Source organism: Leptospira chreensis (assembly GCF_016919165.1).
Lineage (GTDB): Bacteria > Spirochaetota > Leptospiria > Leptospirales > Leptospiraceae > Leptospira_A > Leptospira_A chreensis.
The window spans coordinates 1-57,671 of the sequence record NZ_JAFFPS010000023.1; the positions used below are offsets into that span (position 1 = coordinate 1).

Below are 57,671 nucleotides of genomic sequence, written 5' to 3' on the forward strand. Positions count from 1 at the left end.
TTACTTGGTCAGAAAGAAGCATCAAAAGGGATTGTCCAACTAGAAATGGAGGTCAACGAAATCAGTCGCGCCTCCAAAGATCTAGAAGAACATATAGAAATGATCAAAGACGAAGCCAATAAATTGGCATCGATGAGCCAGAATTAGTTCTTAATTCTGGCCTTTCATTTTCATCTCCTAAAAACTTTTTTAGGACTCTTTTAGAAAACTTAGAATTTCTTCTTTAACACTTTCTGTTCGCAAAATCATTTTGTGACCGAGTCCTTTGGTTTTTACTAACTTGGAATTTTTCCAAGCTTTGGAAACCGCAAGACCCATCGAAAAAGGAATCTCCACATCATCTTCATCATGGATGACAAGGAGTGAGTTATTAAACTTGGGGCCTGCTGCCCCTAAATCCAAACTGCTTAAAGGTTGTTTGACCTTTCGCTCTAGAATTGAACGCATAGACTCTTGTTCTTCTACCGTCAATTGATAGTATTGACTAAAACTTTTTCTTAGAATTTCTAATCGTAATGGCGGCGCAATATAAACTAATTTTTTTGCAGTTACACCTAATTCTTGTGCTACGGTCGCCACCGCACCCCCGAAGGAATGTGTGATGATAAAATCGGGATTCCCAATCTCTAACACAAGTCTACGCACCATCTTTGCCGAAAGAACAATATTAGAATACCTTCCAGTAGAAAATCCATGTCCCGGCAAATCGATTCCGAATACATTGTAACCTGCCTCCAAAAGAGCAGGGACTATCCTTGCAAAGTTTCCAGTATTTCCATTCCAACCATGAACCAGAAGAACTGTTTCTCCTTCTCCTTTCCAATGAAAGTATTGGATGCGGTGTTCGTTCTCTTGGAATTCCTTTTGTTCTGCTAGTGCCAACACATCCATTTCTTTTCTAGATGGTTTCTGTTTCTGGGTTGATAGAAAATACTGAGCCGCCACATAACCAAAAAACATTGGTTTTCTTCTGGCAAAGGCCCATTTTTCTTCCATTGGAATAGGATAGGTTCGATTTAAAGAACGAACGATCGTGCTATTAGTTTCCATTACTAAATCCTTTTTTTAAGTTAGTCCCAACTGTCTTCATATTGATTTCGTTTGATTAATTCGTTAAAACTTTGTTTGGCTTTTTTTTCGGCATTTTTATCTTCCAAAAGTCTGTTATAAAAATGAAAAGATAAGATGAGGCCCCAAATTTCTTGGACCATCTTATCTACATTGATACTGGAATCTAATTCTAAAGTGTCTTTCGCATCTTGTACAAATTGTTTTAATGTCTTTTGCCAACTGATTTGCGTTTTTTTCAAATGATCTCTGACAATACCCGGCCTGTCATCGAATTCGGAACTGGAAGATAAAAACAAACAACCACCAGGCAAACTATCTGTATGCGCCCAGGTTAACCACATCTGAAATGCAGTTTTTAGTCTGGCTAATCCTGGTTTGGTTTTGAGGGCTGGATACACCACATTTCTTCGAAAGAGTTCACTGCCCACTCGGAGCACTTCGATTTGAAGGTTTTCTTTGGAGGCAAATTTAGCAAAGAGTCCACTTTTGGACATCCCCAATTCATCGGCTAAACTTCCAATGGTGAGACCTTGTAAACCTTGGACACTGGCCACCTGGACTGCCTTGTCCAAAATCATGGATTTTGTTTCCTCACCTTTGCCCATAAATAAAAGTACGATCGTTCGTTTAATTTTGTAAAGTACTTTTTTAGAGGTTTTGCCGTATCATCTGAGATTTTTGAATTATTTTTTGACTTGAGTTTGGTGAAATTTTGTTACAATCGTGGCCTATGCAACAGTTTACGCTTAACAAATATTTCGCTAAAAAAAGTTTTTTGAAAATCTTTGGGGGAGAAATACGTATCTTTGATGAAACTAAAAGTAACCTTTTGTTTTTCGTAAAACAGAAAGCCTTCAAATTAAAAGAAGATATTACGGTTTATGCCGATGAAACCAAAACAAAAGAACTCTTAAAAATAAAAGCACGTAGTGTGATCGATTTTTCTGCAATTTACGATGTGGTAGATATTTCGACAAACCAACCGATGGGAGCACTCCGCAGAAAAGGTTTTAAATCTATATTAAAAGACTCTTGGGAAATATTGGACACAAAGGATCAAGTGATTGGTTCTATTGATGAAGACAGCGTGTTTAAGGCAATCCTGCGACGATTTTTAACCAATTTAATACCCCAAACTTTTTTCATTTCACTAAATAACAAACAGGTGGGATTACTAAAACAAACCTTTAATCCATTTGTTCCACAATTCAATATTGATTTCTCCTTAGATACGGCAAATGCATTGGATAGGAAGTTAGGAATCGCCATTGTGATTCTATTACAAATCATTGAAGGAAGACAAAGTTAAAGTAAAAGACTCTATCTGATTTTGTGATTGGATTTTCTTCGCGTTAAGGATGCGAAGGGCTTGGTCACCTGCCATCGTTAGATGGTGGGGGACGGGAGCGTTAGCGCACCCCGGAGGAGCCTGACCCTGATTTAGCAGAATGACTACTGTTAGTAGAGATGGGGAACGCACTGGAGACTTAGAAAGATAGGCATACATTCGTCATGACTGCAGACCACTTACCGCTCGAACGAGGTCAGTACTCCTACTCTTTGGCTGAAATACGTCACAATATTTACCAATTTGGGTAAGATATAAATATAAATCGGACAATATATCCGTTATATTGGAAATAATTTCTTTAAATTGGATGGGTTTCCAGCAGTTTCTGCCTAGGTGATAATTTGTTTCCTGACATTTTGTTGCCAAAGGAAATCGAATGAACCTACTCAACCATCGAATTTACACCTATTATTTGTTAGTTGTCGCAATCTTTTTGTTATTGGGAAGTCGTTTAGAAGCCATCGATGGTCTTACCAGGAATGCTTTTAATGCACGTTACGAAGGACTTGCCGGAACGAATACAGCCCTTGGTGGATCGGCTATTGATGTAGCCCTGAACCCAGCAAACCTTTCTTTAAAGAAAGGCAAACTTTTGGAATTTGGAGCCACGAATTCAACGATCTACACAAGATACCAAGATCGTTTTTTGGATGCCAACCCACAGTATGTTTATTCCAACGATAAAAAATCAGCCATCAATGCACCGGCTCCTTACATCGCCTTTAAAACGCAAGTCACAGAGAATTTACATTATGGAATTGCATTTTATGTATCAGGAGGAGCCAAAGGTGGGGTGGAGAAAATCACTCGGAATACTCCCACCGGACAGACATTAAATGATTGGGGTGGTTTGAACTTACCGGCAGGGATCGGAGACAATCCACAAATCAAAGAATCCAATTCCAATGAGTTTGCCATTGCAAGACTCGTGAATGGAATCTCGTATGATTTTGGAAAACTTTCTGTCGGTATCAGCATTGAAGGTTTGTATGGTTATCAACGGTTGAATCAAAAGTATTATGAACTAACGGGAACTGTAGAAGTTCCGGGTACTGGCTCTTATTATGAAAGTAGTAAAAAGTCTTTTGCCTTAGGAGGAATTTTCGGACTTAACTATAAGGTAAATGATTGGTTACGAATTGCCTATTCTTACCAAGCCCATGCTGCTCTTCCCATGAACGGACATTATACGGTAGGGATCAACAATCCCGCTTATTATCGAACTACTGGCGTTTCCTATTTTTTCAATATGCCAGAAAAACATTCCTTAGGTTTTGCTTTCGGCGCGGACAATTTCAAAGTTGGATTGGATTTTGTTTATACAAATTATGGATCTTACTTAAGAAAAGTGACCCAGAAACTCGAAGACCCATGGCTTGCCACTCCGATTGGAAACGTACAAGCAGGGGATGCCCAATTGAATTTTAGAGACCAGTTTGCGGCCCTCATTGGACTCGAACATAAGGTAACGGAAAGTTGGATTTATCGATTGGGATATAGTTACAATACACTTCCCATCAAAAGTAATGGGCTCGGTGGATCGACCGGAGGATTCTTTTCCTTACACCATGTGGTGGCGGCTGGTTTTAGTTATCTCTTTGATAAATGGAGTATTGATTTTGGGATTAGTTATAATGGTCCGAGAAACAAAATCACTGGAGCCAAAGGTACAGACTGGGATTTATCTCACTACATTCGCACAGGCCCGACATCTTTTAATGGTTTAGGGTATAGTTACAATGCAGAATCTTCATTCGTGAATGTTACGTTAGGTGCTACAAGATCCTTTGAATGAAGGGAGTTAATGAAATTTTATAAAATGAAAACGAATCCATTCTAAAGGATTCGTTCTAACTAACTCGTTTGTAGAATGTCTCCGTTGCTTTGGCATCCTCTCCTTCGGGAGAGATATTATAAGCAGTGATGGAAAATTCTTTGTCGCTAATGAATTGAATTTCTGTTCGCCAACCCCAGAGTTTTTCACCATACTCTGGGTTGCCATAGGAACCAGTCACAGAAAATCCATTCGCCAAGGCATCACCACTGGACAACATGATTTGTGTTCCCATATGAAAACTATCAATCCAAGAACTTGTAAATTTTTGGTAAGGGATATCAAAACCGAGAATCATCTTTCCGACGAAGGGTTTTCCTTCCAAACTACTTTGATAATCAATAGAAATAAATCTACCATCCAACAAACTAGTGATGGTAGCTTCTGCATCGGATTCGTCTGCTAGAACATCCTTTTCAAACCAAGTTTTGGTTTTTCCTCTCCAATAACCAATTAAGTTTTGTAATTGGTTGTGGGCACCATTGGCAAGAGATTGTTCGAATTTGTTTGTTGTCATCGTTATCGCTCGCTCACCATTGAATTCAGTTAACCGGGACTTAGTCTTTTCCTTTAGGAGATAATTCTGGTTTGATATCTCCTTCGGCCATTCGTAAATCACGAACATTTTTTTGGACGGCAACGGCGGCAAATAAACTCAAAACAAAAGAGATTCCAAAAAAACCTTTTTCGCTCAACGCGAGAGTTGCATTCCAGAGTCCGATCAAAAGAAGTGATAAGGTTAGTATAACAGAAAACCAACACAATCCAATATAAATGCCTGTGACAAATAGGCCTTCCAATTGGTCTCTTACAGTTTTTTGCAAAGAAACGGCAGAAAATAATCCATACATTAGAATGGTAATGTAGAATCCTTTTTCGTTTAACATCATATCGGCGTTCCAGATTCCAACAATGAAAGTAAACATACCAATGAGTAGAGAGAGCCAGGAGGCACCAATAAAGGCAGGGGAGGGTTTTTGTGCTTGAGAAACCATTCCTGTTGGTATAAGGATGTTTCTAGATTTGGTCAAGAATTTACTGATACTTGGATCTGATTATTTGTTATCAGATCCAAGTTTTGGTTTCGTGTAGGACTTGTTTAAAAAGTCTTAAAGCAAATGCCCACCCGATACTTCAATGTCCTGAGCTGTCACCCATCCAAAATCATCAGAGAGTAAATTCACAATCACTTTGCCAATATCTTCTGGTAAACCAATCCGTTTGAAAGCAGTTTGTTCGGCCAACGGTTTGATAAATTCTGGATATTTATCAAATACTCCATCGCCAAAATTGCTATGTGTTGGTCCTGGTGATACAGCGTTAACTCTGATTTTGCGAGGTGCTAGTTCATTTGCCAGATATCGCGTCCAGGTTGACAATGCTGCCTTAAGAGATCCATAAATGGAATAGCCAACAAATGCTTTGCTACTAGATGAACTAGAAGTATTCACAATGGCACCATTGTTTTCCATAAAACCAATAAGTTTCTGTGATAGGAAAATTGGTCCTTTGTAATTGGTGTTGAGGATTTGTTCAAAGTATTCTTCAGTTAATTCAGTGAAGAGCATTGGCCCACCGATTCCACCATTATTCACTAAGTAATCAAAACTCTTACGATTCCAAATTTCCGAAAGTTTGTTTTTTACTTCTTCTACAAACATCTCAAAGGTTTCTTTCTTTGTGAGATCTAACTTAAGAGCGACGGCCAGTACACCTGGATTTTTTTCAATTTCGCTGACGACTCCTTCTGCGCGTTCTTTGTATGAATTGTAAGTGAGTATTACGCCTACACCTCGTTTGCCGAGCTCCATTGCCGTTGCTTTGCCGATACCATTACTTCCACCAGTGATGATTGCAATTTTCATAAAATTTCTCCTATTCCTTGGTCTTACTTAAGTAAGAACCGTTGGATATAAAGATAACGGAAACTTTGTTTTCAAACAAGGTTGGATCATACCTATTGATTGCCTAAAACTGCCAAAGGAATATTTTTAGTTAAAAAATTATTAAAAAAAATTGATTTTTTGGTTCAATAAAAGCCTAAAAATCCCATATTTGTGTTATGCTTAACCTGTGAAAACAATCCTAGAAGAAATGGTTTCTCTTTGTGCAAAGGCCACTACAGAGCCAACAAAGACGGAATTACCGAGAGTGCTTATCATCAAAGGGGAAGTGCCCAAACACCAATTGGCTGCCATTTATGAACCGATGATTGGTCTTGTTCTACAAGGAAGTAAAACTATATCCATTGGAACTCAAGTAGTTCATCTTAAAGCTGGGTCTTACTTTGTCATTCCTACAGAGATGCCTGCTACGGGTTTCGTAAAACAAGGTTCCAACGGCCGTCCATATCTTTCTCTTGGAATTCAATTGGATCAGAAGGTTTTATTAGATTTACTTAAGGATAGTCCAACTAATAGTTCTAATGTTAGAATTGGTTCTAGCGAATTTTCTGCCTGTCCTGCCACACCTGGTTTTTTGGAAGCCTGTCTCCGAATGCTCCGACTTCTAAAATCCCCAGAACATATTCCGGCACTGGCACCGGCTTATGAAAGGGAAATCTTGTATCATATACTCATTGGGCCTGAAGGTTGGCGGCTTAGACAACTATTTCAAACACATGATAAAGAATCGAGTATACACCAAGCAATTCAATGGGTGCGTCAAAATTTTATAGATTCATTTGAAATCGAACAATTAGCAAATCGTGCTTGTATGGGTATTACAACTTTTCACCGACAATTCAAATCAATCACGGGCCTAAGTCCGATTCAATTCCAAAAGCAGTTAAGATTATTGGAAGCGCGGAAACTTTTGGCATTCAGCGGTTATTCGGTTACTGATGCAGCTTTAGATGTTGGTTATGAAAGTACGTCGCAATTTAACAGGGAATACAGTCGATTCTTTGGTGCTTCACCAGCCAGAGATGCAAAAAAACTAAAAGAGTTGGTTATGTAAAAAATGAGAATGCCAATACAAAAATAATAAACTAAAATAGATCAAATTGTAATTCTCTTTAGAATATAGAATTGAAAGGATCAATTAGAATTTTATATTTTGTTTATGGAATCAAAAATTATAGAGATACAAAAGAAATTCATTGTTGGCATGAAAAAAGAAATGTCTTTTGTCGACAACCAAACAACCGTATTATGGAAATCCTTTGGTCCGAAGTTAAACCAAATTCCCAATCGTTTGAATTCAGATTTGATTTCGATGGCTTTGTATCCACCAACTTTTTTTTTGAATTTTAATCCTAATAATTATTTTACCAAATGGGCTGGTGTGGAAGTGGGAGAGGTTTCAAAAAAAGGAACCTTACCAGAGGGATTGGAAGAGATCGAAATTCCTTCCGGCCTTTATGTTGTTTTTCTATATAAAGGTTTGGCAAGTCAAGCAGGGCCGTTTTTTCAATCCATCTTTCAAGAGTGGTTGCCTAAGTCAGGATATCAATTGGATGATCGCCCTCATTTTGAAGTGATGGGTAGTGCTTATAAAAATGAAGACCCCAGTTCCGAAGAGCTGATCTATATTCCCATTCTGAAAAATTAATGATTAGCGTTCTTGTATGATTCCCGTTCTGTTAGGTTCTATGATTTTCACAATGTTTCTCGTTGTATTTTTAATCCTATTTTTTGCGAGTTGGATCATTTGTTTTTTTCCACAGAAAATCATTTGTCTTCCCCATGGAAAGTTGGGTCGTATTCACATTTTGTATACGGAAGGAGCTAGTTTTCTTTGTTTTTGTTTTTTACGTTCTTCTTGTGTAGAATATGAAAATAACAAATACTGGCAAGGAATCGCCATACACGAGTTTGTTCATCAACGCCAACAACGATTATTTTCTCCATTTGTTTTTGGAGTTCTTTATTTTGGGGAATGGATTTTTCGAAAATTGTATTATAAACAAAGTTGGGATGAAGCTTATCGAAATCTTCGTTGGGAAAAAGAAGCAGAAGTGGCTCGCCTTGAGTTTGAAGGTAATATTTCTTAAATCGGTTTTGAAATCATACGGAGTATTTTGTGAAGAATAAAGAAGAAAAAATCGATTGGAATGCAGTGATAGATTCTCTAGCCGATAGAAACGAAGCCTTTGTGGAAGATAAATTTGTCAAACCTTGGTTAAAAACTTTTTTTGGGTATGATGAGGATGCAATGACTCGTCAGGATTCACCCAAAGGTACAAGAAAACGAACCGATATACTTGCCTTAGGTGACAATCAAAAATTCAGTATGATTGTTGAAGTAAAACATCATGGAACCAAAGATTTTCCTGAATTCAATCCGGAAACCGGAATTGTTTCTGATTTTGAACAACTCACGGAATATTTACGTACCTTTTATGATAATGTAAATAAAAGTTATATTCCCATTGGTATTTTTACGGATGGAGAACGGATCTTGGTGGTTCGGAATTATTATGGAATGGTTTTTCCAATCATCTATATCAAAAACTTAAAGAGCGGGAAAGGTGTCGTTTATTGGTCTAATGAGATCGTAAAAACAATTAAAAAGAAACTAAACGAACCAGTGATTCTCACCACTTATAACAATAAGGGTGGTGTTGGTAAAACTACTGTGAGTTATATACTCGCTAATTATTTATCTAAAGTAAAAAAGAAATCGGTACTCGCTCTTGATTTTGATCCATTACAATCTGATTTTTCACGCCTCTTTCATCTGGATTCTGGGGAATTTTATGATGTGATCGATTGGTTGGAAGGAACGGTCGATAAAAAAGATAAAAAGAAAGCAATGAGTATGCGGGATGGAAATCTTGTATTGGCTTTAGCAAAAGCAAATGAAAGTTCCAATGAGGCGATGAAAAAGGGAAACCTCAATAAATATTCGAGTCTTTCTGGTAGTATCACAAAAATTAATAGTTCTGCAAAAACAATTTCCAAGTTAATGAAACAAGGAATTACCATTCCACAACCTGGATCCACGACTCCATTACACCGCAAGTTTGATATTGTGATCATTGATAGTCCGCCGGGATGGTGGTATTATTCTATGCTTGCGATTTCTTTAAGTGATGTAATCATTCCACCAATCAATTTTAATAATGGTTCTTCTGTCATCAATTTAGTCCGATTCACAAACCAATATTTCCCTGAGTTGTTCAAACATTTGAATCCAACGACTAAGGAAGAAAAAATAAATTTTCTGAATTTACGTTCTCCCATTTTTTCTCATATGGTGATTAATTTTTTTGATAAAAATGATAAGGAAGTAAAGGAGAAGGACTTAGATCAAGTCGTGGCAAAGTATCTTGAAAAAGAAATTAAAGATTCGTTTATTAGAAACTCATTGTTTCGAAATGAAAGAGCCGATGGAATTAGTGGTCGTACTTTCGATGCGATTCGTTTGCCTTTGAATCGTTCGATCAATCAGTTATCCTCATTGGCTCTGGAAGATAAAGATCGCAAAAGGGTGGAGAACGAAGTTCATAAACTAGGAGAGATCATTGTTTCTGATTTATTTCCGTTTATGAGAGGTTAGAGGAACTGAATCATTTCGATTTTTTTCTATCATCTGCCCTCTGTTTGCCTCTTGGCACCTAACGATTCCATTGACAATATTTCTGGATCCTTCCAATCTGTGCACAAAAGAGGAAAAAAAGCGTGAATTTGAAAAAAGGTTATTGGAATGAATCGAAAATTATCGCTCCTATTGTTGTTAGGTGTATTCTCTTTTAATTGTGTAGGATTCCTACTCCCGAACAAAGAACAAAAGGATTCTTCTTTTTTACAATCCTTCCTTGGATTATTTTGGGGAAACCCTAACCAAGTTCGGACAGTCTCCGCCGAAGTCGGCCCTGCGGGCGGTACTTTGCAAGCATCCGACGGTAGCTTCTCTTTCCAGATCCCTGCTGGAGCTTTGAGCGACACAAAAGTCATCACAATTTCCCGCGAAGTTTCGCCTAACGGATCGATTCCAGCGGAATTCGGTTCCGCCACTCCTGTTTTCAAATTTGAGCCCGAAGGCCTACATTTTTTCAAACCGGCTTCACTCACAGTTACTTATAACCAAGGTAATTCTGCGGAAGCGGGAATCGAAGAACGAAGCATCGGTATGTATTATATCAAAGATGATTCCACTTTGGAGAAAATGAAAAAGGTCTCGGTTGATTATTCGAGTAACACAATCCAGGTGGAAGTGGTTCACTTTTCTTTTGGTGCAGGACTCAATATCCAAATTTGGTTAGTATCTAGTGGGATCATGACCAACCCAACTTCTGTTTCGAATGTAGCCGATCGAGTGATTGATGAGTTAGCAAATTATGCTGATTACGGTTATGCGAGTGTGAGCGAATACTACCAGGCCAATGCGGGAGTACTTGGACCTCTTCTCAATCAATTGGTAAGTATTTTAGGAACCGATCCAATCACAGCCGCTTTTCCCAATGCTGACTTTGACGGAGACGGAGCACCTAACTTTGAAGATCCGATGGTCCCTTCTCTCGGCCCAGTCATTACCGTAAGTTCGATTAGTTTTCCTTATATTAGTGTGAATAGTGGATCCAATAATTCCACTGACTTCACTTGGCGCTCTTCCAGAACAGGAACCTATACAATTCGAAAAAATGCATCTGATTGTAATAGTGGAAGTATTGTTTTTTCTGGAAACGTAACTGCGAATGTGAATCAAACTTCCGCATCCATTTCTGCTTCTTCCATAAATTTGGGAACCAATGCCCTGCGGATTTGTGTGACCAGTGCAGGAGTGACAGGATTTGGAGTGGCAACAATCACTCGGGATGATACTGCGCCTGGTGTGACTGTATTGCCATCCGGTGGAAGTTATGGAACCATTCAGTCTGTGGCTTTGAATTGTTCTGACACAGGAGGAGCAGGATGTGCCAATGTGATTTATACTTCGAATGGATCCACACCTTCCTTTGGTTCCAATTGTGCGATCACCAATGGAACATTATATTCTAGTTCTTTCGCAACACCTAACCAAACAACTACCACATATAAAATCAAAAGTTGTGATCATGCCGGAAATCAATCGATTGTATTGAGTGAAACTTATACGGTAGATACCATCATTCCGACCGTTACAATCAACAGTGTACTTCCTTCCACCTATCTAAAGTCAGGCCAAACGGCAACCATCAGTTGGAAATCTGATAAGGCTGGTAATTACGAAGTAAAATTGGGAAGCTCTTGTGCTACGGGAACAGTACTGACTGGAACTAATGTTTCTGGTGCCACGTCGGCCAATGTGAGTATCACTTCGGAAATTCCTGTTGCGTCGTTTGGATCTGAAGGAACCAAAACTGTTTTTGTTTGTGTTTCGAATATGGTAGGAACAAAAGGTGGGACATCGATTGGTTTGACTGTGGATCTTTCGAACCCAACAATCTCTGCTTCTATAAATAGTGGAATTTATTCCACACCACAAACTCTTACGATTACATGTACGGACTTACATTCAGGCTGCCATGAAATTATTTATACAAATAATGGAACGTCCCCTTCCTTCGATGCCTCTGGTTCTATTGTAAATGGTCAGTTGTATACTGGTTCCATCATTACACCGAATAACCTAGTATTAGAGTATCGATTTCTTGCAAGAGATCATGCGGGCAATGTATCGAGTGAACTGATTCGTAACTATACGATTGGTCAATTGATTCCTAAGTTTACATCGTTTGAGATTCCTGAATATGGTGCTAAAGGTGTGATTGATGAAGTAAACAAAACGATTCATATAGCAGTGTATAAAGCCATTGCACCCGACTCTACTGCTACATTTACTACAGAAAACGCCGTATCTATAATTCATCCAGGCCATTCGCCGATACCTTTTGTTAGTGGTGATCCAATCCATTTGGGACAAAATGAAAATGAATTAGTTAAGGAGTTAATTTTAACAAGTCCTACGGGAACTACCGTAAATTATAAAATTTATACCTTCCCGATTACTGTTGGTCGGTATGAATATATTTTAGGATCGTCACCCACTTCGGAGTTATATATAAAAGCTTTATTCAGTAGCAATCCTCAGGTGAATATTGTTACTTCCCAAGGATCTGCTCCAACAACTTGTGCTCGGCTTGACCAATATACATTGAATTGCACTTTTACTCCGATTAGTAGTTCGAATGGATATTTTATGGATGTGGTAGTCACAAATGATGCTCCATACCATAACTTCACTTTGGTGAAAGCTGCAAAGATGACAGTTACAAAAAATGGAGCTGGCGAAGCCAATGGAGAGATCCCATATTGTCTCATCCAACATCCGCTTTCCATCACTCAGCCAGTACCAGGTGAAACCGAGATGATCTATGCAAGGGTGTATTATCCAGGATTAACCAGTCGGACAGTCGAGAATCCTGCTGTCACAGGCCAAATAGGAATTGGACCAATCGGAACGGACCCTCGAACGAGTTTGCAATGGACTTATTCTTCCGCTCAATATAATATTTCGGAATTCAATGATAATCCGAATAATGCTGAGTATATGGCGAAAGTGAGGACTTATCGGGGAACAGCATCCTATTCCTATGTAGCACGCTTTTCGGTCAATGGAGGATTGAATTACACCTATTGTGATACTGATGGGAGTGGATCTGATTTTTTACTTAGCGGCGATTCCTATCCAAATTTGGAATATTCTGTAAATAAATTGGGTGTGATCAACGTAACTAATCCAAATCCTCCATTCTAAATTAATGATTTTAATAGAATCTTAAATCTAGAAAAGAATCCCAAATCCTGCGATAAAGATACACAGGGTTTGGTCTCTTGCCATCATTAGATGGCTTGATTAAACCAAAGGGGGCCACACACTGCTTTGACTCGGATCATTTGGCATATAGACTACCCAAAGTTTGTCACCTAGTTTCTTGGTTAGGTGGACTGAGTCGTAAATATTGCCAACATTACCGACGTGTTTTTTTCCTTTTGATTCAAAAACAAATTCTACGACTGTGGGAGACCGACCATTCAGTGATTGAGAGTAGTCTTTTCGAATATCTGTGATTTCACCAACGGTAGACTCGCCATTTTCTAAAGGTAGTAGTTCCTCATTGGCTGTTTTGATGCCCTTTCTCCAACAGAAGATTCCGATGATGGGGAATAGAATCGTCCAGAAAAATGGGATCGTAAATATGATACCAATCAGAGTCATTACGTTGCCAGTGTATTTGATCCTTCGTTTGAATTTTGGTGGAAGAATTCTAGGTGCGTTGGGAGGTTTAGAACCTAATTCATCTGTGTTGTATTCGTATTCGAGGGTGCCACCACAGTTGGTGCAGTTGGTTAATTTTGTACCAGGAAATTGAGATTTGCACCAAGGGCACTGAACAATGAATTCTATTGGCATGGTCGTTCCACTAGTTATTGTTATTCATTGCAATCATCATTGTCAAGATTACTTTTTCAATTCAATTGTTTGTAATTAGTTACAATTGCGATTTGTGATTTTAGAATTGGTTTTACAAACCATATAACATAAATTTGGTTATGAACAGTGGTCTTATCTCGAAAGTTTGAAATTTCAATCAGTTCAATTTATAGTTTGTCTGAGATAATAAAAGCATTACCAACACAAGTTGAGTAATTACATTTCTGCGTATTGATTTCTTGGTTGATCCGAAAGTGAATCAGGATAGAATGTAAGGATGCACTTCCGGCTTCTTCTCATATTTGCCATCTTCTTGCATTGCAATGAACCAAGACTTAACAACCAAAGTGAGTTTGGGACTGATTCTTATTTGGAGAATCAGTCAATCTTATGTCTTACTGGCCAGATTTCTGCATGTAAAGCGGTGACTCCGATTTGCACTACATGTAAGTTTTTTTCTACAAGCACAACATACAATGGTGCTAGAGGGGGAATTGCTGGAGCCGATGCCATTTGTATGAATGATCCCAAAAAACCAACGGAACCAGCGAGAGCGGTTTATAAGGCATTCCTAGTAGATGATGCAAACCGGATTGCTTGTACGACAAATAATTGCTCCGGTGGGGTATCCGAACATGTGGATTGGATTTTAAAGTCAGATACAACTTACGTGAGAGCGGCTGATAACGTTACCATTGCTACCACCAATAGTGTTGGAATTTTTAGCGGACAAACTAATGATGCTGAGCTGGTACAAGTCTCCACGATCTTGACTGGACTTGCAACGGGAGGTTGGACCACTAGAACGAGTAATCACTGCAGTCGCTGGACTGATGGAATAGGTTCTGGTAATGCTGGCATCGCAAACAATAGTTTTGGTTTGAATAGTTCCACTCTTGGTAACTGCAGTGCCTCAACTGTTATCTATTGTGTGGAACAGTAGTGGGATTTAAAATTTGTTATCTGTTTCCATTGTTTGTCCTTTATCCTTGGATAGAGTCGAGGTAAAACATGAGGATAAGTTATTTCTAAAATATGGATTTTTTAAAGTGAATAAAAGTTTTATCTAATGATATGAAGTTAGTAAATCACACTTGCCAGTTTCATTCGGTTTTCTTAGTTTTACCTCATGTCCTCGTCACCGAAACAATCTCTCTTCCATTGGTTTTTAGGTTTTTATTTTCGCCTGCTCTGCATTCTCGCCGTTGATTTAGTTGTCACATTGATCAACGGAAAGGTATTGGGTTTAGCGAGTATTTACGATAAACCTATTGCAACTTTGATTGGTATGGGTGTTGTTCTATTGCTATTTTTCTTTTTGTTCTCTATTATTGATAGGTTAACAAAGTTTGTTCTGAAAATGACCTTGGAAATGGGAAATCTTTTGGTCTTTCGTAAAACAGCTGTCTTACTTATATTATGCGGAATATCATATGGAATCTATATGCTTTATTTTCACACTTGGTTCGGTGTTTGGCCTACGATTAAAATTGAATCTTTTCTATGAAAAAAACATTAATGAAGCAATTACTTTATCAATGATTTTGATCTAATAAAATTTCTTTATATGTATTAGTTATCTCCCAATCACCTTTTCCATCTGGTTTCATCATAAACGCCTCACCACCTTTTGTCCACCAAACCAAAGTTTTGTCATCAGTATAACGAACTCCTGAGGCTGCGAATCCTTGTTTCAAAATGATAGGTTGGCGATTCGGAATTTTTAGGGTCACTGAGAATGTATCTTTCCCATCTGATGGATTGTGATACACGGCCGTAACTTTTTGATCATTGTTATCTTGATAGATTACTTTAATTTCTTCGTAAGCAGGTGAACAAAGGAAAGAGAATACGCAAATAATAGCTATTACCGCAATACTATAAATGAATTTCGAGTGGTAAGATGTTTTCAATGTGATTTACCCAATTCTATCGTATCAAATGACGAAACTCAAATAGGAAAAAGAAATTCCAAACGGTTTCTTGCTCTCGTAGTCGTTTAACACCCGTTGCAAATTGTTTGCTAAATGAAATCTAGAACTTGAATACAGAAAAAAATTCTACTAAACTTTAGCTAATAACCCGGTGGAGGCGTTTGTTGTGCACAACGTCCAGGGATGGACGTGGGCGGGAGCTCTGGCTACGGAGGGCCAGGCGAACGCTGCACAATGAGCGCCGAAACGTGGAGACGCCGGGAGTCGAACCCGGGTCCTATCGTCCTCAAATGCAGCTTCTACACGTTTAGTTTGCAAATAAATTTCGGAAAGACTTACCCTACAAACGGGGGACTAATTCCTATCCTACTTAGAGTTCAATTCGGCCCGAAGCGGGCGACAGTTCCGAAAGGTCCTTAGAGAGGTGTCGGTTTCTTGGCCACCTAAGGAAACAGCCATGGAAACCGTAGAGCTTAAAACTAAGCTGCTAGAGCAAATTCGTTATTTGCAGTTATTGTTTTGAAGGTTTTTAAGAGGACCCTCACCCCTACGTGCCACTGAATCCAAGCCAACAACAGTCGAAACCAATGTCGTCCCCATTTCTTACTACTTAGACGAGTATATCGGAAGAGTTAGGAAGGAAAAGCAAAAAAGGTTGAATTGGAGTTTTGGTCTGATGGAATGAAAGAATTCCTATGAAATTATCCATTCTGTTTCGAATTACAGTGACTTTACTTTTCGCCCTTGTTTCGTTTGTATCCTGCTCTCAAAAGGAACTCCCTTCCGATGCGGAAATTCGGGCGGCCATTTACGGTAAGGATGCGGGACAACCGGTTCGGGTTTTAGGCCAAAAGCAGATCAATTTGGATGAAACTCCTGAAATGGAAACTTTGGTTTTGTTCCAATCGGGGACAAGCGAGGTTCTTGCTGCTTTTCGAAAAGAAGGTTCGAGTTGGACCTTTCTTTGGAAATTGGAATACTTTCTGCAGAACTTAGGGGCTATATTTTATGATTCCAAACTCAAATCGTGGGTTCCGGGATCAGCACCGGGAAAGGAAAAAGTAACTTTTGCTGGTGATTGTTTGCAGCGGATTGTGGTTGCAGAACTTCCTGGGGACAATTTCAATTCTGTATTTATTGAAGTTCTTTCCGAAGAACCACCATTAGGTTTGTTTTCTGTTCCGATGGGGTACCGTAAAGGCAAAAAAATTTGGGACGGGTTCCAACTCAAAGAACACGAAGAGCTAAAACGAAGCAAACGAGTAGATTTTGAATACAACGCTAAGGACAAATCATTTCGTATATTTCCAACGAATCCAAACTATTCTCAAGAATTTGTATTTAACGGTTGGGAGATGATTGCAAATCTTCCGATGCAACCAGTTCCTGCTTTTGTATCTTTGGAAGTGGATCCAAAATTTGAAATTGGTAAAGAATCATCGGTGACTTTACAATTAAAGAATCGTGGAAACTATGTTAGTTTGACTTATCTTTCTTTGTCTTTTCCAGAAGCAGGAAGTGTTCGCTTGGCAGGAGAAACCCAAGGAGTTCGTTTGTATAAAAAAGGAGATATTGTTTATAATGTTGTCTCAAACAAAAAAATTCCTGCAGAGTATCCTTTATTAGAAGTAACGAAAGAAGGTTGGGCCAATAACTTTCGTTATGGTGTTAAGTTTTTTTATACACCAAAAGAATCGGTGACACCAAAGATTTTATTTCGTTCCACTTATAAATTTTATCATGAGATCGTATCGATTCCGAATCAATTTTCAGTAGTGCCTTTTGAACGCGACCAACAAGGATTTCCTTCTTATATTTTGGGAGCACCGACAAACTAATCAGCAATGAAACACCAACTGTCGGAAGAAGTCGCACTTGCAAGAAGAGAGATTGTTCGTGTCCAGGTGGACCGGTTTCATCTTTATTATTATGATTTTTTCCACCGAAAGGAAACCATCGAGATGGCAAAATTCTTCTTTGAAACTGTTTATAATTTAGATGGAAAGGAAGAATGGGAAACATTGGCTTTCACCACTTATGATAAAGTCAAAAATATGATGAAGGAAGGCACTAGAGAAAGTGTCGAACGTTTGATGGAACTCAATACCATCACTGATGAATTGGACATTAGGATGGCAAAACTTCTTATTTCAAAAGGCTGGCAACCCGGAAAGGAGATGGACCAAGAGGAATATTTTGCACTTTTTTCTGAATTGGATGAAAGAGAGATTCGGAAAAAACAATTAGAAGTTGTACTCTTCAATCTTAAAAAATTCTATGAGTTGGCACACAAGCCGGTGAGTGCATATATTATCAAACCTGCGGCGATGATGTCTCGTTTACTCGGAGTGTATCCTTTGTTTAAAAAAGTGGAACAAGGGTATTATGCTACATTACCTGTTGGCCAAGATTTATTTAACGAGTTTTATGCGATCGTAAAGGAAAAGGAATGGGAGTTTTTATATAAAGCCTTCCCAACCCTCAAAGGGGAAACATGAGAAGACGTTCCAGATTTGTATCTAAAGAAGAAGAACATATAGAAGCTCATGATCGTTGGTTATTGACATATGCCGATATGATCACTCTACTTTTGGGACTTTTTATTATACTCTATGCTATCAGTAAGGTTGATGCTAACCGCCTAACAGAAGTAGCAAAAGATATTAAACGTGGCTTTGGATTAAATGTCAGTTCGGTGGGAGCCATTTTGGAAGGCGGTTCGGGAATTTTAGAAGATGACACCATGGAACCAAAGACACAAGTATTTCGGCTTTGGGAACGAATTGGTTTTGCTTTGAAAGCACTTCGAGAAAAAGCAAAGTTAAAGTTAGGTCTTGCTGAAACGGAAGAACTCAAGCTGACATTCGCTGGTTCCGATTTGGCATCGGATGATATTTTAAAAGCAGATCCCGATCTAAAATTTGCTTTTGAACAATTAGCAGTTTTATCCAAAGGGATGGACATTGATATAGTGGTCCGTGTGCAAATTCCGTATGAATCACAAATTGATAAATCGAAATTTCAAAATTCCTGGGACTACCATTCCCATAGAGCTTCGTTACTGGCTGAAAAATTGGTTAATGAATACGGCATTCCCAAAGAACAAGTTTCTGTCCAAGGTTATGCGGTCTTTCAAAAAGCAAAAGAATCAGACACTCCTGAAAAAAAAGCCAAAGAAGAACGAATTGAAATCCTCATTCGCAAAAAAGAAACATTAGAGAATCCAAAATAAACAAAGGAACATATGAACTTTCAAAACATAATTAATTCGATCTTTCGACGAAATAAACGTGATGCGATTCACAAGCATGGTTTACAGCCACTTAGAGTGGCAGCCACGAATATGCGTGATTCAATTATTACGCACTATCTGTGGAATAAACGCACTTCAATTATTACCCGCGAAATTTCGGTTTTTAAACGAATTGCGGTTAACAGTCAAAATTTACGTTTCCCTGCAGTTATAAATTTGAAACAGGGAACTTCTATCTTTCTATCTGCACTTGTATTCGTTTCTATTGTATCTTGTAAAAAAGACAAAGGCATTCAGAACTTGGAATGGCAAAATGAATCTTTAAGTTTAACAGCGGAAATTTGTGCAAAGTATAGAGATTGTGCAGACAAAGAATGGAAATCTATCCCTGAGAACTTGAAGAAATTTACCGAAGGAAGATTAGATGAAGCGCAATGTCAAAAACGATTTCGTGAAAGTAACGCTTACAAACTGATTGGGGCAGATCCTTTTGTTATACAAACTGCGTATAAGGAATGTCATTCACAAGTGTTAAAGTTTAGCTGTGAGGATTTAAAAGAAGGAAAGATCGAAACAGTCCCTTCTTGTGTAGCCTTTCAAAAGGTTCAAAACGGAAAATAATTTTTAGTCAAAATCGTTTCGGGAGTAGGGAGATAGAGTATTTTTTTACCCTGCGGGATGAAATGTACTGTTTCGATTGAGTATACGAATTTCGCTTACAATCGTTGATAAAAGTGTGGTTAAGCGACAGAGGTGTGGGCAATAAACGCAATTCGTATATTACCCACGAAGTTATTGGTTAATATACGTAATGCGCATATTGACCTCTAGGGGTAATTTTGGGTTATAAACGTGATACGTATATAACCCGTTCCATAAAAATTCAGGGCAATAATTGCAATACGTATATTGTCCGCGCTAATTTTTGTTCTATTAAATATATTTAAATGCTGTAGTCTTTCATCCAGGGGAAGTTAACGTTTTATGAATCAAGTATTTATATTCATATTAGCATTCTTCGTTTTCAATTGTACAACTTATGTTCTATCTCCTGGAGTTTCTTCTTATCCGAATAAAGAATTTAAACTTTCGGCCTTTCTGCTATCTGGACAAAATTTAAAATTAGCCCTGTACGATTTAAATAACTTTACTAAACATAATTCCGAGTTTACTAAAAATTTAAAAAACTAATTTTGAAAGATAAATTTTATGTATAACCCAATTAAAGATGGCATTAAAAAAACAGTACAATCCGTACAATATAGTGAGGCGAAACCTCCGAGCGATTTGGTTGGACTGGTGCATAACTTTTGGGAACTGAAGACTGAAGTAGTTTTGGATGACGATTTTTGTCTTCACGTCTTACCTGATGCTTGTATCAATATTTTATTCAATATGCGTGATCCGAAAATAGCAGCGATCACAGCAAGACAAACTACCTATGTATTACTAAATCTCGGAAAATCGTTTCACTATGTTGGCATTCAGTTTCTACCCGGCATGTGGCAGGGAAATCGTGATGAAATTGTTTATGGGTTTGTAGACACTCCCTATAAAGGAAACTTACCGCTCGTGGAAACAGCAGCTAAGCTGACTCAGTTGGATTTCTTTGCAGGGCAGCTAGTTTTATCAGATTTGGTGCGTCAGCTGATGAAAGAAAACTTAGTTGTAAACAATCCAGTAACTGCAAGGATACTAGCTGATATCGAAGTCATTGATACGGTGACCGATATGGCAGCCTCGGCAAATTTGTCTCCTCGCCAATTGCAACGAACTCTGAAAAAAACAACGGGATTTTCGCCGCATGACTTTCTTAAGGTGTTACGTTTGCAACAATCTTTCAGAGGACATTATCTGGAGTCATACGCCGACCAGTCTCATTTCATTCACTCCTTTCGCAAGATCACGGGCTACACTCCGGCAGAATATTTCAAAAGTTTCAATGTCTGATATATACAATACGGATTAAATCCAAACTGCTATAGTTTCTTCAAGATGTTAGGAATAACAATTTAAGGAGAAATATTTATGGGTACAATGAATGCAATTGGATGGTTTGACATCTATGTAAATGATATAGATCGGGCTAGCGCGTTTTATGAGAAAGTATTTAGTCAAAAACTGGAGAAAATGGGGGATCCAACTGGGGAAACAAAAATGATGAGTTTTCCCGCAGAAATGACGTTATATGGTGCTGCAGGGGCCTTGGTAAAGTCGGAACATTCGAGTCCTGGAGTCGGTGGCACAATGGTGTATTTTAATGTGGAAGATTGCTCTGTAGAGGAATCAAAAGTTGTTTCTGCTGGTGGTAAAATTGTGAGATCAAAGTTTTCAATTGGAGAATTTGGTTTTGTGACAATCTGCGAAGATTCTGAAGGGAATTTATTTGGTCTTAGTTCGATGAAATAACCTTCCGGTTTTTATGCAAAAACAAATTGGTAAACATTATGTTTGGGTCTGGAAACAACGACCTGGACATAACATATAGAAAATCAAACTTAGAATCCATCGTAATACAAATTAAATAAAAGATAGTCCTAGATTTAATTTAACAAATCGTGAAAATATTATTTATTGATTCGTAAAAGTAGTTTAGGAATTGTACATGATTAGTGGATTATCAAATAACAACTATTATAGATAAAGGCAATAAAATAGATTATGATTAAAAAAATTACGATTGTTACCATATTGGCTTTGATTGTTGTTTTTACTTTATATAAGGCTTTGGATTTAGGTTTGGTATGGTTTGTTTATCCTTCTGAAGAAAAATATCCGATTCGAGGGATCGATGTTTCCAATCATCAAGGAAAAATTGAATGGAATTTGGTTTCGAAAAAGGAAATTTCCTTTGTTTATATCAAATCAACAGAAGGTGGCGATTTTAAAGATAAATCTTTTCTTTTTAACTGGAAGGAGGCTAAAAAAGAAGGATTCAAAGTTGGTGCTTATCATTTTTTTACACTTTGTAAATCTGGTGCTGAACAAGCAGAAAATTTCATCCAAACAGTTCCTAAAGAAATAGATTCTTTACCTCCTGTTGTTGATCTTGAATTCGTTGGAAATTGCAAAGATAGGCCGAATGTGGAAAATGTGCAGAAGGAAATTTCTATTTTCTTAGATAGAGTTGATACTTACTATAATTCAAAAACAATACTTTATCTAACGAATGAATTCATTGAAAAATATCTTGGTGACCAGTTCTTTCATCACCCCATTTGGATTAGAAATATTTTTATACATCCCAATACTTTTTCCTCTTTAGATTGGATGATTTGGCAATACAAAAGTACTGCAAGAATGGATGGAATTCAGGGTCCTGTGGATTTAAATGTTTTAAATGGAAATTTGGAAAGTATAACAAAATTGAATAACGTAAGGTAGACAATCGTAAGCATGGAAAAAATCTCTTTGAATAAAGAAAATTTGAATAGGAAAAATATTTCCATCATCACAATCTACTTTGTTGGATTTACCGTTGGAACTATCTCTCATACGGTTGATGTCATAAACTTTGGTTTTCTTGGTTATTCGTTTGCACCGTTTGTTCTGAATTTATTTTGGACGGCTTTACTTGTTCTCGATCCCCTTATTATATTCTTATTTTTCTTTCGATACCGATATGCCATTTTACTTGCTGTCATCATTATGATTTTTGATATTTTCATTAATCTATCGTACGGATTGTACACTCTCAATACTGGCACTAAAAGTATCCTTTGGGGTTTGATCACTCAACTCCCTTTTGGCTGTTTTGTATTTCTAACTGCAAAACCTCTTTTCCGATATCATACGATTCGGGACTCTGTATCGATTCATTGAATTTATTTTGTTTCGCTCATTCTATATCCAACATTCTGAATTCTTACAACCCAAAAAAGAATCGCATGATTCCGAGCATTTTCTAATTTCTGGATAAGGATCGACCGGTTATGAAAAACATCAAAATGACTCTTTTATTTTCCTTACTCTTTACATTCGGAAATTTTGCCGAAAGCCTCGCACCAATCAAAACTCTAAAAGTTGAGACAGAAATTGTTGTGGCAGTGGCTGCAAATTTTAAAAATCCAATGGAAGAGATTCGGTTGTCTTTTCTAAAACAAAATCCGGAAACCAAGATAAAAATTATTTTTGGTGCTTCGGGTCAACTCACCAACCAAATACAAAATGGTGCACCAGTGGATTTATTCCTTTCTGCTGATATGGATTTTCCATCGGCTCTTTATAATGATGGATATAGTTTAAACCCACCAAAGGTATATGCAGTGGGAGTGTTAGTTCTCCTTTCACAAAAAGAAATCGAAAAAACAAAATCCATTTCTGAACTCCTCTTAAGTGAAAATATTAAATTCATCGCAATCGCAAATCCAAGGACGGCTCCTTATGGAAAAGCAGCAGTGGAAACTTTAGAATCGTTGGGTTTGTACGAAAAGTTAAAACATAAGTTTGTATTTGGAGAAAGTATCACCCAAGTAAATCAATTCATTTCCACTGGATCGGCAGATGTTGGATTTACTTCATTTTCTACCCTATATGGAAATGAAGACACCTTTCGCTTCTCGCTACAAGTGGATCCAAAAACCTATTCAACAATTCACCAAGGAGTGATTGTCATACAACCCAAAGAAGCTAGGTCCGAGGAACAAAAAATAGCCATCAACAAGTTATTTGAGTATCTTTTTTCGGCTGAGGCAAAATCAATTCTATTGAAGTATGGATATAAGATTCCAGAAAAATAACAGTCATTTGGTGGGTATCATAAATAGGATATTCTTGCCCAGGAATTTTTTTGTATGATACTCAACTTTGATCCTATCTGGTTGACTCTTGAGCTTGCCATTCTCACAACCATTGTTTTAACTCTACTCACAATACCCATTGGTTATTGGCTTACCTTTTCTTCTTTTCGTTACCGTTTTATCGTGGAAGCCATACTCAACTTACCACTTGTTTTACCACCAACGGTACTTGGTTTTTATCTTCTTATCGTATTTAGTCCGAATCATTGGTTTGGAGGATGGATCGAAGATGTTTTTCACTTTCGGATTGCGTTTAGTTTTTTGGGAATCCTCATTGGATCCATTCTATTCAGTTTGCCTTTTATGTTACAGGCATTACAAGTAGGTTTCTCTTCCATTCCGAAAGCTCATATAGAAACCGCAATGGTCCTTGGAAAATCTAAGTTAGAAATTTTATTCCGAGTGATTTTACCGAATTGTAAACCAGCCATCCTTGCAGGTATGATTTTAACTTTTGCTCATACGATTGGTGAGTTTGGAGTGGTTTTAATGATTGGTGGAAGTATCCCTGGTAAAACTAAAGTAGCTTCGATCGCCATTCTGGAAGAAGTGGAAGCAATGAATTATCATTCTGCACATATATATGCATCGTTGTTAGTTGCCATTTCTATGATTGTTCTTTTGATACTCTTTCGTTACAAACGAAGTGTGTCGATGGTGTTCGCAGAGAAAAATTGAATTCTATAGAGTTTAGAATGATAAAAATTAATATTCAAAAAACATTTCTCTCTCACATTACAAAACCAATCAAATTAAACTATCAATGCGAAATTCCCTTACATCAGATTAGTTCACTATTTGGAGAATCAGGCGCAGGAAAAACGACTCTTTTGAAAATGTTATCGGGATTAATGACCCCCGATGTTGGTAACATCACTGTGGATGGTCAGATTTGGTTTGATTCCCAAAAAAAAATCAATCTTCCCATTGCGTCGAGGTCTCTTGGTTTTTTATTCCAAGATTCTTCCTTACTGGCAAACATGAATGTTCGTCAAAATCTAGAGTTCGCCTTTCGTAAAGGAAATGAAGACAAACTATTTTTAAATGAACTGATCGCAATTGCTGAAATCGAAGATCTTTTAGAGAAAAGAATAGAAGGATTGTCTGGAGGACAAAAACAACGAATCGCCTTGGTGCGAGCTCTTGTGCAAAAACCAAAGTTTCTTTTTTTGGACGAACCATTCTCTTCGTTAGACCAAAGGATCAGAAACCAATTGTATTCCGTGATCCTTTCTTTAAAAAATCGATTTGCAATGACCATCCTTCTCATTAGCCATGAAATTCCTGAGGTAATCAAACTATCACAAAAACTGTTTATGGTTTCTGAAGGTCAAATTGTATCGAGCGGTCATCCCATTGAAATTTTTAATCCCAAAGGAAAACCTAATTCTCTGGAAGGGGAAGTGATTCGTATCGACCCAGCCACTAACCAGGCGGCACTATGGTTTCCCAACCCATTGGTTGTTGTGGAGCCAAAAGACAAATCTCATATTTTCAAGTTAGGTGATATGGTTCGAACAAAATTATCGATTTTGAATGATAAGATTTAAATTTGAAAATTAAAAATTTCATTTTGAAAATTATGAGATTAAAATCCCATAATTTCTTTGATATGATTGGCGTTTTCTTCTGAAGTGAGCATTTCTAACAGAAGTAATGCTACATTGATTGCTGTAGCCGGACTCCAACTAGTGATAATGTTTTTATCTACAACAATGGGAGAATTTTGGACCTTTGCACCCAATTCTTGGAGTTGTTTTTGCCTAATTTGATTTTTATGATTGTATGTGGTGGCCATTCGATGGTTTAGAACACCTGACTTGGCAATTGGCAATGCTCCAACACAAATGGAAGCAATGATTTTACCTTGTCGGTCAAAATGCCGAATCAACTCTAGAAATTCTGGATGATAGGCTTCTTCATAGAAACCGTATTCTTCAAATCCGCCAGGAATCGCCAAAGCGTCAAAATCATTGACTTTCACTTCGCTTAATATATAATCCACATTGAATCTAACACCAAATGAACCTGAAACTTCTTTAGTGAACCCACAGGAGTAAAGCTTTGTTGTTTTGTCTCCATCTACAAAGTTCCATCCGATGACATCAATGAAGACACTGGCTTCAAAAGATTCGAATCCTTTGGCAAGTAAGAGTAATACTTTTTTCATTTATTCATCGACTTTGATTTTACCAGATGTGATATTTAATGAATCAAAACTGACGATTTGAAATGGCGTTTGTCCATCAATTGTACCATCAACTTCGGCTATGAGAACTGAATGTTTTGATTCTCGAAGATCGATCATTAAAATACCTTCTACTTGGAAGTCGTTACCTGTGGCCCAGTCATCGATGATGAAAGCAAAAGGAATTACTCCTTCGCGTAGTTCCGGTGCAAAAATTTGGTCATCTCCATTATCGATTATGTATTTATCTAATACATTTTCTTCTTCAATATCCCCAAACCGATCATAGAAATCTATTTTTTTGTTTTTAGTTGTTTTAAACCAATTGAAGAGACGAATGTTCTTTTGCGATTTTTGATTATTTTCAAAAGGTATGGTTACAAATGCCGATTTGCCAAAGAGGTTTTTATGTTCACCGATGACTTGATTCATTTTGATTTCATATATATTCATATATTACTTCTCTTTAGGATTCGATTACTATGACTTTTATTTTAATTTAGATTCAATGTTGATACTTTCCAAAATTAGAAAGCAATGCATAAGGATGTCTTTCCATTCTTCTTCCGGAAATTTGGGATGATAGATTAGATTGATTGAAACTTTGTAAGTTTCTTTTGTTTCTTTTGTGTAATAGAACGTGTTGATTTTCGTGCCGAGTAATTCGCCAGGACCCATTAAAATTTTGGTTTTGTCGGTTTTAAATGTGAGAAGTTCTACCCATTTATTGACTTCGTAAGGCGTATCTCCAAAATCACTGGCTTTTGAATCTTCAACTAAAGTGTCATATGATTTTAAAGATTCGGGAATGACCGATATGGAAATTAATAACGAAAAACATTCCTTTTCCTCCATGCAATCTGCTTTGAAGAAAGCAATGGGAAACTTATCTTTCATATGGATGGAATCAGAACGTTTTGCCATTTTGGGAATGGTAATCGACATTCCTTTAACCTTCTGTGCTTCCGTGGTAGAGAAATCGATGCCTCTGAAAGTATCTGGACTTGTTGATTCTGTAGCAAAAATCGTGATAATAGGAAAAGCTAATATGGTGAGTAGTTTGAGGGTATTTTTCATTGTTTCTTTAAGATGTTTTGGAATTTTTCTACAATTCACCTAACGAAGAGGACTTGGTGAAGTCCAAAATCGCTACGGTAACAAGTATTTAAACTTTGTCCAAAAAATTTAAAGCAATAAAAACTGAAAAACGTATTTATTTTCTCTGTCGATTTTTAACGTTTCACACACATAATACTGGTTTGCTTCTTTATTTTTTAAAAAATAATAAGCTTCCGCGAGATAACTCAATGCGGAAACATTATATAGCATTTTATCTGGATCGTAATATGTATTCGCAAAAGTGACTATATCGAGCATTTTTCGATTGTAGAAGATGGATTTTGCAAAGTCTTCATTATCGAGATATAAAGTACTAATTTTCCAATATGCCTCCAAAAACCAAGAATCTAAAACTACTAAGTCGGGAGAGCCGTCCTCATTGAATGATTCACCAGCATCAATAATGGAAAGGAGAGTTTGGTAGGCAGGTAAACTTTCCTTTTTCCGATTGGCTGCATAAAGAGCTCTAGCATATAGGTTCCATAAAAAAGGATTGTTCTTTTCAACTTGAATCGTTGGTTCAAGAACGGAGGCTGCTTCATTGAATTTCTTTTCTGCATAAAGTTGCTCAGCCTTTCTATATTGCCTTTCAAATGTTTTCGAAACAATTTCCGGGTATGGCGTCATGGTTCCTGCAACTTGTCCCGCTTCCACGCGATTGCCCACTTTTTGATTTGTATCGAGATGCGCCATTACCACTCTTTTTGCTGGAAAACTAGGTCGAATCGTATTTGTGCAATCGAGAGTTGGTTTGTTATCTTCCGCATACAAGGAAATACAAAGTAAAAAGATAGAAGTGGTGATCAGATTTTGTTTGAACATAATGAAATTCTACAATTTCCTTTTGTAGACCACATAGGATGATGTTAGTTTATCATGAATTGCCTGTTTTTTAGCACCTAAGATGGTGACGAGAGACAATACCCCTAAAGTGATTTTGGCAATATAGCGAACTAAACTTTTAAAGAAATTCAAATTTTTAGCATCACTGGAAACCACTCTTAATCCTTTGAGGTAGTGTCCCGGTGTGGCTCGAAATAAAGTCACACACAATGGATCGTATAAAAATAGGAAAACAAAGAAAACATACTGAGCAAACCTACCATCTGCATTGAAAAATAAAATGAGTTTTGCAGAAATAAAAATAATCAAAAGGAAGAATATCGCATCATAAATCATCGCCATGTAACGGTCGCTCATGGAGGCAACTGCGGAAACAAGATCGTTCGTTGGGTTTGGGGAGGTGGTCATTGGTTTGAGTCCTAGTGTAACAAGTTGAATGTGGTTTGATTCTGCGGTCACCAAATTATTGCGTCCAGTCTTCAATTTTTAAGTTTTTAATTCTTTCAAATTCCTTTGTATTGTTTGTAACAAAGATTCGATTTCTTGAAATCGCTTGGGTCGCTAATAACGCATCGATGGATCCAATGAGTTTTCCCGTTTTTTTAAAATCAGCTTTTACGATTCCGAAAGCTTTTGTATCTTTTTGCTCAATTGGAATAATTTCAAAAATTGTCAGGAATTCAATTTGAGAAAGTCGATTTTTCTCTTTATGTTCGCTATTCTCGACCCCAAATTCAAGTTCAGCCAAAGGTAATGAACATCTTCTTCTGCTGCTGGAGTCAGGTATTCTGATATATAAATTTCTAATTTATTTTTAATGTAGAGTTGCATTAGTTCTAGGGAGATGACTAGAGCTAGTATTTAATTTTCCTTGGAGTTTCAGAAAGAAGTAGTAAATAAGATTGAAGAATTTTATTAAGAATTACGGAATTCCTAAATTTTTTCGATGAGTTGTGGTCCAATGCTGCATTAACTTTGCTCTCCCAAAGTGTTTCGAACCTTTCAGTATAGTTATTTCTTATGTTTATAGAAACATTTTTATATTTAGACAAATAACTACAGAGTAAAATCTGCTAATTCTTTAATATTTTTTTTAGCTTCCTTAATGTATTCTTTTTGCTTTTCAATACCAATAAAATTTCTGCCATGTAGCAAGGCAGCGACCGCAGTTGTTCCGGTTCCGATAAAAGGATCTAATATCAGATCATTTCTCTTTGAGAAAAGCCTTATAAACCAAGTAGGAAGTTCGACTGGAAAAATAGCACTATGATTTTGGTAAGATTGAGCTGTTGCCATCTCAATTAGATTACTTTGATAAAGGCGATGTTCTTCTTCGAAGACGAGAACATTATGAGGAAAAACTTTTTTTTTATTTAACCAATTTGAAACGTTTCTGCCCATATGATCATTATTTTTTGAAATATTTCGAATGAAATCTTTTTCGCTCATCGATTTAAATCTTTTTTGAGCCCATTCTCCGATCGGAACTTTTACTTCATCTTGATACATTTTGAATTTCTTGCTTTTAGTCAAATGAAAACATCTTTCCCAAGAATCTCGAAATCGGTTTGGCCACTTTCCGGGAAATGAGTTTTTTTTGTACCAACAATATTCTTCAATCCAAAACCAACCCTGTTTTCTTAATTCAAGAATTAATTCAATTACATATGTCGCTCTCTCTCCGTTTTTTGGATGTTCCTTTATATTTAGAATAAAAGAACCATCATCCTTTAATACTCGGTGTAAATTTTTAGCAATAGGTAAAAACCATTCAATATATTTATCTGGGTGTATTCCTCCGTATGAATTTTTTCGTTTATCTGCATAGGGAGGCGATGTAATTATTAGATCTACTGATTTAGCATCTATTAATTTTGAATCATTTAAAACATAATTACAGTCACCAGAATATATTTGATTTATATTGTTTTTCGGCATATTAAGAAATTTGATACCATTGAAATTGATCATTCATGAATTTATACATTGGTATTTTATCGATATTTTCTACCAGGAAAGTAGTCGCTTCGATTTTGACTTCAGGAAACTTTTCAAAAATATTAATTGGGTTCTGAAGTATCAAAGGTGAAATTACACTAATTTTATTTTCGTTAAAATTTTTTATTAAGTATAAAAAATATGAATCTCTTTTTTGAGTTGCAACTTTCATTTCGTTTACACTCCAATAAAAACGAAATTTATCGCTTTTTGTTGCCTTAACCTCTATAAATCTATCTGGGATAATATTTTCTGAATTTCCATTAAATGATTCTATATCATAACCTTCAGCAACATTTAGAGAGCTAATTTTTCTTACAAGTTCTGCTTGCAATTTTTTTCCAAGGTTTAATAATCTATTTTTTTCAAATTCAACAACTGCGTTCTCTGCCGCAGAACCTAATCTTTTTTTTTCTGAAAGTATATTTTCCAATTCTTCTTCAGTTATCGTTTTATCTCTAGAAATAAGGTTAGAAATAGTTAGAGAAAATTTGGGAAATACTCTAACATAAAATTGATTTATTTCTACTATTTCTAAAAAAATAAATACTTTCAATATTTTATTGAACCTAGCTTGAAGAGGATTCTCCTCGAAGGAGAGTTCGTACGTACCTAGATTTAAATTTACTTTAAAACTTGAAAAAAATATTCGAGATTCATGTTCCCAGCTACCATTAAATACTATTTGTTCTACGATAATATTTTTTTGTTCGTTTGTAAGCTCCAAATATTCTTCTTTATTCGCATATACAAATTGCTGGCCTAAATTTGTTAAAGATACAATATTATCAATAATAGTTAATAAGCGTCCATTTTGACAATATAAAATTATTTCCTCATAATCAACAATCCATCCAATAGAAATTGATTGACAATGTTCGATAAGTGAACTCAAAAGGCAATTCCCAGTAGAAGTGGAAAGTCTACTTAACGAAATCAAGAGTTTATTTATAGGTTTAAAATCAACTACGTCTGGAAGAAGCACTTTGTAATACCTATATAACGTTGTTTATTTTTCTCAGTTGACTAACTGTTAAATTAAAATCGATTTCATCTTCCATGTCTAAAATTTTCTGATCCACATCGAAGTAATCTAAATATCCAATTGGAATTTCAGATTCTAAAACTCGATTCATTTCATTATTTTTCTCTTCTAGTCTATTATCAATTGTTTCGTCAATAGTATCTTTTGAAATAAGAATATGGTATGTAATTTTATCGTTAAGATCTAAACCAATTCTATGGATCCTATCTAAAGACTGAATATAATGTCCGCAGTTAAATGAACGGTCTAAGTATATAGCATCATGACAAATCATATGAAGCGAAATTGATTCTGCGCAGGCTCCAGGATTTGCAATTAGTATTGCTGGAGATTTGATCGACTTAAAATTTTCAATAATTTTCTCTCGATTATAGTCAATATCTTCTCCTGGATCTTTCGGAACTTCTCCATATATTGAATAAACATTATGGTTGCGAAGCATCACTTCGAGCATTTTAATATTATGTATAAATGTGGTCCAGATTATTATTTTTTTATTTTCTTTTAATAGTTTTTCTGAAAGCTCTATGCATTTTTCAATTTTCGAAGGAGTTTCATAACTGGAATATTTTTCAATTAAGGTCACGAGGCTAGTTCCATCTGAACTTAAAGGTGGGATAGCAAATTCATCTGAAAATTTATTCAATAATGTTGGATTAGAGGCTGTCTGGAGTAATCTAATTATTTTTGCTTTTCGCCAATTCTTTATTTTTTTCTTCTCTTCGAAGTCAATGTCGAGTTCTGAAAGTATACGCATGGACATAGCTTGATAAATTTGAGACTGTAATGGGTTTAAATGACACATTATTCTGTTGAATTTTTGCTTCGGAAGGCCTAAGTCACTTTTTTTTACTCGATAAAAAAAGGGACGGATATCTTCAGCTATTTCATCCAGAAGTTTAGGATTTTCGCATCTTTTTTTATAAGCAATTTTTTCTCCAAGGATTTTCTTATTTGGCCAAAGAAATGTCATTTGAGACCATAAGTCCTTATATCCATTTGGCATTGGGGTTCCAGATAATATTACACGTCTAGTTGCAAAAGGTGAGAGAGAAAGCATTGAATTTGCCCATGATCCACCACTAAGTCGCTTAATATAATGAGATTCATCTATCACAAGCAAAACTTTAAATCTTTTGCAAAATAGAATAATTTCTTTTAAGTCATTTGCTACTGTTTGGTAATGACAAAGTATTAATTCATAATTTGAAATATCAGAGTAATAGTATTTTCGTTCTGGACCGACTAGTCTAACGGTTGATAAATTGTTCCCAAAGCATTGTTTAGATTCAAATTCCCAAGGAAAAAAACTACTAAACGGTCCAATTACGAAAATTTTTTCTACAATCTTTTGACTCTTGAGAAAGTTGTAATATGCATAAACAACTGTCGTTTTCCCACTGCCGGGAACGGAAAAATTGGCTCCATGTTTAACTTTAATTAAATGAAGCAGGCCTTTCATTTGATAATCTTTTAAATTTCTTTTAAATTTTTCATCGTGATTAATTTGAGGCGAAATATTTGTGGACTTTAATGCATCCAGAAAATTTTGATTTTCCTTTTCGATATTTGAAATTATCTCAAATACATTATTATCGGTTTCAAATTCAAGTTTAGCCTCAGTGAGGAAATCTGATATTTCATTTAAATGAGAAGGAAATAAATCTGTTTGACTATTAGTTAAACTTCCATCATCTTCGTTAATATCGAAACCTAAAAGACTGAAGAAGGTTTGATTTTTCCAATTGATTAATTCTTTATTTGGATCAAAGATAATTAGATGTTGATTATCTATTTTTATTTTTATCATCTTTGAATGACTCAAGTCCTAATTCAGTAATCATTTCTAATACAAGTTTATGCAAATTTCCTATTTTGATCTTAACATCTCTATCTGTTTTATAATGAGCTGTGGTTCGATCAATCCCATTTAAGGCTGTAATAGATTTTTCAATAAGTTTGGACGGCTTTTCTTTACTTTCTTTGTTCTTTTTTACATCAGAAGCATTATCAAAATTGTCGATTAGTTTATTTATTATTTCTGGTTTATTGGAATAGGAATTTGGAATTTCATCTAATAAGGCGATCTCAGCTTCAGTATCGACTAAAATCTTACAAAGATTTCTTACATCATTATGAGTGAAAGTCATTTCTGATGGATTTGTTATTCGAGTGGCTAAATACATAAACGCTATTTCTAATTTATTAGCTAAAGATTTAGTAGTTAAACCTAAATCTTGTTTTTTCTCAACAAGACCCTTTTGAAGATCTATAAAATGTTCATGTAATTGAAAACTTTTTATTACTCCATAGTTTTTAGGTTGTTTGAAGTATGATAAAAAATTTTCAATAAGTTTTAATCGATCTAGGTCAAGGCGGACTTGTTTTTCTGACCAACCATACATTGACGCTGCAATTTCAGCATGTGTTAAACCTGCTTTTTCACCTTCTGCAATCATAAGAAGATTATTTATAGGGCCGTAGTCTGCAATTTTTTCTTTTGATAATTGTAAGCCTGCTTCTATTCGCCAAAGGTCTTTTGCTGAGATGTCTTTAGGTAAACGGACTACCCACAAGAATTTCCATTTACCTGTTGGTTGTTCTGTGTCAAGTAATTGAATGGTTGCCATTCTTCTATTCCCATTAATGATGATTCCATCAAATGTTATTGCGCCAACTTCGATTTGTTCTCCAACTTTTTGTAAATCTTCTTTTAATTTCTTAGCCTCTAATTCGTCCTGAAGTAAAAATTCTTTAATTATATTTATATCTTCTTTATCTTCAGGATTTAATTTTCGTCCTAATTTTTTTACGTATTCACTTATTTCCAGATTGAAACGTCTATTATGAATATTGTATTGTAGAAGATCGGTTGGTAGTAAGAAAGAATCGATAATTTCCACTTTACCTCCAATTAGTAGCTTCTGTTTACCCTTTTGGCAATCGTGCTCTTTAATATAAGCTTCTATCTGATCTGCTCTTCTACTTTTAAGACTCATAAAAACCTCTTCTTTTTTAATATGAGATAAAGAATTTGAATATACATCACCATTCCCCCCTTTCCCTCAAATGATTGCAATCAAACTATCGTTATCCTATCCCCCACCTGATCACCACCGCAGCAATCCCTGCACCCACTAACGGAGCCACCACGGGGAGCCAGGCATATTTCCAATTCGACTTTCCTTTATTAGGAATCGGTAAAATAGAATGAATGATCCTTGGACCTAAGTCGCGTGCGGGATTGATCGCATAACCTGTGGTTCCTCCGAGAGAAAAGCCAATGGCCCAGACAAGGAGTCCCACAAATCCGGCTCCAGCGATTCCTTCGGCACCACCATTCAGCGGAGAGAAGATGGCGTGGATTCCTAAAATCAGAATAAAGGTTCCGAGTCCCTCACTGATCACATTGGAGACCGTGTTTTTGATCGCCGGTTCTGTAGAGAAGACCGCTAGAATCTTTCCAGAATCTTTGGTTTCTTTCCAATGGGGAAGGTAATGCAAATAAACGAGTGCGGCTCCGAGGGCGGCACCACCGATTTGTGCGAGGCTGTAAGGGAGGAAATTGGAAAAATCGCCGGATTGGATACATACAGAGAGTGTGACCGCCGGATTTAAGTGAGCTCCAGGACTTCCCAAGGCTTTAGCGACAAGAACGCCAAAACAAACAGCGAGAGCCCAAGCAGTAGTGATTGTGATCCAACCCGCATCTTTTGCCTTCGACTTTTCTAATAAAACACCCGCAACCACACCATCACCTAAATAAATAAGAACAGCCGTTCCAAAAAATTCACCAATCAGTTCCAAATTTGCCCCCTTTGGCATTTCGTAAGGACTTTATCTAAAGGGACATAGGACTTCCATCAACCCTTTTTGAACGGGCTTTCCTCCAATTTATTCTAGGATTTTCCGTTGAATCATAAATCGTGGGAAAATAGACCATGAAAAATAGCGCGCTTGAGTATCACTCTAGGTTTCCGAAAGGAAAAACCAAAGTAGTTCCGACAAAACCAACGGAGAACAGTTACGACCTGTCCTTGGCCTACTCACCGGGCGTCGCTTACCCTTGCCTCGAAATCGAAAAACAACCTGATCTCGTTTATGAATACACAAATCGAGGAAACTTAGTCGGAATCATCACCAATGGAACTGCTATTTTGGGTCTTGGCAATATTGGAGCTTCCGCGGGAAAACCAGTGATGGAAGGAAAGGCAGTTTTATTCAAAAAATTTGCCGGCATCGATGTGTTTGATATCGAAATTAATGAAACAGATCCTGAAAAATTTATCACTATCGTAAAGGCCCTCGAACCAACGTTTGGTGGGATCAACTTGGAAGACATCCGGGCTCCGGAATGTTTTCATATTGAAAAAACTTTAGATCAAAGTATGAAGATTCCTGTATTTCATGATGACCAACATGGAACAGCAATCATCTCTACTGCTGCACTACTCAATTCATTAGAACTTACTGGTAAAAAAGCTGGTAACTTAAAAGTGGTCATCAATGGAGCAGGCGCTGCTGCGATTTCCATTGCAGAGATGTTAACACATATTGGTGTCAAACATGAATCCATTTATATGTTGGATTCTCGCGGTGTGATCAATCACAAACGAACAAACTTACATGAATCTAAGTTACCATTCATTCGCAAAACAGATGCGGAAACTCTAGAAGATATCTTTCCAGGAACTGACCTTTTTATTGGAGTCTCTGTTGCCAATGTGGTGACAGAAGCTATGGTAAAGACAATGGCTGAAAAACCCATTATGTTTGCTCTTGCCAATCCCGATCCAGAAATTCCTTATCCGGATGCTAAACTTGCAAGACCAGATCTCATTATGGCAACAGGTCGCAGCGATTATCCTAACCAAGTGAATAACGTACTTGGATTTCCATTTATCTTTCGCGGGGCACTCGATGTTCGTGCGAAGGTAGTGAACATGGAGATGAAGTTAGCTGCCGCTTATGCCTTAAGTGAACTCACAAAACTTCCTGTTCCTACAGAAGTGAACGAAGCGTATAATGAATTAGAAATCCGATTTGGTGCCGATTACATCATTCCCAAACCTTTAGATTCACGTGTTCTTTACCATGTGGCACCCGCAGTGGCAGAAGCTGCTGTCAAAACAGGTGTGAACCAAGTAGAGTATCCGGGACGCGAAGCTTATATCAAGTTTTTGGAATCGATCATGGCCCAACAACAAGAACCTATCAGCGTTTTAGAAATCTAAATCCAACTTAACCCATCAAAGTACAACAATCCGTTCTCTTGCGAGGGGAAGGTTGTATTTTGATTTTGTATTCAAACTAGGTCTGGTTCTGATTTTGGCTGTGTTTTGCTAAATTTCCTTTCCCTTTCATTGAATTCCCATTTGTTTTGTTTCAACTCAATTCATTTTAATTGGAATCTATTGCATTCAGTTGGATTGGATTTTACTAGAGATCCAGCTATCCACTGCTAGTTGGCCACCGCCGGCAATCATTAAAATCACTGCCATTCCTATGGCGAGGAGATGGTATTCAAATCCTTCTCCTGGTTGTTGGTTGAACCAATTCATAAAAAATCCGTTTTTTCTTACGTAAATGGCAGCTCCGATCATGGTAATCCCAATCCCCAAAGAAGAGATCCTTGTGAAGAGTCCAAAAATTAAACCAAGGGCTCCGAAAGATTCGGCGATGATGACTAAAAATCCCACCACATAAGGAATCCCTTCTGATTTAAAAAAATCCAAAGTGGCCGAATACCCGTATCCGCCAAACATTCCGAATAACTTTTGTAATCCGTGGGGAAGGATCACTAAACCTAAAACGAGTCGCAATAAAGTAAGAAGCCAACTGGCTTCTGTGTAGAATAATTTTTCTAACATTCCATTCTCCTAAAATTCTGGTTTTATCTTACAGAAAAACCGGACTTTGGTAAATGGAGAGAATTGGATTTTTATGGTAGTTTTCGTTTGAGAAGCCGAAAGTTTTCTGGTGAGTTTGCGGTATGCGATTTGAAAAATTTACTAAAATAGGAATTGTCAACAAATCCTAAAGTCAAAGCAATTTGATTGATATTCAAATCGGAATGGAGTAAGAGTCGTTTGATTTCTAAAACCAATCTTTCTTGGATCACGGATTTTGCCGATTTTCCATACTCGTTTTGGCATAATTGATTCAAACTTCCAGTGGAGATTCCCATTTCTTTTGCATAATAAGAAGTTGTTTTTTGATCTTTGAAATTCTGTTCTAATAAACTAAAAAAATCCCATAACTTAGAATCCACTTTAGATGTTTCCGGATAGGTGGTCTGAAATTCATTTAAGGATTGTTGTAAGACCAATTGGATTAAAAGAAATACCATCGAAGGATTGGTTTGGGAATTTGTTTCAGTGAGTAATCTTTCAAAATCATTTCTTAATTGTTTTGAGTCGTGGATGGTCAACTTACAGTTTGGATTTCCCAATTGAAAGAAAGGATAGTTTTGAAAACTCGAGACCGATCCTCCCTGTTCCGAGAGATAGTCTGGATAAATCTTCAAAGCATAACCTTTCACCGGTTTAGAAAAAGTCCAGGAATGCACTTGGCCTGGCCTCAAGAAGAAAAGAGTATTCTCTTCAATCGTATGGGATTGGAAGTCAATGGAGTGAGTTCCTTTTCCTTCGGTGAAGTAAAACAAAGCATAATAAGAATGTCTATGGGAACTGGCAAAGGTTTGGAAATCATCTGGCAATTCTTCGAGCCTACCTACATAAAAATAAGGATGGGCCTTATCTTTTTGAATCTCTGTTAGGTGGATCATAGGAATGTTTTTTATTTCTGTGTGCATGGACCCATTTCCTATTTTCTGAAAGTTGTATTTTCCGATCCAAACCCGTAAATTAGCATATTCCCAAATCCGGCCGGAGGTGGTTTCCCCTGGAAATCTTTTTATGGAAACGAACCCCGGAACCGACTACGTAAAAAAAATCTGAAAAAATACAAAAAACAGGATAAAAAAGTTCTTGATAGATTTTGTGCAATGCACATAACTGTGTTGTGCATTGCACAAATAGGTGAAAACCAGGAGCTAAATTATGGAAAAACAAATCATGGACATTCTTAACGCAGGTATCGGACTTTTCCAATCAGGAAAAGAAGGTCTTGGAAAAGCGAAAACTGAGTTGGAAACAACTTATAATGAATTAGTATCCAAAGGTGCTTTGGATAACACGGAAGACTCTGTAAAGATTCGCCAATCCGTTGACAAAATCCTAACAGACATTAAAGAATTCTCTAGTGTTGCTGGAAAAAACTACGATGAAACTCGTTCTAAAATCGTAGAAAACTACAACAAAATTGCAGAAGAAATCAAAGCAAAAATGCCTGAAGGAAAAATCGAATCCGTAAAAGCAAAAATCAATGAAGTTGCGGAATCTATCAAAAAAACAGGTGCTGCAAAAGCATAAGTTTCTTTAAAGAAGAGGAGGTCGGAATCCCGACCTTTTCTCTTTTCTTTATCCATTATTCCTTTCTTACAATCCTCATTTAAAACATTCGAACTTCTAATTCTTACTAACCTCAATTCTCCCTCGATTTACTTTCCCTATTGACAGACCTTTCTTTTTGACTCATTCTGGAATCAATGTTTCGCTCCTATGTTTCATTCATTTTTATTTCTTTATTTTGTATCTCTTGTTCTCTGGCTGACCTACGTCCTCCCACCTTACAAAATGTAGGTTTGAATCCAGACTTAAAGAAGAAAGGATTGTCTGTGATTACAAGTCCTCCTGTAAAGGAACTCACACCAGGCAATTGGAAAGAATACAAACAAATCCAGTTTGTATTAAAGGATGTTTGGCATTCTAAGTTTTTTCGTTTTTTCACTCCTATCAAAGAATCAGAACAAAGACTTCGTGTGTATTTGGATTTTGAAAAAGATGCGATGGAAGTGGAATTTCTCGGTGGTGAAAAAAAAGGTCTGATCCTTGGTCTTGTCAAAAAAGATGCCTACCAAATTGCCGCTGACACCGGAAAGGTTTTTACTGGCGATGATGAAGTTCGTGTATATTTAGAATCTCTTCGGTTGTATTTAACACTGCCTTGGCGACTGACTGAGTTTCCCATCATTCAGTATGCGGGACCTGTCCAACAATTAGGTCAAGATTTTGAAGTCGTGTACTTTACATCCGTACAAACCAATGCCACTCCCGATACGGACCAATATGTTGGTTACTTTGAAAAAACAAGCGGTGCTTTGGAATGGATGGAGTTCACTTACCGCGAACTTTTTAGTTTTTACAAAGGTGTTTTAAAATACGGGTATTATGAAGTTTGGAACGACAAACAATACCCAAGAAGGATTAGCATCTTAGACAAGTTTGGTGATTCCGATTTCATTCACGAGATCCGCATCGAAAAGATAGAAATTCCGAAACAACCTATGGAAGAAGAGGATAAGGTTTTGGAACTACCGGAATAAGCGAAAGGGATCGTAGCGGAAATCCTGCGATGCAACAGTATGTTGCTTTGCAGATTGTAGCGGAGAGCCCGGTCCACCACCGTTCCGGTGGTGGATTCGCCCCCATCAAAGGAATGGAAAGGGTGAATTTGAAAACTGAAAAGTTTAAATAACCACTACCAAAGTTTGTTAGCAGTGGTTATTTTTTAATTCAATGTAAATCGAATGGGAACGAGGACTTTTACCGTAATGGCTTTTCCTTCTAAAATGGAAGGAGAAAATCGTTTTCTACGGTAAACTTTGATGGCTTCTTCTTCAAGTCCACCACCTAACTGCTTTCCTACGGATCTAACTCGTAAAACTTCTCCTGTATTTCCAATGATGACTTCTAAGGTCATGGTTCCTGTCACACCGAGTGCTTTGGCATCGGAAGTATATTCAGGGCGAACGTTGGGAGATAAGTCTACGGGTGAGGTAGCACCAGATACAATAGGATCAGATGCACCAGCAATTCTTGGGTCTTCTTTTTTATCTTCTTTTTCTTTGTCGGTAAGATCAAAGTCACCATCAGTTGGTTTCGAATCAGTGGATGGTTCTTGGATTTGGACATTGTCAATGAATGCCACTTCTTCCACGAGACTATCCAAACTATCCGTATCCAAATGCGGAGTGAACCAAAAGAGAATGATGACGGCTTGTAAAAAGGCAGATATAGCAAGACCAGTTTCGATTCGGTACCGATCGATAAATCGATGGATCCGATCTCGTTTAGATCTTCTTTGTTTAACAACTGTTCCGTTCACGTTACTTCCCTTTTAACCCGCCACCTTGGGTGGTCTTGGTAACGAGGGAAACCTTTAAGGCCCCTATCTCTCGAAGGGTTTCGAAAACACTATCTAATTCTTCGTATGTTAAATCTTGATCCGCATGAATCAAAACTTTCAAGTCAGGTGTCGTTGAAAGTTTTGCACGAATCTCACTCATGGCTTCGTTGAGTTCCATTTTTACTGAGTTGAAATAGACAGTTCTTTTTTCATCAGCAGTTAAGTAAAGATTGGCAATCTTTTTGTTTAACTGTTCTCCACCAGGAACATCTGGTAGATTGATGGGAAGGTCTGGATCCGAATCCAATACGGAGGTTACCATAAAGAACACGAGGAGTAAGAAGGCAATGTCTGCCATCGAACTTACGGGAACTGAAGGTGCGACTCTCTTTCTTCGTAACATATTATTTCTTCTTTCTCACTGAGATTTTTTCAAATCCACGTAGTTGAATTGCTGATAGTGCATCCAACATCTTTGCATATTTGGTATCACCGGTTGTAACAATGAGCGCTAGTTTGTTTTTAAGATCCGGGATTTCCATTTGGTTTAGGTCATCACGAAACTCTTGCAAATTAGTGTATTCTTTCGTTCCGAAAGCCGTGTTACGCATTTTGTATCTGTCTTGGGTGACCAAAATTTCATATACATTCTTTCGTAAAAACGGCTGAGGTTCGGATTGTTTGCGAGGAAGGGAAATGTTGAGTCCTTCCTTTACAAAGAATACGGCAGTTACCATAAAAAATACCAAGAGTAGAAAGGCAATATCCGACATAGATGCTGCCGATATCTCCTCTAGTTCTTGTTTTTTCTTTAACTTAATCATGGTTCGTTACTATCCGCTCGTTACGCTTTTTTACCGGCTTTGAGTTTTAAATATTCTTTGTAAATTTTGTTAGCAGCTTCTTCTACTTCAGAAGTAAAAAATCCCACTCGGCCTTGTAAGTATTGGTAGAATGTCATTGCAGGAATCGCAACGATAAGACCAGCAGCTGTTGTGATTAACGCTTCTTTAATACCACCAGCAACTACTTTTGCGTTTACTTGGTCAGCGTTAGCAATCGCATCAAAGGCGTTGATCATACCAGATACAGTTCCAAGGAATCCAACGAGAGGTGCAATGGTGGAAACAGCAGAAAGAACTGTAAGTCCTTTTTCTAGAAGTGTCATGACTTCACCTGCTTCTCTTTCAATACCGGATGCAAAGATCTCTGGATCGTTTTGAGAAACTTCCATACCATTTTTTAGAATGTCAGTAATCCGTTGGCCTTCGTTTGCTTTTAAGAATTCTTCCACACCATTCATACCAGATGCATCGATCGCATCTTGTAAGTCTTGGTTGAATCCTTTTCTTACTAATTTTGCAGTGAAGAAAAAGTAGATCCTTTCAAGAATCACTCCGAATGCAATGATCGAAGAAAGTAGGAGGGGCCACATAGACCATCCACCAGTAACAAATAAACTTATGAGTCCAATTTCGGATTCTTTTTGTGGGGCTTCCGCAGGCGCTTCTGCTACAGGAGCAGCTGTCTCTGTCGGAGTTTCCGTTGTTTGTGCGGTTTCAGCCGTTGGGGCAGCAGGTGCTGTTTGTGCTTCGAGTTTTCCTGCAAGAGTAAAGATTGTGATGAGTGCGATCACAAAAGACAAAGTGACTTTCGCTTTTGTCTGGTTACATGAGAATTTCATGAATGTCTCCATATCTAATTGATATGTTTCAAATTTAGAGTATCCTTGTTACAAATAGATTACAGCGGAATGACAAAGTTGGAAATTAGAAGGAGGAAAAGATCTCTTTCAGTTTGGGAATCCCTTCTAAAAATAAAGCAGGACCTGGTTGTAATATAATACTTGGATCCATCTCAAAGATTTTGTTTTTTTGTAAGGCCGTTGTCTCTTGCCATTCGGGTTTGCTTCGTACCCAGTCCCAGTCCATGGCTTTCCCACACCAAGAACCTACGTAGATATCTGGATTGGCATCTCTCACATCATCTGCTGTGATGATTCGGTCTTTGGCCAGTTTTCTGTCTTTTAGGTGTGAAAAACAATCCTCCCCACCGGCAAGTTCAATCGCTTCGCTCACCCATTGGATTCCTGTGATGATGGGTTCATCCCATTCTTGGAAAAAGATTTTGGGTTTGTAGGTTTTCTCTTCTGCTTCCCGTTTCCACTCCGAAATGCTCTTTTGCCATCCTTCAATCAGTGTTTTTGCTTTTTCGGCCTGACCTACCAGGTTTCCGAGCATTTGCATATTGGATAAAATCTCTGTTATGGATCTTTGGTTGAAGATAAGAACATTTAACCCGCGTTCAATGAGGTCTTTTGCAAGTTGGGATTGGATGTCGGAAAAACCAATCACAAGGTCTGGTTCGAGGGCTGTGATTTTTTTAAGATTTCCACTGATAAAAGCCGAAACTTTTGTTTTTTCGTCCTTAGCTTTTGGTGGTCGTTCCGTATAAACAGAAATTCCTACAATACGTTTCTCTTCACCTAACAGATATAGCATCTCTGTAGGTTCTTCGGTCAAACAGATGATTCGTTCTGGTCCCATGATTTATGTTTCCAAAAACTTACTGAGGTCAGTTTGTGAGCCAAATAAAACAACCACATCATCTTCGTGTAACACAGTGTTTCCATGAGGGATTCCTAAAATCCGTTCTCCTTTGGAATCGGAGGCTCTTTTGGCTTCTTTGTTTGTAATGGGACGTTTGACAGTGATTACATTGATATTGTATTTATGGCGTAAGTCAGCTTCCGCAATGGTTTTGCTGATATAACGTTTGGGGACGGTGACTTCCACGACGCTGTATTCATCGGATAATAAAAAACTAGAACGCATTCCCGAAAAGGATAAGGTCTCGGCCATACTCCTTGCGGCCCTTTCTTCTGGATTAAAAAGATCTTTGATTCCGAGTAATTCCAAAACCTTCATTTGTAAGGGGGTTTGGTAACGAGCGTAGATATTTTTGACTCCACATTTTTTCAAACTATCCGCACAGATGATGGAGGTTTCAAAATCATCGGCTAGGGCAATCACAGCATAGTCCACGTCGGCTATCCCTTGCGAGCGGAGTGCATGTTCATCGGTAGCATCGAGAGCCACGGCTATGGTCACAGAATCTTTGATAGAGTCGATGATCGCAGGATCTTTATCAATGGCGATGACTTCATGTCCGTCATCAAATAGATATTGAACAAACAACTTTCCAAAACTTCCAATGCCGATGACTGCTATTTTTTTTCTTTGCATACCGATTAACCTACAACCACATATTCTTTCGGATATTCATACGAGATATGATCTACTTTTTTAGAAAGAGCAACAAGTAGAGTCAAAATTCCAACCCTACCTACAAACATTATAATACAGATAATGATTTTACCGTAATCACTTAAATGAGGAGTGAGGCTACGAGTCAAACCAACGGTTCCAAAAGCGGATACCACTTCATAACACAAATCGATAAAGTTTGCATTTTCAGTGAGCAACAAACAAAAGATGGCCAAAAAAATCACAAACAAAGACAAAACGATGGTGGCACTGGCTCTTGCAATCGAAGAATTAGCAATCGTTCGGTGGTCTATCTCCATCCTTTCTTTCCCTCGGATTTGGTTGGTGATATTTAATAACGATATGGCAAAGGTAGTGGTTTTGATTCCTCCACCGGTAGAAACAGGAGAGGCTCCCACCCACATCAGGAAAAAAGAAATAAAGGTGATGGGTAAACCCATTTGGCTTAACTCTAAGGTATTGAATCCAGCAGTTCTTGTGGTTACGGAATAAAATAAAGAATGAAAAATTTGTTCTGAAGTTGTGAGGCCTTTTAAAGTATAATCTCCTTCTAAAAAATAATAGGAACCCCAGCCGAATAACAAAAGAAAACCGGTAGTCCAGAATACTAATTTAGAAGTCACAGACCAGCGGAATTTATAATCGAAAGGATTGGAAAGCCTAGTTCGGATTTGAAATAAAACAGGAAACCCGAGTCCCCCAATCACAATCAGAAACATAATCACAGATAAAAATCCTTCGGAATGTTTGAAGGCTTCTGTTGTGAGTCCACTTGGCATCAAACTAAAACCAGCATTACAAAAAGCAGAAATGGAATGGAAAATAGAATAATAAATTTTATCGGAGAGTGCAATTGGAAAATTTTCAGGAAAACTATAAAATAATAACAAAGCCCCGATGGATTCAATGACAAGTGTTTGGATCGTGATTTGTTTTAAAACTTCTTTGGCACGGCCCATGGTTTCTTCCGAAAGAAGATCTTTGACCATCATTGTATCGCTCACCGAACCTTTCCCCGTAAGGAAGATAGAAAAAAAACTCGTTAAAGTCATAAGACCGAGTCCACCCACTTGGATGAGAAGTAAAACCACGAGTTGGCCTGTGAGAGTGAATTGACTCGATAAATCCACAGTAGAAAGTCCTGTCACACAAGTGGCGCTAATGGTGGTGAATACGAGATCGATTGATTTGACAGCACTCGTTGTTGACTTTGGAAAATGTAAAAAACAAACGCCGAGTAAAATGATAAAAGCGAAAGACAATACAAAGAGAATGGAAGGGTTTAATTTTTTAGAATCTTGTTTTCTGGAAAGGCGAAAGAAATGGGCGAGATTGGAAAAAAGAAACAGAACTTGGTTGGCTGATAAAAAGATGAGTGTGGTGTCTTCCGCCGAGATATGGTATGATTTTAAAATCGCAACGATATCCTGTTCATAAATGAATTCCAGGCCTAACATCAATAAGATGATGAGCTCTATTTTGTGGAGAGAAACATATTCTTTCCATCTTTTGTTTGTGAATAACAAATGGATGGATTCGTATAAAATAAAAAATGTGACAAGGGAACGAATGGAAAGAGCTACGTAAGGTTTCCATGTTTCTGGATAGTAGAATCCAAAATCTAAAATCAAAATGGCAACTGATAAAAACCCAAACAAAATATAGAATAGCCTTCCTATCAAACGAAGGTATTCCATATAGAAATTTCGAATTTCAAATCTTTGAGTTTGTAGATAAAGAAAAATGTGGTGGAGAAAAACGAAGAATCGTTTGAACTTCAAGGGTAAACTTCAGCGACCTGTTTTTTCTTTTCGCGGTGTTCTTCTAATCTTTGTCTATCCAAATAGACATTGGTTCCAGAAAGACCAGTGGTTCCTGTGATCATAATCCCACTAGCGAGTGCTGATTTCTGTAGAGCCGGAGCAAGAAGAGCAACTCCGCCAGCGGAAGCAATCAAAGCAAATGGCAAAGTCAAAAAGAAAATAATATAAGCCCTTCGAAATTTAGTTTCTTCGTAAACGGCTTCTTCGTCAAATTCTTCTTTTTGTTTTTTCTTTAACTCTTGTTTGATTCTACTTTTTTGTAATTGGTTTTGAAGTGCTTGTTCGTTAATTTCTCCTGTCAGAGGATTGATGGGAGAGTTTTGTAAATTGGTCAAACTATAAGGATTGGATGCGTTCTGACTGGAGTTGGAGGAAGTCCTAGAGTTGAGTAAGGCACCTGCCCCTGGAATGGAATCAATCCCGCTATATTGTGTTTTTGCACTTTTCGGTGTGGCGAGAGCTGGTGTTTCGAACTTAGGAGGAAGTGTCACATCCTGCAAAACATTGGATTCTGGATCCGACTTAGGAAGGTTCTTTAAGTCGTAATTATTTGTGTCATAAAATCCCTCTTTGGTTTGGCCAAGCAGTGGCCCCATCACCAAAGAGATCATAATCATCGGCACAAATATCCGGGAAAAAATCCGCATACATTCCAGTTTACCTAATCCATGTCAGGGTCAATCCAATTCACGACCGGAAAGTTTGGTGGAACGATAGGAAAATGACTTTTCTCGGATGGACTCTAAATCTTTTTCGGAAACTCCTGCTGTGTGCGCATGCCCATACTCTTCTGTCATGGTCGTTCCAAAAAGCCCTGGGTCATCAGAGCCGATGGTGATCTTTAAATCATTCTGCAGGAATCTTGTGATGGGATGGTCAATATGAGATTCTAACATTCCAATGTATAAATTGGAAGAGGGACAACATTCAATGACAGCTTCTGTTTTTGCCAGAGTAGACATAACATAGTTTTGAAAGGTATGTAAGTATTGGGACTGTGTTTCATCAAAAGGAAGTTTGAGAAGTTCGGAATCTGGTTTGGTCTTTAGTTCTTTTCGTTTCAGTTCGAGTTCTTCTTTCGAATAGAACGCACCAAAGCTGGTGATTTCGTCGTAAGATTCCAATTCACATTCGACTTGGTCTTTGGCTTCGGATACAAGTTCTGTCCTTTCATCACCTAAAAAATAATCGGAGTCAATGCCAAGAGCCAAAGCATGACCGAGCCGGTGTGCACCATTCCTTGCCGATTCTAAAACCCAACGCACAGCGGAGAAGGGAGTTTTGTCTCGAAAACTTTCTCCTACATGATAGAGAATGGAAAGAGCAGTGTCGGAACCCGCTTTGTTGTCTTTGATCACAGATTGGAAAAAACTTTTTTTATCTTTAGGTGGATGTCCTTCTTCGATATGACAGAAATCAATTCCCACAAGGCCATTGCGAATCGCAGATTCTTTCTCCATCCAATTTTTCATCCAATCGTAATGTTTTTCGAAATTTAAATCTCTATGGAGAGACATCACGAGTTTTCCTTGGATGGATTTCCCTTCTTTTTTGGCAGATTCTTCTCCTTTCGAGAGTCCTTCCAAACATGCCATCAGTTTTGTATAAAAACTTTCTTTTGGTTCTTCTTTTCCAAACATCAAACGATATTCGGCATAACTAATATCTTCTAAACTATTCGAAAGTACAACATCGTGAGTGACTTCAGTGATTTCTCTTTCATCAAACTTCACTAAGGCGATGATGAGATTGAACTTTGCTTGGAAATGTAAAAAGGGAGCCTTTTCTCTAAAATGATAGAGTTTGGAAAAATCTTTTTGATCTGCATAATCTTCGAAAAACGTCGAAGGTCGGATTTTTATACCATATGCTTTTTCGTAGGAATCCAAATATAGATGCCAACGAGGTTCGGGGTTATTTTTTCCAATTCGGAACAAAGTTTCAGGGGGTAAACATCCATAAAGGTGGTTGTGTAGATCGCAATACATATAAGAATGACAAAACTATGCTTCACAAAATTAGACGCATCTTGAAGCCAACTCGATTGAATCAGAAAATTCTTGGATTAGCAATCCCTGTTTTTTTTGGAATGATCAGTTATACTGCCATCATGGTTGCAGACACTGCTATGGTGGGAAAATTGGGAGAGGTTCCTCTCGCCGCAGTTGGATTTGGAGGAATGGTTTATTTCTCTATTTTCGCCTTCCTTATGGGTGGATCCATGGCGGTTCAAATCATCGTTGCACGTCGATTTGGCGAAAAAAATGAGAGAGGGGTCGGAATCACCCTAATCAATTCTGTCTATTTGTCCTTAGTTTTAGGATCTTTATTGTCCTATTTTGGATTTATTTATGCCCCACAGTTTATGGGTTGGATCGGTGATGATCCACAAGTGATCGAAGTGGCTGGTGTGTATCTATCGTATCGATTTTTAGGAACTGTTTTATTCTTCGTGGGATTCGCCTTACGTGGATTTTTCGATGGAATTGGAATTGTACAAGTGGGTATGATCTCTTCCATTTTAGCGGCAGTCTCAAATATCTTTTTAAATTGGTTACTGATTTTTGGAAACTGGGGATTCCCAGCTTGGGGAGTCAAAGGGGCTGCGGTTGCTTCTAGTTTGTCTTCTATCCCAGCACTTCTCATTGTATTATTTTATTTTTTCCGCAAAGATGTAATCAAATTCTTTCAATACGAAATTTTTGCACCGAGTTTTGCCATCATCAAAGAACTTTGTATGGTTGGTTTTGCACCAGCTCTCGAAGGAACACTGGTTAACTTTGCATTTTCTGGATTTTATAAAATTGCAGGAATGATCAGCACCACCACTCTCGCATCAGCCAGTGTGGTCCTAACATGCCTTAGTTTGTCTTTTATGCCTGGTTTTTCTTTTGGAATTGCAGCCACTACCATTCTTGGCCAATCCATGGGACAAGGTAAATTGCGTTTGGCTTATGAAGGAACTATGCGTTCTGCAACCTTCTCGGCCATCGTTATGGGAAGTATGGGACTTTTCTTTATCATCTCTGGGCCTTGGCTCATTGGATTATTTACAGATGTTCCTGCGGTGATCAAGGAAGCCTACCCGGCACTTTGTATTGTAGCTCTCATTCAAGTAGGGGATGCCTACCATATGGTGATTGGATCTGCCCTTCGTAGCGCGGGGATGATGTATTATGTGATGTTTATTTATCTCATTGTATCCTTCATTGTCATGTTGCCATTGGCTTATCTACTCGGGATAGTCCTAGCTTGGGGAACGATTGGAATCTGGTCGGCATTTTTTATTTGGATTTTACTCATGGCAGTGCTTTTTGTCAGAAAATTTCGTAAGAAGGAGTGGGTAAGTATACGAATTTAATAGAGTGAGGGGAAAATGAAAAGAACTGAATTAGAACGACAGGCCATACAGAAATTTTTAAAGTCTGTGGAGTTGTTCAAAAAACTTCCCCCCTCGGTTTTGTTACGACTCGCTAATAACGTCCAAGAAAAATTAATCCGAAGTCACGAAGCTCTCTACTACAAAGGAGAGTCTTCGGAGTCCATCTACATTATTCGTTACGGTGAAATCCTTCTCGAAAATGTCGGTGGTCAAAGTCATGTTTATGTGGGTACCGGCCAAGTGTTAGCTGAGAACTCACTCATCTCCAGCTCCAACCATTCTACTTCCGCCATTGCTGTGATCGATTCCTTAGTTTATGTTTTGAGCGGAAAATTATTTTTACAGTTAGCCTCCCAAGAAAAGATCTTTGCCCAAAATATCATTCAGATGATGGGATCTCGAATGAGAGAAAACTTAGACAGATCCAGTCACAGTCATAAAGATAGTTCGATCGGCTTACGTAGGTTATGTGTTCATGTTCCCTTAGAACCAGAATACCACTTTGGTGAAAAAGTAAATTCCTTCTTAGATGAATATGGTGAAGTCACTAAAAAACTATCCACTGCCATTCCGATATCTACTTTCAAGGGAATGGACCCCACTCAAATTTCAGAATACCTCACTAACGTCAGAAATAAAACTCCATTACTCCATATTTACTTTGATGAATCCACATCGAGAATGGATTTACATTACCTTGTAGTTCAATCCGACTTCTTAGTTTTCTGGGAAGATGAACCAGAAAAGTTTTACAAAGAAAAAGAAGAAATCATTCATTTTTGGAAAAGCCGGATCAGAAACTTTGAAGGCCGTGCCATCCGTATGATGGAAAGCGGAGTTCGTAAAAGTTATCTTCCACAAGACCAAGCTCTCAAAAACTTTTATCAGAAAGATACTTTGGCAAGGTATTTGGTCTCCAAAACTAGAGGGTTGGCATTAGGTGGTGGTGGAGCCAGAGCACTTGCCCATGTGGGACTTCTTAAAGTTTTACATAGAGAAGGAATTCATTTTGATTTTGTTTCTGGTGCTTCTATGGGTGCTGTGATTGCAGCTTTATATGCCAGAAAAAACACTCCTGAAGAAATTGAAGAAATGGTAAAAAATTTCTTTGGTGGATTAGAAAGTGCATTCGATCCCACTTTGCCAGTTGTTGCTTTCTTTAAAGGAAAAAGAATGAAACGGATGTTAAAGAAAGGATTTGGTGACCAACGCATCGAAGAACTTCCCCTTCCTTTTGCTACATCAGCCGTTGATTTACAAACAGGAAAAGAACATATCTTTGACCAAGGTCCGATTACGGAAGCATTGACAAGTGCCATGAGTTTGCCTGGTGCTTTTCCTCCTTACCAACTCGGCGAAAAATTGTTAGTTGATGGCGGAATGATCAATAATGTCCCAGAAAATCTAATTCGAACCAAAGGTGCCGATGTAGTCATGGGAATCAATGTATCTCCTATGCAAGAAATTGTACCGGTGAAACTTTTTGAAGACCGTAATACGACTGAAAAAGGATTCTTTCGTTATATTTGGGACACTCTCAAATACCCACCCATCTTACAAATTATGACAAGAACGATTACTTTGGAAGGAAGAGAGATCACAAGACTCAAACGCCCCAAACTAGATCTTTTTGTTCACTTTCATTTGGAAGAATTTCAGTTATTTGATTTTGCTCGTTACCAAGAAATCATTGATAAAGGCGAACAGGAAGCTGAAGCCAACTTAGCAGAGATCAAACAGTTATTTTCTTAAGTAAAATCATAGATCCATACCATCGGCTTCGGAATGGTATGATTGTCATAAAACGAATTTGTTTGAATTTGTATTTTTCGAAATAGATTCAGCGGAAGACAAAGTTCCTAGTATTTCCATCTAACAGAGTTTATATGCTACTGTAAGATGGAAATCTAAACTTTAAGTTCTTATTAAGTTTTACAGCGAAGAAAGAATCTCTTTCTTTTTGGCTTCAAATTCCTCGGCGTTGATGAGGCCTTGGTCGAGTAACCCTTTCAATTTTGCAATCCGAGCTGCTGGATCATTGGCTGCTGGTGCCGCCCCACCTTGCTGCTGACCTCCGCCTTGGTTCATCATATTGCCCATCATTTGGCCCATATTCATCCCCATTCCCATGCCCATACCGGCACCCATAGCACCGCCACCTTGGCCTTCGTTTTCTGCGGCCGCTTGTCCGATATCGAACATTTTCTTTTGTTGGTATTTGTCTCCCAGCATATCGATTTCAAATTTATCGGTAATGATTTTTTGAATGCGTTGGTAGTTCGGATCGTTTTGATCAAAGTTCACCGAAGATACGTTAAACTCAGTTAAATCAATTCCATACTTTTCAAATTCGGGAGCGAGTTTGACTCTTCCGGCTGTGGAACTTTCATCTCGATACTTATTAATTTCCACAACAGAAGTATTGTTGTTTAAGATGACTTCTGAAATAAAATCGCCAATCCCACGGACAATGTTTGGTTTTAAAAATTCATCAATGGATTCGTTTGTGGTGCGATTTCCCCCTTTGACAACATTGATTAAAAATGCTTTGGAATCTTTAATTCTAAATTTGTAATCCCCAAAGGCACGGATGTTGAGGACAATTTTGTATTTGGGATCTTCTAAAGGAATGGGAGTGTTGGTTCCCCATTTCATCGCAAAGATGGCTTTGTTTACATAATAAACTTCTGCAGTGAAGGGAGTTTTTCCACCAAACGGAAGATTGACGAGAGCCTCGAGGATAGGAATATTCCCTGTCTTTAAGGTATGAGTTCCTGGTCCAAAAGTGTCCAAAGCCTTTCCTTCTTTAAAAAAGATGGCTTCTTGGCTTTCGTCGACTACCAGCTGTCCTGCGGTACTGATTTCATCAGAGGGATACTTCCAAACGATTTCATTCGGGCTTCCTTCAAATTTTATTCTATCTATTAGTGCCATGTTTATTTCCTTATCCTATTTTTTTAAAAAGATTGAGTTTCTTGCTTCAAACTGTGTTTCGAAATTCAAAAACAATTTGTTTATGGATTCGATTGCTGCTTCGGGGTTTGAGGCAAACGAAGTGGGAAGAGTTTCTAAAATTTCTTTTTGGAGTTCTCCGGCTTTCGTTAACATACCAAAGTCATGGTTCAGTAAATTTTCCAATTCTTCTTGTGTAGCTTTAACACCAGTTCCAAGCCCATTCAGTCCATAACCTGCCGAGTTCACTTTCATAATGATTCGATCCAGTAACGTAGTTGCTGGATTGGTTTTTCCGATATTTTGGATTTGGGCTTTCGCAACAAAACCTTCTTCTAGTTTACGAAAACTTTCTTTGAAGGATGTGAGAATGCCTCCCAGTTCTTTTCGAATGAGAAGGTCTGTTTTTTCAAACTCTTGGTTGGCCAGGGCTTCTTCGAATAGTTTTGTTTCTTTTAAGAACTTACGAATCGGGTCTTGTTCGTTCTTAAAACGTTCTAATGTTGTTTTTAACCAAGTTTGGTCCATTTTATTCCTCTGTCGTAGCGTCTTCTAACGTTTGTATGGTGTCACATGTGATGTAATTAAAGATTACACTTTTTTCTGATTGGTAAAGGGCTTTGGCTGGAAGTGATTTCCACTTGGGTTGGTCAAATTCACAGTCATGTTTTTCTCCTTTGGTTTCGCCACTGGACTCCGTAAAATAAACCATATACTTTTCTGTTTTGGCTCCGAGACGTTCGCAACCAAGGGAAGTGCTTGCACATTCGCGGATTTGTGGCGTGGGCCAATAAGGTTCTTGTGTGGTTCCAAATCCTTTGGCCACAGCGTTGCGATCAAAAGCCCACTTATCAATCCGATAACTGCAATGGTCATCATAGACTGGTTCTTGTCTGTATTTGGTGGAACAACTTTCACTTTCGGAAAAAGTTCCGTCCCCACGATCCGAACGAACTGTATGACAATCCTCTCCATCCGGAATGCTATTATAACTTCTGATTTGACGGCTTCTGGACACACTGTACGCACCCAATGGCATGGAGTCACACCATTCGGATTCGGAGACAGGTTTGAATTGGTCGATGGCAATGGAGCGAGACCATTCATGATGGGTGATTTGGAGTTCTACTTTTTCTGTCCATAAAACTCCGAGACAAACAAATCCAATTCCACCAAATACGATAGAGCCGAGTAACCACAGCACCCACTTCGGTGTTTTGGGATGGGGTTTGATGAATTCAGAATTTTCGAAGGCTAAGTCTTCTTTTGCTTTTTGGACAGAGTCTTCGGTAAGTCCATCTTGGTCGGATCTGAGTTTTACGTTTTGTGCCCCATCCAGAGAACCACCGCAGTTTCCACAGAAAGTAGCTTTGGCGCCATTGGCAGTTTGGCAAAAAGGACAAGTTTTGTCCGCACCGTAGTAAATATGATCCTGGACGGCGACTTTATCCGCATCATTGGGAAAGTATCTACGGGCCGGATCTTGAGTGGCTCCGCAATTGGGACAATGCCTATGAGTTTTACCGAGTAGTTTTTTTGAACCGCAGAATTCGCAGTCCCAAAGCATTTCATAGATTTTTTCTTCTGCCATCGCAACCAAGGTTTATCCGCAAAAAATTGACTTTTGCAAGAAAAATATTTTCAAATCCCAAAATCCAACCTAGAATCCTTAGGATATGAGATTGGTACTTAATCTAATTCTTAGTTTCCGTTATTTAATTCTCTCGATTCTCTTTCTCATTCTTTCGGCGGGTTATGTTTTTTCTCGGTCAAAACAGAATGCAGTTCATCCATTAGATAGTTTGTATTTAAAACTATCACCTAATGTAACAAAGATGGATGGTAAGGTCTCATTACGGCGATTGTCTCTCCATCTGCGAGGAGTGATTCCCAGTGTGACAGATTGGAAGGAATGGGATTCTAGTTCTCCGGACGAGCGTTTAGAATCCTTTGCAGTCAATTTTTTGAAACAACCTGAGTTTGCCGAATATTGGGGAACTAAGTTTACCTCCATGTTACGAGATAAATCCAAAGGCCGTAAAATTCCCACAGGTGCCTTTTATCAATATATTGCGGACTCGCTTCATAAAAATAAACCTTATGACAAGCTCGTACAAGAGATGTTGAACTCTAGTGGCTCGGTGAATGAATCTCCGGCCACGATGTTTTATATTCGAGACGGGGCCGATCCTTTACAAACAGCAGAGTATGTGGGTCGGCTTTTTTATGCTAAGCGAGTTGCCTGTGCTAGGTGCCATGACCATCCTTACATTTCTGATTTTACAAGAAGGGATTATTATGCACTCGCCGCCTTCTTTAGCCAACAATTCTTTCGGGATGGAACTTGGGAAGCCAATCGGTATGGAAAGACCTTTAGTTATGTGCCTCGTGAATTGGAAGTCCATCTTCCGATGGAAGACCAAAAGACCTTACAAGATAAAAATAACGAATGGAACCGGGACAACTGGAACAAATGGACGGAAGAACAAAGAAAAGATTACCAAAAAAAACATGAAGTCGCATATGCAACGTTATACTACGAACCAAAACTCGGTTTAAGGTTTCCGCATACAGATGATGCCCCCGGTGGAGATTTGGTTCGGCCCAAATTTTTAGATGGGAAAGAAGCCAAACTCAAACCTGGGGACGACCGAAGGAAGGCCTTTGCCAATTGGCTCACTGATAAATCGAATGACCGGTTTCGCAAAGTCATCATCAATCGAGTTTGGACAGAACTCATGGGTTGGAGTTTTTTCACTCCTTTAGATGATTGGAATGAAGACACGGTGGTTACAGGAGAAGAGATTTTAAATCATTTGGATGCTTATTTTCTCGCAAACCAGCTCAAACTAAAAGATCTCATTCTGTATATCGTTACCTCCAATGCTTACAATCGATCTCTCACAAGTAACACAACCGACCAAGATCCCATTCGTTATTTTTCGCCGAAACGTTTGGACAGTGACCAACTGCTAAACTCACTCATTCGTGTCTCTGACTTACAAAAGATCGGTAATATCCGAGAACGGAATTTATCTTGGCTCACAACTCTTATGGGCCAAAAACCTTACGATCTAACCGGTACGGGTTCTGTGCGAATCCCTGTGGACAGTCCAAAAGAATTCACAAACGCAGTCGAAGTGGAAAGACCGGCACCCTATCATACCATGTTGTCTGTGTTTGGTTCTGGTCCGCGAGTGGATATTTCTGATGATATTGATGAACTTACCATAGAACAGATGTTAACACTGATGAATGGCCGGGTGGTTGGGAAATTAGTTTGGGATTTTGGAAACAAAGATTCCCTAGTCAAACTAGAGTTTGATCAGTTGAAATCCATGGATTTAGTCATTGGGAATTTGTACTACCGGCTTCTCGGACGGCTTCCTTCGAATGGAGAAAAGGGAAAATTAAAAACTCTAATGGCAAAACCAGATAACGTTTTTGACAAAGACCTTCTCCAAGATATTTTCTGGGCTCTTATCAATAGCCAAGAATTCCAACACATTAACTAAGGAATCATCATGGATCGCAAAGAATTTTTAAAAAAATCAATGATTAGTTTGGGGATCAGCCCCTTTTTGTTTTCTTCCAATCCTTTTGGTAGTTTACATGCTTCGGAAGAAGAGGAGTCGATCGCCCTTCCTTCTAAAGTAAAGTCAGTTATCTTTATCGAAATGATGGGAGGGATGAGCCATGTAGACACTCTCGATCCCAAACCCAATAGTGCTTTTGGAAAGGTGAGTTCTAGTATCTCAGGACTTTCTGTCCTCGAACCATTTTCTCTCACCGCCAAACAATTGCATACGATTGGAATCATTCGATCTACATGGAGTGAGGAAGGGGACCATGGTTTTGCTCAAATGTTACTCGGAACTGGATACCGAATGACAGAAGCCATGGGCTTTCCTGACATTCCCCATTTTGGTGCTGTGATTGCTTATGCCAAAAAATCAAAGATCAAATCATCGTATTTCCCTAGTTATGTGACGATTGGGGGTAGGGGTGGAAAAAACGGAAACTCTGGATTTTTAGGAATCGATTATTCGGGTTACCATGTGGGCAATGTGGATGAACCCATCCAACATTTGAATCCATCTTATGGAAAGTTTTCCGAAGACCGGATCCTTAGAAGAAAGGATTTGGTTTCTTTTATGAATGAGGAATTTTCCAAAACCTATCCCACAAAGGAGTCCAAACATTGGAAGAATATGCTTGTGGCTTCCGAAGAATTTCGAAGTTCCAAAAACATCGATAGTTTTCGGATCAGTTTGGAAGATGAAAAAACTAGGGCACGATACGGGACCACTTGGCAGGGAAAAGCGATGTTACTTGCCAAACGACTGGCGGCCCAGGAAGTTCCCTTCATCCATATTTCCATCGGTGGTTGGGATACTCATACCGGTAACAAAGCACAAATTACAAAAATTATGAAAGAAACGGATATGGGGATTGCATCTCTTTTAGAAGATTTAAACAATACAGGTCTCATCAAACAGACGTTATTTGTTCTTACCAGTGAATTTGGCAGAACCCCGGATGTGGGATCAAGAGATGGTCGTGACCACCATCCCAAAGTTTGGTCAACCTTACTGGGGGGTGGCCCTTTTTCCAAAGGTTATGTTTTGGGAGAAACAGACGAAACAGGATCAAAAGCCTTAAAACCAACAGAAGCCCTGCATGTCCGGGATTTGGTGGCTACTATTTACAAAGCGGCAGGTGTGGATCCCGACGCTTCTCTCACCAATTCCTTTGGCCGTCCTTTTCTATTAACGACGAAGAAAGCCAAAGTGTATGAAGATTTGTTTTAGTTTTTTTCTGCTTTTTCTATACAAAGATAAGCACTGGTGAGGGTGGCATCCATAGATGTTGCTCTGTCACCGGGATTTAAATAGGTTTCGGTAAAAATGGCGCCTGCCCCATAACTTTGGCAATTGGCAATGGCAGATTCATAACTGTCATTTGGTTTCACATAAACAACAGTATTGACCTTGGTTGTATCGCCATTGGGTTGGTAACGACAAACTCCAACCAAATTTTGAACGGAACATTTCACTGAGGCTCTTGTATAGGGAGGAGCACAATTGATCTCTTCTTTTGCGATCGCATAATGTTCAAAACAAGATGGGGAATAGTTAGAAGATGCGGAGCAAGATCCTAACAATTGAAATGTACCACTAAAACCAGGCCTTCCGGCATTGATACTCGCCAGATACATAGTTTTTAGGCATTGGTTTTGTGTTTCTTGTTTTTTATCATCTCTTTGTGCTTTACAATGAGTAAATAAAATACAAGCTAACAAAAGTAAAATGATGGTGGTTTTTAAATTTGGCTTCATTTTAGTAGAATACCTGTATTTGAGTTCGAACCACATGGTCCCCTTCAGCTGCTGTGGGAGTTCCTGTATAATAAAAATAATCCGTTTGCCATTTCAAATTGTGTTCCGCAAAGTAATAGGAGAGCGCTCCTCCCACTTCCCGCGAATACTTCAAACTAGGATCGGTTTCTCCCAAAGGCCGAAACTCTCCAAATCGAAAAGTAAGTTCATAATTATTGATAAATAAATATCCGAATTGGACAAAATGTCCCTGTCCACTTCTAGAATATTCGCGAGAAAGTGCGGTTCCCACAGTTCTTTCCACATAAGCGGTGTTTGCTCGTCGCCACAACCATTCATATTGAAAAGAGAAACCCATCCATTTGAAATAAATATCTCCTGCCGCATGGCTATAGTTGAATTTGGCAAAAGTAAATTCTGTTCCATGGGTACTTAAGGATCTGTCAGAGTTTTTATTATAAGCACCAGAAACACCGATGGATAATTTTGGTTCTTTGTATCTTGCAAAATCTGTTTCTGATAACCAATCGTTATCCGATCCAGTTTTTGACATTCCCCCGAACGGAGAAAATACAAACCTGGCAACTGTCAATACACCAGGGGTTTGTCTTTCCACGCGGTTTCTACCTTGTCCGCCAAAAACACCTAAATAGTAAGCAAACATACGTTTGTTGCCTAATAGATCTTCGGAAAATAGATAGGTTCCTACATCCCGATCTAAGTTAAACTCGGCAGTGACCGAAGACCGGTCTACTGTTTGTAAAGCTCCAGAAGAATTCCAACGTTGACGACTAAAAGGAACCTTCATTTGGCCAAAGGCGACTTTTACATCCCGATATTGATTG

At 38.0% G+C, this 57,671-nt stretch carries 60 protein-coding genes, 1 other RNA gene and 1 pseudogene (1 of these 62 running past the window's edge); 27 read left to right on the forward strand and 35 right to left on the reverse strand.

The genetic code is table 11. The features are described from left to right. Nucleotides 1-189: 189 nt before the first annotated feature. Both JWG41_RS06670 and JWG41_RS06675 read right to left on the reverse strand, forming a co-directional pair. Entirely contained in the window at nt 190-1,050 is an 861-nt protein-coding gene (locus tag JWG41_RS06670; protein WP_205269158.1) for an alpha/beta hydrolase, read from the reverse strand. Between the two features lie 20 nt (nt 1,051-1,070). Further along, nucleotides 1,071-1,676 carry a TetR/AcrR family transcriptional regulator gene (locus JWG41_RS06675; protein WP_205269159.1) on the reverse strand — a complete coding sequence of 202 codons (606 nt, stop codon included), beginning with the start codon at nt 1,674-1,676 and terminating at the stop codon, nt 1,071-1,073. A gap of 125 nt (nt 1,677-1,801) precedes the next feature. On the opposite strand from JWG41_RS06675, the gene JWG41_RS06680 reads away from it, so the two are divergent. After that, nucleotides 1,802-2,380, forward strand: a complete 579-nt coding sequence (locus tag JWG41_RS06680; protein ID WP_205269268.1) for an LURP-one-related family protein — start codon at nt 1,802-1,804, stop codon at nt 2,378-2,380. A 418-nt stretch (nt 2,381-2,798) separates the two neighbouring features. Continuing rightward, nucleotides 2,799-4,217 (forward strand): OmpP1/FadL family transporter, encoded by a 1,419-nt coding sequence (locus tag JWG41_RS06685; RefSeq protein WP_205269160.1) that lies wholly within the window; start codon nt 2,799-2,801, stop codon nt 4,215-4,217. Between the two features lie 55 nt (nt 4,218-4,272). On the opposite strand, the gene JWG41_RS06690 is transcribed toward JWG41_RS06685, so the two are convergent. The 3 genes from JWG41_RS06690 to JWG41_RS06700 all read right to left on the reverse strand — a co-directional run bounded on the left by JWG41_RS06690 (nt 4,273) and on the right by JWG41_RS06700 (nt 6,121). Next, the gene (locus JWG41_RS06690; protein ID WP_205269161.1) at nt 4,273-4,773 is read right to left on the reverse strand and encodes a DUF1579 domain-containing protein; all 501 of its coding nucleotides are present in this window, start codon (nt 4,771-4,773) and stop codon (nt 4,273-4,275) included. 40 nt (nt 4,774-4,813) lie between these two features. Further along, nucleotides 4,814-5,251 (reverse strand): inner membrane protein YiaA, encoded by a 438-nt coding sequence (yiaA, locus tag JWG41_RS06695; protein WP_205269162.1) that lies wholly within the window; start codon nt 5,249-5,251, stop codon nt 4,814-4,816. Between the two features lie 114 nt (nt 5,252-5,365). Beyond that, entirely contained in the window at nt 5,366-6,121 is a 756-nt protein-coding gene (locus JWG41_RS06700; protein WP_205269163.1) for an SDR family NAD(P)-dependent oxidoreductase, read from the reverse strand. A gap of 229 nt (nt 6,122-6,350) precedes the next feature. On the opposite strand from JWG41_RS06700, the gene JWG41_RS06705 reads away from it, so the two are divergent. From JWG41_RS06705 to JWG41_RS06725, 5 genes are all read left to right on the forward strand, one after another. Beyond that, the gene (locus JWG41_RS06705) at nt 6,351-7,214 is read left to right on the forward strand and encodes an AraC family transcriptional regulator (protein ID WP_205269269.1); all 864 of its coding nucleotides are present in this window, start codon (nt 6,351-6,353) and stop codon (nt 7,212-7,214) included. Between the two features lie 105 nt (nt 7,215-7,319). After that, nucleotides 7,320-7,808, forward strand: coding sequence for a GyrI-like domain-containing protein (locus tag JWG41_RS06710; RefSeq protein WP_205269164.1), 489 nt, complete (start codon nt 7,320-7,322; stop codon nt 7,806-7,808). Between the two features lie 16 nt (nt 7,809-7,824). Then, nucleotides 7,825-8,250 (forward strand): hypothetical protein, encoded by a 426-nt coding sequence (locus tag JWG41_RS06715; protein ID WP_232373800.1) that lies wholly within the window; start codon nt 7,825-7,827, stop codon nt 8,248-8,250. A gap of 29 nt (nt 8,251-8,279) precedes the next feature. Beyond that, nucleotides 8,280-9,758, forward strand: coding sequence for a ParA family protein (locus JWG41_RS06720; RefSeq protein ID WP_205269165.1), 1,479 nt, complete (start codon nt 8,280-8,282; stop codon nt 9,756-9,758). A 147-nt stretch (nt 9,759-9,905) separates the two neighbouring features. Further along, nucleotides 9,906-12,938 carry a chitobiase/beta-hexosaminidase C-terminal domain-containing protein gene (locus JWG41_RS06725; RefSeq protein ID WP_205269166.1) on the forward strand — a complete coding sequence of 1,011 codons (3,033 nt, stop codon included), beginning with the start codon at nt 9,906-9,908 and terminating at the stop codon, nt 12,936-12,938. A gap of 99 nt (nt 12,939-13,037) precedes the next feature. Here the strand turns inward: JWG41_RS06725 and JWG41_RS06730 are convergent, their stop codons facing one another. Then, nucleotides 13,038-13,595, reverse strand: a complete 558-nt coding sequence (locus JWG41_RS06730) for a DUF3592 domain-containing protein (protein ID WP_205269167.1) — start codon at nt 13,593-13,595, stop codon at nt 13,038-13,040. Between the two features lie 298 nt (nt 13,596-13,893). On the opposite strand from JWG41_RS06730, the gene JWG41_RS06735 reads away from it, so the two are divergent. Continuing rightward, nucleotides 13,894-14,559 carry a DUF1554 domain-containing protein gene (locus JWG41_RS06735; protein WP_205269168.1) on the forward strand — a complete coding sequence of 222 codons (666 nt, stop codon included), beginning with the start codon at nt 13,894-13,896 and terminating at the stop codon, nt 14,557-14,559. A 592-nt stretch (nt 14,560-15,151) separates the two neighbouring features. On the opposite strand, the gene JWG41_RS06740 is transcribed toward JWG41_RS06735, so the two are convergent. Next, on the reverse strand, nt 15,152-15,529 hold the full coding sequence (locus tag JWG41_RS06740; RefSeq protein WP_205269169.1) for an MliC family protein: 378 nt from the start codon (nt 15,527-15,529) through the stop codon (nt 15,152-15,154). Nucleotides 15,530-15,796: 267 nt separating this feature from the next. After that, nucleotides 15,797-16,148, reverse strand: a transfer-messenger RNA (tmRNA) gene (gene ssrA / locus JWG41_RS06745). Between the two features lie 97 nt (nt 16,149-16,245). Between ssrA and JWG41_RS06750 the strand changes: the two genes are divergently transcribed. The 11 genes from JWG41_RS06750 to JWG41_RS06800 all read left to right on the forward strand — a co-directional run bounded on the left by JWG41_RS06750 (nt 16,246) and on the right by JWG41_RS06800 (nt 25,152). Further along, nucleotides 16,246-17,388: an LIC13341 family surface-exposed protein gene (locus JWG41_RS06750; protein ID WP_205269170.1), complete on the forward strand. Its 1,143-nt coding sequence runs from the start codon at nt 16,246-16,248 to the stop codon at nt 17,386-17,388. Between the two features lie 6 nt (nt 17,389-17,394). Continuing rightward, complete coding sequence (locus JWG41_RS06755) at nt 17,395-18,048, forward strand: FFLEELY motif protein (protein WP_205269171.1); 654 nt, start codon at nt 17,395-17,397, stop codon at nt 18,046-18,048. Beyond that, entirely contained in the window at nt 18,045-18,782 is a 738-nt protein-coding gene (locus JWG41_RS06760; protein WP_205269172.1) for a flagellar motor protein MotB, read from the forward strand. The genes JWG41_RS06755 and JWG41_RS06760 overlap by 4 nt, the downstream gene beginning before the upstream one ends. Nucleotides 18,783-18,794: 12 nt before the next feature. Then, the gene (locus tag JWG41_RS20910) at nt 18,795-19,424 is read left to right on the forward strand and encodes an LA_2478/LA_2722/LA_4182 family protein (protein WP_232373801.1); all 630 of its coding nucleotides are present in this window, start codon (nt 18,795-18,797) and stop codon (nt 19,422-19,424) included. 588 nt (nt 19,425-20,012) lie between these two features. Then, on the forward strand, nt 20,013-20,753 hold the full coding sequence (locus JWG41_RS06770; protein ID WP_205269173.1) for a helix-turn-helix domain-containing protein: 741 nt from the start codon (nt 20,013-20,015) through the stop codon (nt 20,751-20,753). A 78-nt stretch (nt 20,754-20,831) separates the two neighbouring features. Continuing rightward, nucleotides 20,832-21,212 carry a VOC family protein gene (locus JWG41_RS06775; RefSeq protein ID WP_205269174.1) on the forward strand — a complete coding sequence of 127 codons (381 nt, stop codon included), beginning with the start codon at nt 20,832-20,834 and terminating at the stop codon, nt 21,210-21,212. A 252-nt stretch (nt 21,213-21,464) separates the two neighbouring features. After that, nucleotides 21,465-22,187, forward strand: coding sequence for a glycoside hydrolase family 25 protein (locus JWG41_RS06780; protein ID WP_205269175.1), 723 nt, complete (start codon nt 21,465-21,467; stop codon nt 22,185-22,187). Nucleotides 22,188-22,214: 27 nt separating this feature from the next. Further along, nucleotides 22,215-22,625: a hypothetical protein gene (locus JWG41_RS06785; RefSeq protein ID WP_232373803.1), complete on the forward strand. Its 411-nt coding sequence runs from the start codon at nt 22,215-22,217 to the stop codon at nt 22,623-22,625. A gap of 110 nt (nt 22,626-22,735) precedes the next feature. Continuing rightward, nucleotides 22,736-23,542, forward strand: a complete 807-nt coding sequence (gene modA / locus JWG41_RS06790) for a molybdate ABC transporter substrate-binding protein (protein WP_205269177.1) — start codon at nt 22,736-22,738, stop codon at nt 23,540-23,542. 54 nt (nt 23,543-23,596) lie between these two features. Next, nucleotides 23,597-24,280 (forward strand): molybdate ABC transporter permease subunit, encoded by a 684-nt coding sequence (gene modB, locus JWG41_RS06795; protein ID WP_205269178.1) that lies wholly within the window; start codon nt 23,597-23,599, stop codon nt 24,278-24,280. A gap of 17 nt (nt 24,281-24,297) precedes the next feature. After that, on the forward strand, nt 24,298-25,152 hold the full coding sequence (locus JWG41_RS06800; protein ID WP_205269179.1) for an ATP-binding cassette domain-containing protein: 855 nt from the start codon (nt 24,298-24,300) through the stop codon (nt 25,150-25,152). 38 nt (nt 25,153-25,190) lie between these two features. Here JWG41_RS06800 and JWG41_RS06805 read toward each other — a convergent pair whose 3' ends face one another. The 11 genes and pseudogenes from JWG41_RS06805 to JWG41_RS06855 all read right to left on the reverse strand — a co-directional run bounded on the left by JWG41_RS06805 (nt 25,191) and on the right by JWG41_RS06855 (nt 34,602). Beyond that, nucleotides 25,191-25,772 carry a DJ-1/PfpI family protein gene (locus tag JWG41_RS06805; RefSeq protein WP_205269180.1) on the reverse strand — a complete coding sequence of 194 codons (582 nt, stop codon included), beginning with the start codon at nt 25,770-25,772 and terminating at the stop codon, nt 25,191-25,193. Next, entirely contained in the window at nt 25,773-26,222 is a 450-nt protein-coding gene (locus JWG41_RS06810; protein ID WP_232373805.1) for a hypothetical protein, read from the reverse strand. It abuts the gene before it with no gap. A 57-nt stretch (nt 26,223-26,279) separates the two neighbouring features. Then, nucleotides 26,280-26,867: a hypothetical protein gene (locus JWG41_RS06815; RefSeq protein ID WP_205269182.1), complete on the reverse strand. Its 588-nt coding sequence runs from the start codon at nt 26,865-26,867 to the stop codon at nt 26,280-26,282. A gap of 108 nt (nt 26,868-26,975) precedes the next feature. Next, nucleotides 26,976-27,731, reverse strand: a complete 756-nt coding sequence (locus JWG41_RS06820; RefSeq protein ID WP_205269183.1) for a tetratricopeptide repeat protein — start codon at nt 27,729-27,731, stop codon at nt 26,976-26,978. Nucleotides 27,732-27,740: 9 nt separating this feature from the next. Then, nucleotides 27,741-28,235, reverse strand: coding sequence for an RDD family protein (locus tag JWG41_RS06825; RefSeq protein ID WP_205269184.1), 495 nt, complete (start codon nt 28,233-28,235; stop codon nt 27,741-27,743). Continuing rightward, nucleotides 28,216-28,509, reverse strand: a pseudogene (locus tag JWG41_RS06830) (PIN domain-containing protein); the annotation flags it as partial. The pseudogene JWG41_RS06830 and the gene JWG41_RS06825, both read right to left, overlap by 20 nt. 299 nt (nt 28,510-28,808) lie before the next feature. After that, a complete protein-coding gene (locus JWG41_RS06835) occupies nt 28,809-29,690 on the reverse strand; it encodes a DNA-methyltransferase (protein ID WP_205269185.1) in 882 nt (293 codons plus the stop codon). Between the two features lies 1 nt (nt 29,691). Further along, nucleotides 29,692-30,645 (reverse strand): protein NO VEIN domain-containing protein, encoded by a 954-nt coding sequence (locus tag JWG41_RS06840; RefSeq protein ID WP_205269186.1) that lies wholly within the window; start codon nt 30,643-30,645, stop codon nt 29,692-29,694. 100 nt (nt 30,646-30,745) lie between these two features. Next, a complete protein-coding gene (locus JWG41_RS06845) occupies nt 30,746-32,605 on the reverse strand; it encodes a DEAD/DEAH box helicase (protein WP_205269187.1) in 1,860 nt (619 codons plus the stop codon). Then, nucleotides 32,583-33,794 (reverse strand): hypothetical protein, encoded by a 1,212-nt coding sequence (locus JWG41_RS06850; protein WP_205269188.1) that lies wholly within the window; start codon nt 33,792-33,794, stop codon nt 32,583-32,585. The genes JWG41_RS06845 and JWG41_RS06850 overlap by 23 nt, the downstream gene beginning before the upstream one ends. Before the next feature lie 91 nt (nt 33,795-33,885). Beyond that, nucleotides 33,886-34,602 (reverse strand): MIP/aquaporin family protein, encoded by a 717-nt coding sequence (locus JWG41_RS06855; protein WP_205269189.1) that lies wholly within the window; start codon nt 34,600-34,602, stop codon nt 33,886-33,888. A 134-nt stretch (nt 34,603-34,736) separates the two neighbouring features. Between JWG41_RS06855 and JWG41_RS06860 the strand changes: the two genes are divergently transcribed. After that, a complete protein-coding gene (locus tag JWG41_RS06860) occupies nt 34,737-36,029 on the forward strand; it encodes a malic enzyme-like NAD(P)-binding protein (protein WP_205269190.1) in 1,293 nt (430 codons plus the stop codon). 186 nt (nt 36,030-36,215) lie between these two features. Here the strand turns inward: JWG41_RS06860 and JWG41_RS06865 are convergent, their stop codons facing one another. Further along, nucleotides 36,216-36,665, reverse strand: a complete 450-nt coding sequence (locus JWG41_RS06865) for a DoxX family protein (RefSeq protein ID WP_205269191.1) — start codon at nt 36,663-36,665, stop codon at nt 36,216-36,218. A 71-nt stretch (nt 36,666-36,736) separates the two neighbouring features. Further along, nucleotides 36,737-37,609, reverse strand: coding sequence for a helix-turn-helix domain-containing protein (locus JWG41_RS06870; protein WP_205269192.1), 873 nt, complete (start codon nt 37,607-37,609; stop codon nt 36,737-36,739). A 247-nt stretch (nt 37,610-37,856) separates the two neighbouring features. On the opposite strand from JWG41_RS06870, the gene JWG41_RS06875 reads away from it, so the two are divergent. From JWG41_RS06875 to JWG41_RS21130, 3 genes are all read left to right on the forward strand, one after another. Then, nucleotides 37,857-38,228: a phasin-related domain-containing protein gene (locus JWG41_RS06875; protein ID WP_205269193.1), complete on the forward strand. Its 372-nt coding sequence runs from the start codon at nt 37,857-37,859 to the stop codon at nt 38,226-38,228. 176 nt (nt 38,229-38,404) lie between these two features. Continuing rightward, nucleotides 38,405-39,241, forward strand: coding sequence for an LBF_0142 family lipoprotein (locus JWG41_RS06880; protein ID WP_205269194.1), 837 nt, complete (start codon nt 38,405-38,407; stop codon nt 39,239-39,241). A 29-nt stretch (nt 39,242-39,270) separates the two neighbouring features. Beyond that, a complete protein-coding gene (locus JWG41_RS21130; RefSeq protein ID WP_269750426.1) occupies nt 39,271-39,393 on the forward strand; it encodes a hypothetical protein in 123 nt (40 codons plus the stop codon). Nucleotides 39,394-39,426: 33 nt separating this feature from the next. On the opposite strand, the gene JWG41_RS06885 is transcribed toward JWG41_RS21130, so the two are convergent. From JWG41_RS06885 to JWG41_RS06925, 9 genes are all read right to left on the reverse strand, one after another. After that, complete coding sequence (locus tag JWG41_RS06885; RefSeq protein WP_205269195.1) at nt 39,427-40,023, reverse strand: energy transducer TonB; 597 nt, start codon at nt 40,021-40,023, stop codon at nt 39,427-39,429. Between the two features lies 1 nt (nt 40,024). Beyond that, entirely contained in the window at nt 40,025-40,447 is a 423-nt protein-coding gene (locus tag JWG41_RS06890) for an ExbD/TolR family protein (protein WP_002972391.1), read from the reverse strand. A 1-nt stretch (nt 40,448) separates the two neighbouring features. Further along, nucleotides 40,449-40,868, reverse strand: coding sequence for an ExbD/TolR family protein (locus tag JWG41_RS06895; RefSeq protein ID WP_205269196.1), 420 nt, complete (start codon nt 40,866-40,868; stop codon nt 40,449-40,451). A 20-nt stretch (nt 40,869-40,888) separates the two neighbouring features. After that, a complete protein-coding gene (locus tag JWG41_RS06900; protein WP_205269197.1) occupies nt 40,889-41,728 on the reverse strand; it encodes a MotA/TolQ/ExbB proton channel family protein in 840 nt (279 codons plus the stop codon). A gap of 85 nt (nt 41,729-41,813) precedes the next feature. Then, on the reverse strand, nt 41,814-42,593 hold the full coding sequence (locus JWG41_RS06905) for a cobalamin-binding protein (RefSeq protein WP_205269273.1): 780 nt from the start codon (nt 42,591-42,593) through the stop codon (nt 41,814-41,816). Beyond that, nucleotides 42,594-43,289, reverse strand: a complete 696-nt coding sequence (locus JWG41_RS06910) for a potassium channel family protein (RefSeq protein WP_205269198.1) — start codon at nt 43,287-43,289, stop codon at nt 42,594-42,596. It abuts the gene before it with no gap. Nucleotides 43,290-43,294: 5 nt separating this feature from the next. Beyond that, complete coding sequence (locus JWG41_RS06915; protein WP_205269199.1) at nt 43,295-45,112, reverse strand: TrkH family potassium uptake protein; 1,818 nt, start codon at nt 45,110-45,112, stop codon at nt 43,295-43,297. Then, nucleotides 45,109-45,801, reverse strand: a complete 693-nt coding sequence (locus tag JWG41_RS06920) for a hypothetical protein (protein WP_205269200.1) — start codon at nt 45,799-45,801, stop codon at nt 45,109-45,111. The genes JWG41_RS06915 and JWG41_RS06920 overlap by 4 nt, the downstream gene beginning before the upstream one ends. Nucleotides 45,802-45,831: 30 nt before the next feature. Continuing rightward, the gene (locus JWG41_RS06925; RefSeq protein WP_205269201.1) at nt 45,832-47,142 is read right to left on the reverse strand and encodes an amidohydrolase family protein; all 1,311 of its coding nucleotides are present in this window, start codon (nt 47,140-47,142) and stop codon (nt 45,832-45,834) included. 56 nt (nt 47,143-47,198) lie between these two features. Here JWG41_RS06925 and JWG41_RS06930 point away from each other — a divergent pair, with 56 nt between their 5' ends. Together JWG41_RS06930 and JWG41_RS06935 are read left to right on the forward strand one after the other, a co-directional pair. After that, nucleotides 47,199-48,515: an MATE family efflux transporter gene (locus JWG41_RS06930; protein ID WP_232373814.1), complete on the forward strand. Its 1,317-nt coding sequence runs from the start codon at nt 47,199-47,201 to the stop codon at nt 48,513-48,515. Nucleotides 48,516-48,530: 15 nt separating this feature from the next. Beyond that, complete coding sequence (locus JWG41_RS06935) at nt 48,531-50,288, forward strand: patatin-like phospholipase family protein (protein ID WP_205269203.1); 1,758 nt, start codon at nt 48,531-48,533, stop codon at nt 50,286-50,288. 180 nt (nt 50,289-50,468) lie between these two features. Here the strand turns inward: JWG41_RS06935 and JWG41_RS06940 are convergent, their stop codons facing one another. From JWG41_RS06940 to JWG41_RS06950, 3 genes are read right to left on the reverse strand one after another with little or no spacing between them, the layout of a single operon-like run. Continuing rightward, nucleotides 50,469-51,470 carry an SPFH domain-containing protein gene (locus JWG41_RS06940; RefSeq protein ID WP_205269204.1) on the reverse strand — a complete coding sequence of 334 codons (1,002 nt, stop codon included), beginning with the start codon at nt 51,468-51,470 and terminating at the stop codon, nt 50,469-50,471. A 15-nt stretch (nt 51,471-51,485) separates the two neighbouring features. Then, complete coding sequence (locus JWG41_RS06945; RefSeq protein ID WP_205269205.1) at nt 51,486-52,016, reverse strand: LIMLP_15305 family protein; 531 nt, start codon at nt 52,014-52,016, stop codon at nt 51,486-51,488. A 1-nt stretch (nt 52,017) separates the two neighbouring features. After that, nucleotides 52,018-53,088, reverse strand: coding sequence for a zinc ribbon domain-containing protein (locus JWG41_RS06950; protein WP_205269206.1), 1,071 nt, complete (start codon nt 53,086-53,088; stop codon nt 52,018-52,020). 76 nt (nt 53,089-53,164) lie between these two features. On the opposite strand from JWG41_RS06950, the gene JWG41_RS06955 reads away from it, so the two are divergent. After that, a complete protein-coding gene (locus JWG41_RS06955) occupies nt 53,165-55,003 on the forward strand; it encodes a DUF1553 domain-containing protein (protein ID WP_205269207.1) in 1,839 nt (612 codons plus the stop codon). A 9-nt stretch (nt 55,004-55,012) separates the two neighbouring features. Beyond that, the gene (locus JWG41_RS06960) at nt 55,013-56,299 is read left to right on the forward strand and encodes a DUF1501 domain-containing protein (RefSeq protein WP_205269208.1); all 1,287 of its coding nucleotides are present in this window, start codon (nt 55,013-55,015) and stop codon (nt 56,297-56,299) included. Here the strand turns inward: JWG41_RS06960 and JWG41_RS06965 are convergent. Together JWG41_RS06965 and JWG41_RS06970 are read right to left on the reverse strand one after the other, a co-directional pair. Further along, complete coding sequence (locus tag JWG41_RS06965; protein WP_205269209.1) at nt 56,296-56,826, reverse strand: hypothetical protein; 531 nt, start codon at nt 56,824-56,826, stop codon at nt 56,296-56,298. The genes JWG41_RS06960 and JWG41_RS06965 overlap by 4 nt on opposite strands. Before the next feature lies 1 nt (nt 56,827). Next, nucleotides 56,828-57,671 carry the 3' portion of a porin gene (locus JWG41_RS06970; protein WP_205269210.1) on the reverse strand. It continues 464 nt past the right edge of the window, so 844 of the gene's 1,308 nt are visible here — the last part of the coding sequence; its start codon lies beyond the right edge, outside the window — the gene reads right to left on this strand; it ends in the stop codon at nt 56,828-56,830.

Bases quoted from the DNA above. Each gene is read 5' to 3' on its own strand.
- JWG41_RS06810 (WP_232373805.1), bottom strand. From the start codon at position 26,222: ATGAATCAAGTCATCGGTGAACATAAAAACCTCTTTGGCAAATCGGCA.
- modA (WP_205269177.1), top strand. From the start codon at position 22,736: ATGAAAAACATCAAAATGACTCTTTTATTTTCCTTACTCTTTACATTC.
- JWG41_RS06965 (WP_205269209.1), bottom strand. From the start codon at position 56,826: ATGAAGCCAAATTTAAAAACCACCATCATTTTACTTTTGTTAGCTTGT.
- JWG41_RS06800 (WP_205269179.1), top strand. From the start codon at position 24,298: ATGATAAAAATTAATATTCAAAAAACATTTCTCTCTCACATTACAAAA.
- JWG41_RS06700 (WP_205269163.1), bottom strand. From the start codon at position 6,121: ATGAAAATTGCAATCATCACTGGTGGAAGTAATGGTATCGGCAAAGCA.
- JWG41_RS06845 (WP_205269187.1), bottom strand. From the start codon at position 32,605: ATGATAAAAATAAAAATAGATAATCAACATCTAATTATCTTTGATCCA.
- JWG41_RS06850 (WP_205269188.1), bottom strand. From the start codon at position 33,794: ATGAGTCTTAAAAGTAGAAGAGCAGATCAGATAGAAGCTTATATTAAA.
- JWG41_RS06870 (WP_205269192.1), bottom strand. From the start codon at position 37,609: ATGCACACAGAAATAAAAAACATTCCTATGATCCACCTAACAGAGATT.
- JWG41_RS06860 (WP_205269190.1), top strand. From the start codon at position 34,737: ATGAAAAATAGCGCGCTTGAGTATCACTCTAGGTTTCCGAAAGGAAAA.
- JWG41_RS06875 (WP_205269193.1), top strand. From the start codon at position 37,857: ATGGAAAAACAAATCATGGACATTCTTAACGCAGGTATCGGACTTTTC.
- JWG41_RS06900 (WP_205269197.1), bottom strand. From the start codon at position 41,728: ATGAAATTCTCATGTAACCAGACAAAAGCGAAAGTCACTTTGTCTTTT.
- JWG41_RS06805 (WP_205269180.1), bottom strand. From the start codon at position 25,772: ATGAAAAAAGTATTACTCTTACTTGCCAAAGGATTCGAATCTTTTGAA.
- JWG41_RS06750 (WP_205269170.1), top strand. From the start codon at position 16,246: ATGAAATTATCCATTCTGTTTCGAATTACAGTGACTTTACTTTTCGCC.
- JWG41_RS06890 (WP_002972391.1), bottom strand. From the start codon at position 40,447: ATGTTACGAAGAAAGAGAGTCGCACCTTCAGTTCCCGTAAGTTCGATG.
- JWG41_RS06675 (WP_205269159.1), bottom strand. From the start codon at position 1,676: ATGGGCAAAGGTGAGGAAACAAAATCCATGATTTTGGACAAGGCAGTC.
- yiaA (WP_205269162.1), bottom strand. From the start codon at position 5,251: ATGGTTTCTCAAGCACAAAAACCCTCCCCTGCCTTTATTGGTGCCTCC.
- JWG41_RS06865 (WP_205269191.1), bottom strand. From the start codon at position 36,665: ATGTTAGAAAAATTATTCTACACAGAAGCCAGTTGGCTTCTTACTTTA.
- JWG41_RS06735 (WP_205269168.1), top strand. From the start codon at position 13,894: ATGCACTTCCGGCTTCTTCTCATATTTGCCATCTTCTTGCATTGCAAT.
- JWG41_RS06835 (WP_205269185.1), bottom strand. From the start codon at position 29,690: ATGCCGAAAAACAATATAAATCAAATATATTCTGGTGACTGTAATTAT.
- JWG41_RS06725 (WP_205269166.1), top strand. From the start codon at position 9,906: ATGAATCGAAAATTATCGCTCCTATTGTTGTTAGGTGTATTCTCTTTT.
- JWG41_RS06815 (WP_205269182.1), bottom strand. From the start codon at position 26,867: ATGAAAAATACCCTCAAACTACTCACCATATTAGCTTTTCCTATTATC.
- JWG41_RS21130 (WP_269750426.1), top strand. From the start codon at position 39,271: ATGCAACAGTATGTTGCTTTGCAGATTGTAGCGGAGAGCCCGGTCCAC.
- JWG41_RS06960 (WP_205269208.1), top strand. From the start codon at position 55,013: ATGGATCGCAAAGAATTTTTAAAAAAATCAATGATTAGTTTGGGGATC.
- JWG41_RS06760 (WP_205269172.1), top strand. From the start codon at position 18,045: ATGAGAAGACGTTCCAGATTTGTATCTAAAGAAGAAGAACATATAGAA.
- JWG41_RS06755 (WP_205269171.1), top strand. From the start codon at position 17,395: ATGAAACACCAACTGTCGGAAGAAGTCGCACTTGCAAGAAGAGAGATT.
- JWG41_RS06705 (WP_205269269.1), top strand. From the start codon at position 6,351: ATGGTTTCTCTTTGTGCAAAGGCCACTACAGAGCCAACAAAGACGGAA.
- JWG41_RS06730 (WP_205269167.1), bottom strand. From the start codon at position 13,595: ATGCCAATAGAATTCATTGTTCAGTGCCCTTGGTGCAAATCTCAATTT.
- JWG41_RS06945 (WP_205269205.1), bottom strand. From the start codon at position 52,016: ATGGACCAAACTTGGTTAAAAACAACATTAGAACGTTTTAAGAACGAA.
- modB (WP_205269178.1), top strand. From the start codon at position 23,597: ATGATACTCAACTTTGATCCTATCTGGTTGACTCTTGAGCTTGCCATT.
- JWG41_RS06710 (WP_205269164.1), top strand. From the start codon at position 7,320: ATGGAATCAAAAATTATAGAGATACAAAAGAAATTCATTGTTGGCATG.
- JWG41_RS20910 (WP_232373801.1), top strand. From the start codon at position 18,795: ATGAACTTTCAAAACATAATTAATTCGATCTTTCGACGAAATAAACGT.
- JWG41_RS06680 (WP_205269268.1), top strand. From the start codon at position 1,802: ATGCAACAGTTTACGCTTAACAAATATTTCGCTAAAAAAAGTTTTTTG.
- JWG41_RS06670 (WP_205269158.1), bottom strand. From the start codon at position 1,050: ATGGAAACTAATAGCACGATCGTTCGTTCTTTAAATCGAACCTATCCT.
- JWG41_RS06895 (WP_205269196.1), bottom strand. From the start codon at position 40,868: ATGATTAAGTTAAAGAAAAAACAAGAACTAGAGGAGATATCGGCAGCA.
- JWG41_RS06820 (WP_205269183.1), bottom strand. From the start codon at position 27,731: ATGTTCAAACAAAATCTGATCACCACTTCTATCTTTTTACTTTGTATT.
- JWG41_RS06690 (WP_205269161.1), bottom strand. From the start codon at position 4,773: ATGACAACAAACAAATTCGAACAATCTCTTGCCAATGGTGCCCACAAC.
- JWG41_RS06770 (WP_205269173.1), top strand. From the start codon at position 20,013: ATGTATAACCCAATTAAAGATGGCATTAAAAAAACAGTACAATCCGTA.
- JWG41_RS06920 (WP_205269200.1), bottom strand. From the start codon at position 45,801: ATGCGGATTTTTTCCCGGATATTTGTGCCGATGATTATGATCTCTTTG.
- JWG41_RS06925 (WP_205269201.1), bottom strand. From the start codon at position 47,142: ATGTATTGCGATCTACACAACCACCTTTATGGATGTTTACCCCCTGAA.
- JWG41_RS06935 (WP_205269203.1), top strand. From the start codon at position 48,531: ATGAAAAGAACTGAATTAGAACGACAGGCCATACAGAAATTTTTAAAG.
- JWG41_RS06955 (WP_205269207.1), top strand. From the start codon at position 53,165: ATGAGATTGGTACTTAATCTAATTCTTAGTTTCCGTTATTTAATTCTC.
- JWG41_RS06910 (WP_205269198.1), bottom strand. From the start codon at position 43,289: ATGCAAAGAAAAAAAATAGCAGTCATCGGCATTGGAAGTTTTGGAAAG.
- JWG41_RS06685 (WP_205269160.1), top strand. From the start codon at position 2,799: ATGAACCTACTCAACCATCGAATTTACACCTATTATTTGTTAGTTGTC.
- JWG41_RS06780 (WP_205269175.1), top strand. From the start codon at position 21,465: ATGATTAAAAAAATTACGATTGTTACCATATTGGCTTTGATTGTTGTT.
- JWG41_RS06775 (WP_205269174.1), top strand. From the start codon at position 20,832: ATGGGTACAATGAATGCAATTGGATGGTTTGACATCTATGTAAATGAT.
- JWG41_RS06940 (WP_205269204.1), bottom strand. From the start codon at position 51,470: ATGGCACTAATAGATAGAATAAAATTTGAAGGAAGCCCGAATGAAATC.
- JWG41_RS06715 (WP_232373800.1), top strand. From the start codon at position 7,825: ATGATTCCCGTTCTGTTAGGTTCTATGATTTTCACAATGTTTCTCGTT.
- JWG41_RS06880 (WP_205269194.1), top strand. From the start codon at position 38,405: ATGTTTCGCTCCTATGTTTCATTCATTTTTATTTCTTTATTTTGTATC.